Raw genomic sequence first — 57,671 nt, 5'->3', positions numbered from 1 at the left:
TCCATACCGTTCTTATTGGCATATTTAACAATTTCCTTAAACTTTTCAAAAATTTCACGTTCTTCTTGTTTCACAGATAGCAAATTAGTAAATATTCGTTTAAAACCATATCTCACACTATTATCAATATAATCTTTCATCATCTCTAAGTCAGATTGTGTAGGATAAATTGAGATACCTAATCGATGCATTTATTTGCCCTCCTCAGATTTATAGATAACACCTTTAATTTTTTTATTTTCAAGTAATTGTCTTGATTTTTCAAAAAATAAAATACTATTGAATGTAATCAAAAAATATATAATTATCCATCCGAATTTATTAATTTCATCGAAAATTAAAATTGGAATACCAATGATAAATGGCATAATTACTAAAAGTAACCATCTGTTAATCACTACTTTCTTAATAATCAATTGTGATAGCTTTAAGCAAAAAATTAATAGAATTAATAAACTTAATATATACAAAAGTCTCATGGAATATCACTTCTCTTCTAACTTTTTATATAGTTCAATCATCTTTTCAATTAAACTTTTTTCACTCAATGCTGTCATAAGATGGTCTTGTGCATGAATCATTAATAGCGAAGTATCTACTTTTTCACCATTAATTTCATCTTGAATTAAACGTGTTTGTGTTTTATGAGCTTCTGCCATTTCTTGCTCTGATTCATCTAAAAATTTTTTTGCTTCCTCAAAATTTCCTTCAGTAGCACTATTTAATGCTTCATAAGCTAAACTTTTCGCATTTCCTCCATGTGCAATAATTTCAAATATCTCTGCTTCATTTTTATTTTCCATAACAAGTCACCTATCCTATTCTTTTTCTGCAGAATCTTCATAAAGACTTTGTTCTTGAGCTAACATTTCACGCTCATATTTTTTAAAGAAAGGATAATAAAGCACGATTGCAATAAGTAAATTAATTAATACTAATATCAGTGCTTTCCAATCTCCGTTAGTGGCAAACAATGCACCGATAGGTCCTGGTAATGTCCAAGGTGCTAAAATTGTAATTTTTGCAATTAATCCTAATTTAAAAACAAAATACGTGATAGTCGTTAAAACCAAAGGAATAAATATGAATGGTAAAGCTAGAATAGGATTCATTACTAATGGAGTTCCAAAAATAAGAGGTTCATTTATATTAAATATGCTAGGAATAATTGAGAATCTCCCTACTTTTTTAAGATACTCTGATTTAGAGAAAACCATTAATATACACAAACTTAACGTTGCACCTGCTCCTCCAATCCAAACAAACCATTGGAAAAACGGTTCTACAACTATATTAGGAAGTTGCTCTCCAGCTGCCTTTGCGTCTATGTTTTGATCTAAAAGTGAGAACCAAATCGGTTGGAAAACAGCTCCCATAACAGCAACACCATGTATACCTGCAGCCCATAAAAGAACAATAAAGAATACTGGTATTAAAGCACCTAATAATGAATCACCTGCAAATTTGCCAAGCGGTTCAAATAGCATGTTAACAATCTTATTTAAATCTATATTTAAAATCACACGAATGAACCATGAAATGATAATAACTAAAGTTGCTGGAATTAAGGATTCAAAAGATCTGGCAACTGAACTAGGAACTTGTTCCGGCATTTTAATAGTAAAACCTGATTTAATAACTAATCGACTTATTTCTACTGCAAATATCATAGAAATGATAGCTACAAATAAACCAGAACCTCCTAAATCTGCCATAGGCAACACATATCCAACAGCATCTTTTTTAGCTAATTTATCATCTAAATTTAATGGAATATTCATCATTAGAAAGGTTGCTAATGAAAGTAAACCACCTGAAAGACCATCCATTTTGTATGATTTTGATAAATTATACCCCATACAAAACGCTGCGTATAAAGCCATTAAACCTAATGTCATTCTATTTGCGATCATTATCTTCTCAGCATGTGGTTGTACTAAATCTGCAAGATAGGGTATTGGTGGTGACGCAAATAAAGTGAAGAATGATCCGACAATAATCAATGGTAACGTTGCAATAATACCATCACGAATGGCAACTAAATGTCTTTGCTCAGATGCCTTTGCCATTGGTGTCATTAATACTTTTTCAAGCCATTGTAATATCTTTTGCATAAAACCATCTCCCAAACATTTATATTATTTATCGTATCCTTTAATTTGTTTTAAAATTTTAGGCGCACCTATTGGTGTATAACCCATTGGATCAACTACATCAACTGGTTTCCCAACTTCATCTCCCATCTTTTTAAACTTATCTAAACGATGCTTAACTTGTGGAGCAACTAGCCCTAAATCGTAATTTTCAATTTGATTCTCAAATTCCTCTGATCCAACCGCTTTAATTTCAAGATCATAATTTTCCTTATCTGCTTGTTTCTTTATTGAGTCAACAACCATTGCGCTTGACATTCCACCTGAACAAACCATAATTACTTTCATTTAAAACACTCCTCTATTTGAATTTATTATTTTTTATAGCTTTTCTTGTATTTTCTAGTTTCTGACGGTTGCTTAAATAATCATTACTAGCAATGCAAATATACAAAATATCAATGATACTTAACATTGCAATTCTTGAGCTCATTGCTCCACTTCTTTTTGCTTTTTCGGAAGAACTAACAAACAGCTGTACGTCTGATAAATTAGATATAGGATTATTACCATATTTCGTTATAGAAATTACTTTTGCACCTTTCTCTTTGGCTAACTGAGTAGAATTAACTATATCTTTAGTTTGACCTGAACTTGATATAGCAATTACTACATCTTCTGAAGAAAGATTAGCACTTAAAGTAACTTGTTCATCAAAGCTATTTCCGACATCACACCAATAATCAATACGTGTTAGTTTTTGCTTAAAATCTTGTGCAATAAGAGCTGAAGCTCCAATACCATAGATACAAGTTTTTCTCGAATTAACAATTAACTCAAAAGCATGTTTAATGTTTTCTGTTGATAAAATTCTTTCTGTATCTCTTAAAGTCTTAGTATTGTTATGAAATACAGATTGCGTAACTTCTTCAATTGAATAATCTTTATCTATTTCTGCATAACCACGTTGATAATTCCCCGGTTCGTTTAAGTCATAAGCGATTTTTAGCTTTAAGTCTTGAAAGCCCTTACATTTCAGCTTTTTTGATAACCTAACAACCGTTGCCACACTGACGTTTGTTAGGTCTGCTAGTTTTTGTACGGAATAATTAATAATTTCATCTGGATGCTCAAGAATATACTCTGCAACTCTACGTTCCGAGGGATTTAAATCGCTTAAAGATGATTCAATAATAATCAAACTACCATGCAATAAACATCACCTCTAAAAAGAATAATATTTCACTTTAATTACAATTTACAAAATATTATTACATTTGTCAAAATCTAATTTATATGTAATATTGTTATATTTCATCTTAATTCATTTGCTTTTTTATGCTAATCTTACATTGTAATGAATAATATGATATTAAAATATTTTTGGAAAGGAATTATATTGTGAAGAAGTTTCTTTCAATTTTAATTTTGAGTACCTTAATTTTATGTGCATGTAGCTTTGAACGAGACGTAGAAAATAAGAATGATCGTAATGCATCGACTAAAACTACTGGCAATGAACAAAAGAAGAAGGAAGTCATAAACGGTAGAACATACTATGACGGCATTTTAATCGTTAATAAAACAACTAAACTACCATCTGATTACAATCCTGGTGAGGAGCCTAAAGCACAACGTGCATTACAACAAATGTTTACTGATGCTGAAAGAGATGGTGTGAGTCTTTATAAGATTAGTGGATTTAGAAGTTACGAAACACAAGTGAATTTATATAATCAATATGTTGCGCGCGATGGTGAAGAAAATGCAGACCGTTATAGTGCACGTCCTGGCACTTCTGAACACCAAAGTGGGTTAAGTTATGATGTGGGTGCTATTGGATCAGATGCTAATTTACGTGAACAATTTGGAGAAACAAAGGAAGGACAATGGATTGCGCGACATGCGCATCGTTATGGTTTTATCGTGCGTTATCCAAAAGGTAAAGAACAGATCACAGGCTACCAATATGAACCGTGGCATTTGCGTTACCTAGGAAAAAACAATGCGACTAAAGTACAACAATCTGGTCAATCCTTAGAGGAATATGTTAAATATAAAGATCGCTCAGAAAACTAATATATTGCATTCTGAGCGTTTTTATATACTATTCAACTTTTTTTCTTTAACTACATTTCCATTAGCTTCGAGCTTTTGAATTTTGTCATTCATATTTCTATAAGAACCAACGATTTCTCCATCTTGATTACGATATCGTACCGACCAATCTTCATTTGAATTAAGTAGCTTCACATCTTCCTATAAATAACCTGAATCTTTTAAACTAATACCTTCAAAGTCTGCAATAATTTGATAGATTTGATTTCAAAGATGTAAACCTACTACACCCGATCGTTCTATCTCTTTATTAGACATTCCATTCTCGTCATAACTTATTTCAGGATACTTATTATCAATATGCATTTTACTTACTAATTCTGGCAAGGCTTTATTATTTTTTAAATAGACATCTTTTAAATTTACTTCTCTTCCATGTTGCATTAATTCATTATAATCACTGATTGCAGCTTGCGTTCCTCCTAAGAATATCTTCTCATTATTCACACCGATGATGGCAGCGAAACTTCGTTTGTCAGGATATACGGTGTAAAAATGCATATCTTTTGACGCATTTGTAATAGGTTTATCATATTTAACTAATGTAAAATCAACTAATTTATAGTGTTCCTCTCCAGCTGGATCTATAGGTAAATAAAATCCAGTTAAAATTTCATTTTTCGTTAATGTATATTGGTCAACATGGTCGACACAAAAAGCTAAAGCCAATTTTTCCCTTTCAGAAAAGTTAGGTATAATATCTTTGTTTTTTTCTTCATCCTTCTTTTTAATATCAACCTTATTTTGCTTTTTATTGTCTTTTGTTGTCTTAGTATCCGTTTGTTTCGTGTGAGATTCCGCTTTATTTTCTTTAGATGGTTCAAGTGTACTGCAGGCTGTTAACACTAACTTAAATGTGATGCTAAGTGATAGAAATTTTTTCATTAGCGATCCCTCTAATCTTATAACATTTTTATATAATATTATTATACTATACAAATGTTATAATTTTAGGTGATGTTTATAACACTCTGATACACAGCCCACACAAAAATCCGATAGCTTTTAAGCTACCGGATCAAATCAATTTTGTTATTCAGACTGCTGTCACACTTATTTATTTGATTATTGTTCCTTCTTTTTCATGAATCATTTGAATAATTTCATTCTTTTCATTCATAACAGCCATTTTAGGCGCATGGTCAACTAATTCACGTTCATCTAATTGAACATAGGTCATAATAATCACCACATCGTCAACTTCAACTAATCGAGATGCTGCACCATTAAGACAAATCTTGCCACTACCTCGTTCACCAGCAATAACATATGTTTCAAAGCGGGCACCATTATTGTTATTTACGATGGCTACCTTTTCATTAGGTAAAATGTCGACTGCGTCTAAGATATCGGCATCAATTGTAATACTTCCGACATAATTTAAATTTGATTCAGTCACACGTGCTCTATGAATCTTACCGTTCATCATCGTTCTAATCATAACTTACTATTCACTTCCTAAAATTATATTATCTATCAATCGTGCTTTCGAAAACTTAACAGCTAAAGATATAAAAATTTGTCCTTGTATTTCTGTCGCAACTTCTAAATCAGGGTAACTATAAATTGCAACTTCATCAATGTGACCACTTGTATATTCCGATAAATATGTCTTAATCTCACCAACAATAATATGGCTGCGTCGTTCTCCTTGTTTATACAATGTTTGAGCTATTTCTAAACTTTTACTCAAGTGAACAGCTTCTTGTCTCTCGTCGTCAGTTAAGTATACATTTCGCGAACTACGTGCAAGTCCATCCGCTTCACGTACAATATCAATACCTACAATTTCAATTGGATGATTAAAATCTTCTACCATTTTTTCAACAATTGCGAGCTGTTGTGCATCTTTCTTACCAAAGTATGCTTTATTAGGACTCATAATATTAAATAACTTGTTTACGACCGTAACTACACCATCGAAATGACCTGGACGTTGTGCACCTTCTAAGACTTCCGCTAGACGTCCTACCTTTAACGTGACACTTAGCTTGTTTGGGTACATTTCTTCTACTGCTGGATGGAATACATAATCAACATTAATTGCTTCAACTAAGGCTACATCTTGATCAATTTGACGTGGATAGGCATCGAAATCCTCGTTTGGACCAAATTGTAGAGGGTTTACAAATACACTAATTACAGTAATATCATTCTCTTCAACTGAGCGACGCATCATACTCAAATGACCTTCATGTAAGGCTCCCATCGTTGGAACAAAGCCAATCGTTTTACCTGTACGCTTCAATTCCTGTGTAATTTGTTGCATCTCAGATACAGTTTGAATCACTTTAGTCATTGTTGTTTACCTCATTCAATATCTTTTTCTTATATGTGTGGGCTTCAGCTGGAAAAGTGCCTGCCTTAACTTCTTCATCATAATGTATGATGGCATCAATTCCTACTGAAAAATCGCCAAATTGTTTTACAAATTTAGCATAGCGATCAACGCCATAATTTAACATATCGTGATAAACCAATACTTGACCGTCTGTGTCTTTTCCTGCTCCAATACCAATAACGGGTATATCTAATTGCTCACTAATTAAACCAGCTAAGTCACTTGGAATTGCTTCTAATACTAAAGCAACTGCGCCTGCTTCTTGAACTGCATGTGCCTCTTGAATTAACTGTTTAGCCGCATCTTTCGTGCTACCTTGTAATCGATATCCCATAACACCAACGCTTTGTGGCATTAATCCTAGATGCGCTACGATTGGTATTCCAATTTGTGTTGATTTCTTAATGAAATTAACTAAATGTGCACCTTCTGCTTTTAACGCATTGGCATTTGTTTCTTGATAAAGTGTTATCGCATTTTTTAAATCATGTTCATCACTTACACCAACTGCGCCAATTGGTAAGTCCACTACTACAAAAGTATCATCAGCACCTCTACGTACAGCTTTGCCGTGATGGATCATGTCTTCTAATGTCACTTGTGTTGTTGTTTCATAACCTAGTACCGTCATTCCAAGTGAATCACCAACTAAAATCATATCTATATTTGCATCCTGTGCTTGTTTGGCACTTGGAAAGTCATATGCTGTAATCATCGAAATTTTTGTTTTGTCTTGTTTCATTTCAACTAATTTTGCTAAATTTTTCATTTTAAATTAACTCCTATTATTTATGTCCACATTTTTAAACAAAACTTTATAAGTTGCTATCCCATTATTTCAATTCAATATTATATATCAACTTCTATATAAAATCATATCATTTTCTGTTCTAATATTTATCTTTGCTTATCCATCTTTTTAATTAAAAGATTAATTTACATAGAAAAGTAAAATGATTATACTATATGATTATATTTATGGTGCACAAATACTTCTATACATATATGTTTAATTCTAATCAGAAAGGAAGGTTTAAAATGAAAATTGCTGTTATTGGACCTGGTGCGGTTGGTACGACGATTGCTTATGAACTGCAGCAATCACTGCCAAACGTTACATTAATCGGTCGTGCTAATAAGATAATGACCCTCCAACCTGTAAATGAAACTATCAAAGTCCATAGTATTGATGACATAAATACGCAATTTGATGTTATTATCATTGCGGTTAAAACGCACCAACTTAATTCACTAATTCCAAAATTACATCATTTCGCACATAATGAAACGTGCTTTATTTTAGCTCAAAATGGTTATGGCTTATTGCCGCAACTTCCTTTCAAACACAAATATCAGGCAGTCGTATATATAAGTGGCCAAAAATCCGGAAACGAAGTCGTTCATTTTCGAGATTATCGTTTACATTTGCAAAAAGATGATACCACAACGCATTTAAAAGCATTATTCGATACAACCAAAATTGAAATGGTTTTAGAAGACAATATTGAAGAAAAAATTTGGTATAAATTATTAGTGAATTTAGGTATTAATTCTATAACTGCACTTGGTCACAATACTGCTCAAATCTTAAAAATTAACGAAGTCAAACATCTATGTCGTCAACTATTAAAAGAAGGACACCAAGTAGCCGAAGCATCAGGTATACAGTTTCCAAATACAATCGTCGATGACATTATACAAATTTATGCTGGCTATCCTGATCATATGGGAACAAGTATGTATTACGATATAATCAATCATCAGCCATTAGAAGTCGAAGCAATACAAGGTTTTATCTTTAAACAGGCAAAATCTCATAACGTGAACACACCACATCTAGATACAGTTTATGCATTGTTACGTTCTCATCAATCACTTATTAATTAAAAAAGATTCTGAGATGACTTACCGTCTCAGAATCTTTTTTATTTCAAACATATTTAGTTCTTACTTTGTTTCAATTTTAATGGCACTTTGATTTGTTTATCTACAGAGTCGCCTTTCATTAGTCCATTGACCACTTTAATTGCTTCTTTACCCATAAGTTCAGGTTGTTGAGCTATTGTCGCATCTAGTTTGCCATTTTTTATTGATTTCATTGCATCTTCGTTGCCATCAAATCCAATGACTTGAATATCCTTATCCCCAATTGCTTCGATTGCACCAAGTGCCATTTCATCATTTTGAGCAAAGATAGCTTTAATGTCAGGATGTGCTTCTAACATGTTTTGCGTTACGTTTAATCCTTCTGCTCTATCAAACTTAGCACTTTGTTTAGCAATTACTTTTAACTGTTTATCTGCAATTTCATGGAACCCTTTACCTCTTTCTCTCGTTGCACTTGCACCTGGAACTCCTTCAAGTTCTCCAACTTTTGCATTTTTACCTACTTTATCAACTAAGTAGTTGCCAGCCATTTTACCGCCTTCAACGTTATCTGATGCAATAAATGACGCAACTTCGCCTTTATCAACAGATCTATCTAACGTGATTACTGGAATACCCTCATTGTTCGCTGACTCCACAGCACTTGAAATCGCACTTGAATCTGTTGGGTTAACAATTAAGTAATCAACTTGTTGTTGAATTAAATCTTCAATGTCATTCGTTTGTTTAGCTGAATCATCCCGAGCATCTACAACTTTAACTTTCATACCTTGTGCTTTAGCATCTTTTTCAATTCCATTTTTAATTTTAACGAAGAATGGATTATTTAAAGTTGAAATACTTACGCCTATTGTAATTTCTGATTTTTTCTTATTTGTTTTACCATTTTTATCATTCTTCAATGGTGATTCTAAGGAACATGCTGCTAAAAATAGGACAAGTGCTAATGTCATGGCTAATAATTTTTTCATATTGTTATCCTGCTTTCTCTTATTTTTTACGATCAATTAATACCGCAATTAAAATAACTACACCTTTAACGACTTGTTGATAGAATGAAGAAACACCAAGTAAATTTAATCCATTATTTAAAACACCTATAATAAGTACACCTATTAATGTTCCAACAATTCGTCCTTTACCACCTGTTAATGACGTACCACCAAGTACTACGGCAGCAATGGCATCTAACTCATAAGAAGTACCTGCTGTTGGTTGTGCAGAATTTAAACGTGATGTTAATATGCCTCCGGCTAACGCTGACATTAGCCCTGAAATTCCATAAATTAAAATTTTAATTTTATTAACTTTGATACCTGAAATTTTAGCAGCTACTTCATTTCCACCAATCGCATATGTATGGCGTCCAAATGTTGTTTTTTGAAGAAGAATAAGCAAAATCACAAACACGATAATCATTGTTACTGCTGGTACTGGAATACCGATAAAGTAGCCTTTACCAAATAATTGGAATAAATAACTATCCCCTAAATTTGTTATTGGATTTCCGTCAGTAATAACTAATGTTAATCCACGGAAAATCGTCATCGTCGCAAGTGTTGCAATAAATGGCGCCATATTTCCTTTAGTAACTAATAAACCATTTACTGCACCTAAAACAAAACCAATCAGTACGCCAATAATTAATGCAATTATTGGGTCAACACCACTCGTAATCATTAATGCAATAAACGCCGATGACAATGCAAGAATTGAACCAACTGATAAGTCTATACCGCCAGTTAAGATAATGAATGTCATACCAAAGGCAATCAGACCATTGATAGAAATTTGTCTTAATAAATTGAGTAAATTAGATAAATCTAAAAATGATGGGTTTAAAATACTCACTACAATAATTAATAAAATCAAACCAATAAATGGAATAATCTTTTCCATGAACGATGTTTTAGCTGTTAACTGTTTCATTTAAAGTTCCCCCTGTAGCTAAAGTCATAATATTTTCTTCTGTAATTTCATTTCCTGTAAGATCCCCTTTGATATTACCTTCATGAACGACCATCACTCTATCGCTCATACCAATGACTTCAGGCAATTCAGATGAGACCATAATAATAGACACACCACGATCCGTGAGTTCATTCATAAGTTGATAAATTTCTCTTTTTGCTCCGACATCAATACCTCGTGTAGGCTCATCTAAAATAATGATTTGCGCGCCGGTACCAATCCACTTTGCTAATACGACCTTTTGTTGATTACCACCTGATAATGAGCCGGCCGGCAGTCTACCTGGAGATTTAATATTGAGTCTTTTACGCATCGTATCAACAAATTGCTCAGAACTTTTATCGTCTACGATGCCATGTTTTGAAAAGCTAAATAATGAAGGTAACACCATATTGTCTTTAATGGAGAAGTCTAAGATTAACCCTTCTTCTTTACGATTCTCAGTTATAAAAGCAAGTCCATGTTTCATCGCTTCGATTGGAGACGTTATAGATACTGTTTGTCCTTTAATTTCAATTTCATTATCTGCTTTATCGACACCGAACAAACTTCTCATCATCTCAGTCCGACCTGCCCCCATTAGACCACTCACGCCCAATATTTCACCTTCTTTAAGATAAAATGATTGATTCTCAATATGATGTAGCGGATTATTGAGACGTTTTACGTTTAAAACAACATCTTGTGGTTCATACGTTCTATGTGGAAACTGTTCATCTAGTTCACGTCCAACCATTGCTTTAACAATTTGGTTGTATGTTAGATTTGCCGTTTCATCATACATAACAGAGACACCATCACGCATCACCGTTATTTCATCCGAAATCTCAAAAATTTCAGCCATTCTATGTGAAATGTATACAAAGGCCACACCTTTAGCTTTTAAATTATGAATCATGTCGAACAATCGACGTATTTCTTTATCTGTTAATGTTGCTGTTGGTTCATCCATAATAATGATTTGTGCTTTAGTCATCATCGCTTTAGCTATTTCTATCATTTGTTGCTCACCAATTGAGCAATCTTTGACCACTTTGTTTAATGGAATGTAGAAATCTAATTCTTTAAACACTTGCTCAGCTTGTTGCTTCATTTCTTTTTTATTTAGTATTCCTATTTTGTTTCTGATTTCTTTTCCAACGAATAAATTATCAAGCACTGTTAATTCTGGATATAAATTCAATTCTTGGTGAATAAATGTTAATCCTTTTTCTTCCGCTTCTTTAGGATTGTTATAGTCGATCTCAATATCAGAATTAGTGATAACACCTTGATCTTTTTTATGAATCCCAACTAGAATTTTCATGAGTGTTGATTTACCAGCCCCGTTTTCTCCCATTAGTGCATGCACTGTACCTAGCTTTAGAGTAAAATCAACACCCTTTAGAACCTCGTTGTCCCCGAAGGCTTTATGGATATTAGTCATTTGAATCATTAATTTCACCCCTTAAAATATGACACCACTTTGAAGTATGATGTTTGCATATGGCGTTGCTTCCCCTGTACGAATAATTGTTTTAGCGTTTTTAGTTAATGCTTTAAATGTTTCGTGATTAACTTGTTCTATTTCTGAAAAGTCCTTTGTCACTTGTTCAAAGATAGGTGCATTGTCTACTTCCATTTCTTCAGCTATCGTTACGTGTTCAATTTCCATATGTTGCTTAAGTACTTCATAAACTTCTAGAAAACTTGGCTGTCCCAATGTTAAAGCAAGGTCAATCTTCTTAACGTCTTTAGGAACGGGTAACCCACAATCAGCTATTACAATTTGATCTGTATGTCCTAAATCACTGAGTACTTTTGAAATGTCGCTGTTTAATATGCCTGTTTTATACATCTAATTCACCTGCAATTTCTGAAAAGGTTGGCATGCCACCTTGAGCGCCCATACATGTTACTGAATGACTTGCTGCTAAATTCGCAAGTTTAAGTGCTTGTGCAATTGAATATCCTCTTTGTAATCCTACTGCGAAAGCCCCATTGAATGTATCCCCAGCACCTGTTGTATCTTTAACTTCTCGTTTAAATCCATCAATTTGAACCTTTTCAGTGCCGTTATGATACATAGCACCTTTATCTCCTAATGTAATTATTAACTTGTTAGGGTAACGCTCTAATGCTTTATCAATATCAGTCTGGAACATCGCATTGCTTTCTGTTTCATTAGGTGTAATGTACGTCGCTTTATCAATAACATCTGCCTCTACTTCTCGGAATGGCGCTGGGTTAAGAATTGATATCATATCGTGTTCATCACAATACAATACGACATCTCTTACTGTTTCAGCGGGAATTTCTTGTTGAATTAAAACAATGTCACCTGCTTGAGCTTGACTTAAAGCTTCCAACGCGTAATCTGACGTAACATAGTTATTAGCTGAAGGTACAACGATGATACTATTATCATTGTCAGATAAAGTGATATGTGCCGTACCAGATGCAGAATGTGTAACGGGTTTCAGAAATGCCGTTAAAACATGATTGTCTTCTAAGTTTGTAAAAATTTGATTCCCGAAATCATCATCACCGATGCGTCCTACCATATAAACATCATCACCGAGTCTTGCAGCTGCTACTGCTTGGTTTGCCCCTTTTCCACCAGGTGTCGTAAAGAATGACTCACCTAGAACGGTTTCACCTTTACTTGGTACTTTATTTGTAGAAACTACTAAATCAATAGATAAGCTTCCAACTACATATATACTTGTCATTTTTTCTTCCTCCTTGTAGATTCTCTATGAATGACATCAACATCTAATACGACTTTCGTCGTTATGTCATTGTGTTCTAATTGATTAATCAAACCTAATGCTGCTTGTTTCCCTATTTCATACGCAGGTTGTTCTATCGTTGTCAGACTTGGATAAAATAACTTGGCTAATGGAATATCATCATACCCAATGACTTGTACATCATCTGGAATATGGAAGTGTAAATCATGTAACCATTTCATGATTTTAAGCGCAGTTACGTCGTTACTACATATCACACTATCGATATAGTTATGGTTAACATATGCTTTCAGTTTATCAATTGTGATGTCATGCTCATTCTCAATCCATAATTGAATGTCATGATTCTTTAGAGTAGTCCTTGCACCATTAAATCGTTCTTCAAAAGAGCGATAATTCAAGTCTTGATGCAACAATAGTACACGCTGTGCATTTCCTTTAATAATTGTCTCAGCTTGTAGTTTCCCACCTTTATAATGGTCCGCTTCTATACATTGCTGATTATCTGTTACACGGTCAATTAGTACATAGGGTAATTGATATGAATTAAACTGATCAAAGGCAAATTGAGTTGATAACTGTGAAGCAATGACGCCACTACAATTATTCACTTTAAAAGTGGTTAGATAGTTTAGTTCTTTATGTTCTTGCATTTCACCATTGCCAATCATGACGTGATACCCTTTTTGAATTGCTGTGTCCTCTACACCTTTAGCAACAATTGTAAAGAACGGGTTACTCATATCTGGTAAAAGCAGTCCAATTGTTTTTGATTTTTTGGTAAATAAAGTTCTTGCAGTCTCATTAGGATAATAATCTAATTCTTTGATGACTTGTTCAATTCTTTTACGTGTTGCTTCTTTCACATAACCACTTTTATTAATCACTCTTGAGACTGTGGCTACTGACACATTTGCTTGTTGAGCCACTTCTTTAATCGTTCTCACTTTGCCACTCCTTTTGTGTAACCGCTTACATAAAAATTTATCACTTTTTCCTTTTAAATGCAATATTAAATAAAATATTTATAAATTAACTCTTTTGTGAATGGATGTCGTCTTAATATTTATGTTTATTGATATATCGCTACTTTTTAATTTTGGAATTATACACATCGTAAAAAGAATATGATACTATATAATTAATTTTCAAAGTAAATATAGAATTGATGCAAAGGGGATCCAATTCTTGGATAAATCAACTCGTATACTCAATATTTTAACTTTGCTTTTTAAAGGTCACGTTGTTACGCAACACGACTTAAATCAATTTACTGATGTGAGTAAGAAATCGATACAGCGTGATATTAAAACTATTAACACATTCTTTTATGAAAATGAGTTTTGGAGTCATAGTAATACTAGAGTCGTTTATAATCATCAATTGGCAGGATATGAACTTAAGCAGAAAACACAAAGTAAACATAGTTTAGGCATCCTTAGTTTACTCATTAAACTTCAAAGTTTAACACCCATATTGCATCACGATATTCACAAATTTTTACTTAGCTCAATTAGTTCAATGAAGGTTTCAGATAAACACGTTTTAATGAGTACGTTAAATCAATTTAAAATTAGACAGGAATTATTGCCCGGGAAAAATCTTATGATTTTACAAAAAGCAATTGTGAATAAAGATATTGTTCGCATCGAGCTTAAAGATAAAAAGATAGTCATTAAACCATTATCTATTTTGTATATGCATTACGATTATTGGTTTACGTACGAAGAGGATCATGAAATTGAGACGATTCTACTTCGTGATATCTTGTCTGTGAAAGTTTTAAATTTGAAATTCAAGAAGGATGGCACTTGTAATCCTGTTTTATTCCAAATACACACACACTTTTGGAACCAATTCCAACAGCAATTTTCTATTAAAGAAGTTGTTGAACGAAGTGAGGATTATATTACAGTATGGGTGAATTGTACGCGTTTCGATGCGTACTACATTGCTTATCAATTAGCGCCACATGCTAAGATTCTGAAACCACAATCGTATATTGATATTTTTGTAGAAAGATTAGATGAGATTAAAGGTATTTATAAATAATGAAAGTGTTCGATAAAGTAGTTTATAGATAGATTTCGCTTGCTTGAGTTATTTCGCTTTCCAGCGGGAAAGGCTCTAAAGCAGTTCTTTGATTTTAATCATTAGAACTAGTTACTTAAGCGTATAAACACTTAAGATCCTTTTCCCAGCTTGCTTTGCTTGTAGATTTTCTTGTTGAAAATCTCTGTGCTGGGGCCCCACGCGCAACAATATTCGTAATTCATCTATGTATCTCCAAAATACAATAAAATTAGGCACTTCGTTAATTTAGTTAACATCACTATGCTAAATTAACGAGGTGCCTTATATTGTTTATTTTAAAGGTTTATTCTTCTTCGCCGTTTTCATCATATTTCGTAACGCTACCGTCTGAGGTTACAATATATGATCCAGCTAATTCACCATTTTTATCAGTAAATGAGAAGCCCCAATCTCCGTCAGAATTTTTTTCTGGTTCTTTATATGTGTATGTGTCCGTATCTAAAGTATGCCCTTCGTATTCTTCGACTTTATCAATGACATTATCACGTGTCACCGTTTCGTCACTTGAACTACTATCAGAGTCTTCTGAGCTACTGTCATCTGAATTTGAACTATCATAATGTTCAGGTTGTCTAGGCGTATCAGATGTAATGTAACTTGCTACTTTTTCAATATCTGAATCCGAAGCATTCTTAATCTTCTTTGTTTGACCATTTTTCAAAATTCGAGCTGTTTCTTGTTTAGAGTAGCCATCTTCGGTCCAACGATGGTCTTGGAAATGACTTAGTACATCGTAAAATGTGACTGTCCCATCATTATTATCTTTAAAAGTAATGTGACCTAGAGCTGTAACGGATGGACTTAATACAACGGTTCCTTCAGGATACACTTCTGAAGCATCTTCATTATATGGATTAATCGGTTCACCGGACATATCTACAGGTTCATACGTATGGTCCTCTCCGTTAAATATGTCATCTGCGTCATTTCGTGCTGTCAGCCATATTTTAGCAAAGTATTCTTTCGTATTTTTATTATTACTATTAGCAGAATGTGCACTATTAGAACCACCACTAATAGAAATTTGTTTTGCGACTTTTTTATAATCTGAATCTTTGCCATATTTATGATATAAATCTTTAACATCAAGTTCATGTCCTAAGTCAGATTGAATAAATTGTCGGTATTTGCCTGTACTTTGTGTACCTATTACTGCTACTTTATCATCACTCACACCGATTAACGTCGCAAAGGATCCTTTGCTAGGTGAAGCACTATAAAATGTCATCCCTTCTGGTGCGTCTTCAACTGCTTCTCCAGTTGCTTGTAATTCGTATTTATCTATACTTTGTTGCTTTTTCCCAGTATTACTATTTTCAATATATGAATGACGCTTTAAATCATTGGCAGTTATAGCTACATTAGATACACTGTCATCACTTAGCGCTAATGCGACTTTCTCAGCTTGATTTAAATCTTTAACACTCTTTACCGAATTCGCATCATTATTTTTCTTATTATTAGTACTATTATCAGATTTCGAATTACTATCTTTATTCGATTTATCCGTTTGTGATGATTTGTTGTTATCTTCGGATGCTTCATTTCCAAGTCCAAAATCACTTAAACTACAACCAGCTAATAACATTGTTCCAGTAAGCGCACCAATCATTAAATAATTTCTCTTCATTTCTCTCCACCCTTTATTCCCTTTGTATAATAAATTGCAAAACGCTTGTAATTCAATTTATTCAATCAAATTACTTAATATGTTGACGAACAAATTTGCCAGCATATCCTTTGAAAGACTCTCCTCCAGAAATTTCTTGCTTAGCATACATATCGGTCGCAGTACCACCTAAATTGTGTCCATACGTTCTCATACCGTACATTGTAGTATATTTGCTATTTAACATAGGCGAACCTGACGCACCTGATCTAAAAATGTCTTTCGTTTGAATTTCTGAACCATTAGGAGAAAATTGTGTTACGCGAAATTTACTAAGATATGGTTTTGTATTGTCGCCATTAATTTTTGAGTAACCTAATGAATATAGAGGTGTATTAAATTTCAATTTCTTAATTTCAGAATCTGTCGCAATACGCATTGGTTTAGCATACTTCGACATATTTTTTTTAGTGTGGACTATCGCAATATCATATTGCGGTACCTTAATGACTTCATTTGCATGAAAAGTATAAGGTATTGATTTACCATTACGATTCAATTGAAATTTAATATATTTTGGTGCTGCAGCTTTACCATATTTATCATCAATAACATGTCCATTTGTAACAAAGGTATGCGCACCAATAACCGTACCAGTACCCATTGAGTCTTGACCTTTATATTCTGGAATCCCCACTTTCCAACCATTTAAATTCGAAACACGACCAATAGATTTCAAATTACTTTGGGATGCCTTTGGATAATATTTGTTTGAAATTGAACTGTTACTGATCTTTTTAGCTTTTAAATATCCTGAGTACTCACCTGCATGTAAGCCATCATAATAATAGTTACCAACAGCTTGCGCGTCATCATGATGACCGGCATAACCAAACATCGTTGTTCCAATCACTACACTTGCAATAAATGTTTTACCAAATTTTGATTTCCACATATTATTCTCCTCAATACCTTTCTTTTATATAGCTATATCACGACATACATCGCTCAATATAATAATTTTTCAATATTATTATATAATATTAGTCGGACAATATATGTCTTTAGATGTATTAATTAATAAAACTTTAGACTTATTTTTTAATTTAATAATAAAAGCAAAGTATTTTTTGTTTACAAAATAAAGTGATAGAGGTAAAATATAAAACATATTAAAAAATATATTTATGGAGGGGTACTCAAGCCTGGCTAAAGAGGCCAATCATTTATGATTGGTAGGAGCTTTTTGCTCGCGTTGGTTCAAATCCTTCCCTCTCCGCTATTTTACGACTGAAACGATTATCGTTTCAGTCTTTTTTATGATTTAAAGATCGTTCCAACTCGTTGCCATATAAAAACGATTCCTACTAAGTCATTGACAATTGTTAGTGAGCAAGGTTACTATTTGTTTAAATTACTTTGAAAGAGATACGTTTTTTCACTTAAGGTATCCTCGCAATACATATTTTTTTACCTCATTTTGTAAACGCTTTCTCTTTTAAAATGAAAGGGAGGTCATTATGGAAGCTATTAAAGCGATCTTTAGCAAATTGTTTGAATTCTTGCCACAAGCAATCATTAATTTATTTATCTAATATGGATTCATAGATTTTCATTTTCAAAAATTAAATAAAATAGAGGTGCTGTTTATGAAAACAAGAGAGAACAGATTTAGTATTCGTAAATTGAGCGTAGGCGCGTCATCAGTTGTAGTAGCAACGTTGCTATTCATGGGAGGTGGCTCAGCACAGGCAGCCGAGAAACAACAGGAAGTGGGAACTCCTGAAACGGCGTCAGCACAATCTATTGGGGATAAAGACACACACGCGACTCAAAAGGGGCAAGTTCAATCAACTGAACAAGATAAGTCGCAAGCGTCTCAAACTGAAAATAATACAAATAATTCACAAACTAGCTTACATAATGAACATAATCAAACTGACGATGCATCTACAACGAATGAAACTATTACAACTTCAGATGAGACGCATCAAAGTACCACAGTAAAATCTGAGAAGCCAGCTTCAAATAGCGATAACCAACAAACTGAAGCTAAACAAACTTCTAAACAATCACTTTCAACTGATACACAAACTTCTAAACCAACTACTAACGACGGCATAACAAAGCAACAATCTGAATCATCTAAACAGGAAGAACCGTCAACACAATCAACTGATACAGCTTCTAAAGAAGACGACACAATTAAGAAAACAACTGCACATACGCAATCACAAACTAATGAAACGTCTGATAATAAAAAAGAAGCGTTAAATCAACTACATTCAAATGTTGTTAAATCTGAAGATGCAAATACTTCTTCAAACGAAACTAATCCAAACACAATTAAATCAACTGAACAACAACAGTCAATAGAATCAAATGCGTCAGATAAACCAAAAGTCGACAATCAACAAGCACAATCACAACCAAAGGACAATCAAGGTGACGCACTTAAAACCGCTACACAATCTCAGCAACAAACGTTAACTAAGAAGGAAGCGACAACCTCTGAAGTAACGAATCGTCTTAATACACAAAATAGCGATAATAATAATATTTCAATTGATGGGCAAACTAACCCTACTTTAGATGGTGATAAGTCTTCTAAACAAAATAAAGATGCACAATCTGGGTTAAATACACTTAAAAATAACGCAGTCGCAACGACAAACACTCAATCTAAATCACAAGCTGCAACTGGAACGAAAGATCAAACCAATAAAGTTGCGAAACAAGCTCAGTATAAAAATCAAGACCCTATTATTTTAGTTCACGGATTTAATGGTTTTACTGATGACATAAACCCATCCGTACTAGCGCACTATTGGGGGGGCGATAAATTAAATATACGCCAGGATTTAGAAGAGAACGGCTATGAATCTTATGAAGCGAGCATTAGTGCGTTTGGTAGTAACTACGATCGTGCTGTCGAACTTTATTACTATATTAAAGGTGGAACTGTGGATTATGGTGCTGCACACGCTGCCAAATATGGTCATGAACGTTACGGTAAAACATATGAAGGCGTATATAAAGATTGGCAACCAGGCCAAAAAGTACATCTTGTAGGACATAGTATGGGCGGTCAAACGATTCGTCAATTAGAATCATTATTAAGAAATGGTAATCCAGAAGAACAAGAATATCAACGTGTACATGGTGGCGATATTTCACCTTTATATCAAGGTCAAAACGATAATATGATTTCATCAATTACGACACTTGGAACGCCACATAACGGCACACATGCGTCAGATTTATTAGGTAACGAAGCGCTTATTCGTCAAGTTGTCTTTGACGTAGGAAAAGTACTTGGCAATAAAGATTCACGTGTAGACTTCGGTCTGTCTCAATGGGGTCTAAAACAACAGCCTAACGAGTCTTACGTTGACTATGTCAAACGTGTTAAAGATTCAAAATTATGGCAAACCAAAGACAATGGCTTTTATGATTTAACACGTGAAGGTGCGACAAATCTTAATCGTCAAACATCATTAAACCCTAACATTGTGTATAAAACTTACACAGGAGAATCAACACATGCATCGTTATTCGGACGTCAAAAATCTGATTTAAATTTATTCTTCCCATTTACCCTTACTGCTAATGTAATTGGTAAAGCAGCTGAAAAAGAATGGCGAGAAAATGATGGCTTAGTGTCTGTTATTTCATCACAACATCCATTTAATCAAGCTTATACACAAGCAACGGATACAAATCAAAAAGGTATTTGGCAAGTAACACCAACAAAACATGATTGGGATCATGTAGATTTTGTCGGCCAAGATAGTACTGACACAAAACGTACTAGAGCTGAATTACAACAATTTTGGCATGGCTTAGCAGATGATTTAGTCCAAAGTGAGAATTTAACACGCAACGCTTAATACATTTCAAGTTTAATCAAAAGGAGGTCTCGTTATGTCTGGTACTTTTCTTCAATTAATAGGTTCTCTATTTAACATCTTAAAAGTATTATTCTCATAAATGCGTCATAACATGATAAGCACCGCCTATTAAAAAGCATTCGCTTTTCATAATAGGTGATGCTTATTTTCATTCGTATATTGCTGTTGAAATCAAAAGTTCTTACACTAACATTTTTAATAATCACTAATGTTTATTCCGCGCCTTTATTAACAAATTGCGAGCTACTGGAGGCACTGTCTGCAGCAGATAAGGTCACTTTAATTGCGTCATTTGATTCATCGACTTCGTGCTGCAACTCACTATTGAGTCCTAACAAGTTATTCGCTTGTGTTTCATCACTATTAAGCTCTTCCAAACCATTTACAATCCCAGTCGCTAAAAATTCACATGCTTCGTCACTTTCAACATACACTTTTTCTTTTACAATACTTTCAATTACATCGATTAATTCTGATTTTTGAATTTGAATATCAATCATGAAAATTACTCCCTTAAATTGTTGTTGACATCAACAAAATTTTATGTCTTTAATTTTATACTCTTTTTAAGCATAGATATTCAAAATTGCATACATCTAATAACCCTAAACCCCTTATAATATCTAGCTTAACAAGCTACTTGGAAGGCTTGTTAAAGGTATTATACATTAATTTAAAGGGAGAAAATACTTAATTTTTTTAATATGACAAATGTGTCATATTAATGAATAATGATATGTTTAAATTACTTTAATTGTTGACCTTTTTCGGCACAAAAACTTCTGCCTCACTATCATCTGGATAGTAAAATCCATTAGGTACCGTTTGTAATTCAATTAAGCTTCCCCACGGACTTTTTACATAAACAGTTTGATTACCTTCAGTGTCTTCATATTTCGTATTCACATGCGGCTCTGAAATAGGTTGACCTCCAGCTTGCGTCAACTGTTTAACGGCCTCATCAAAGTGTTCTGCCTCGATATAAAAAGAGATATGCGTATAACCAATGTCTTGTAACGTTTGCACTTGACCTTGATGTGCATCTTTAAATTCAAACATTTCAATATTCGGTCCATTACCAAAGACCATCATACGTTTATGAATAATGGATGCCCCTTCTTCTAAACCAAGAATGTGTTCAACTGTTTCCCCACCACGAGGTTCATCCGTCTTTCGTTGACTATCATAAGCAATCTTGCCGTTGAGCCCTTCTTTGAAAAAGGCTGTCGCCGCTTCAATATCCGGTACTGTGAGTCCGATATGATTGATTCCTCGATTTATATTCATACACCATCACCTCTAATAACAATGTTTTAATATGCGAGTTACGTATGTTCACCACGACGGATGCGATCTATAATTTTTTGTAGTCTATTACGTTTATCTTCCTCATTTTCAACAAAAAAGACAGCACCTTCCCCTTCAATCGCAACCCAAGGTACAATAGCATCGAAATCTAGGTCTTGAATCAATTCCAGGCTTTTTAATGGATGTTTGTCGGTCACTTGAATTGAAAATAACAGTACGTCATTCCCCGTCATCTACACATAAAAAGTCGCCTGTAAAAAGGAAACGATGTTCACCGTTATCCCACAGAAACATCGTCGTACCTGGCGTATGTCCTGGAGTAGGAATGACTTCTAAATCATCTGCAATCGGCTTACGTTGTTCAAACTATCCATCAATCCGGTACCGTTCGATTGATTGCTGCTACATCATCACGATGAATCCAAAATGGTATATCTATACTAGGTGTTCCGCCTAAGGATTCATGCTCATGATTCATTAAAACACATGAAGCGCCGCCTAATAATTGGATATCTGTCACTGCTTCATTTAAAACTGGTGAATGATAAATGACTATATTGCCTTCTGATCGTTCTAGCACAAATGACTTAATACGGTGGCGTTTATCAAATGGCAAGACTGCCTTTGTTGTTTCATATAATCCTTTCTGAATACGTGTTAATGTCTCTAATTGTTTATTATCCATAAATGAATCACCCTTTTCGCAATTTGATATCTTAAGCTATACCCTTTTTCTTCATCATAAATATGATTAGCACTGACTCTATACATCTCTTCATTAAAAAAGCGAAACAGTATTCATAATGAACACACTGTTCCGCCCCACCGCATGAGTGACTTTAACTAAAAAACTTGATATAAGCGTCTTATCTTTTCAGTCAGTTACGCGTTTTTTCATTATTAAATTGAAGTATTATTTATAATCGATTACACGATCAACTGGCATTCTAAATGATGTGTGTGCCTCTTTAGCTTTCTTGCCTATTGCGACAATCATCACTGGAACATAACGTTCTAAATCATAGCCAAACGCTTTACCGATTTCTTCATGTTCAAAGCCACCAATTGGATTTGTATCATAACCGTGTTGTTTAGCAACTAACATCAATTGCATAGCAGCTAAGCTACTGTCTACTTTAACAATGTCATTCATTGATTGGCGTGTGCGATTTTTATAATTTTCTAAGATAATCGGTAACATTTGTTCTTTAACTTCTTGTGGCATGTGACCATTGACAACCGCTTGTTCATAAATATATTCGCCTTCTTCATAGCATTGTAAATCCCCAAAAATAACAATCATTGCTGATGATGTATCATTTTGGTTTGTATTAAATTGAATTAATGGACGCAATTTAGCTTTCGCTTCATCACTTTCAACCACAACAAAACGCCAAGGTTGCATATTCACTGATGAAGGTGCTTTCGTTGCTTTTGCAATCATTTCATTCATTTCTTCATGAGGAATTTTATAAGCTGGGTCGAAACCTTTAACTGATTTACGACCTTCTAATATTTCATTAAAATCATTAAGCATGATTAGCCTACTTTCTATCTTTTTTCTATAGTTATAATTTAAATGCAATTCACAAATATGTACAATTATATGTTTTTAAAAACTTTATATTTTAGACAGTAGGCAGTCTTAATTATAGGTATTATAGTCAAAGAAATGCCTATTTCACGCATGATGATGACATCATACACCTCTCTTATTTACACTTACTATTAATACGAAAATTTGTATAATTCATTGATTAAAAATTAATAAATAGGGTATCATTAATTTTAACAAAAAAAATTAATTACATAATTTAATACAATTAATTAACTAATCATACAGAGTATTCGTAGTCAGTCATAATTTTAAGTCACATATATACTCATGAAGGGGACGAACATTATGGCAGATAAACTGCAAAGGGAATTAAGCAATAGGCATATACAACTTATTGCAATTGGTGGTGCGATTGGTACCGGATTATTCCTAGGTGCAGGTGAATCCATTCACTTAGCAGGTCCATCGATTTTACTTACTTATATTATCGTTGGTTTCGTATTATTTATGTTTATGCGAGCAATGGGAGAAATCTTATTGTCTAATCTAGGATTTAAATCATTTGGTGATATTGCCCATCATCATATTGGTCCAATGGCAGGCTTTATGGTCGGTTGGACATACTGGCTAACTTGGATTATTTCAGGTATGGCTGAAGTAACAGCCGTTGCTAAATACGTTGAATTTTGGTATCCAGCAATACCTAACTGGTTAACAGTTGCATTTACGATTCTTGTACTTGTAGGTATGAACTTATTTAGCGCCAAATTATTTGGTGAACTTGAATTCTGGTTATCACTAATTAAAGTTATTACGATTATCGCATTAATTGTTGTAGGTATTGTTATGGTCATCTTTGCAATGAAGACTGATTATGGTACAGCAAGTGTAGCGAATATTTGGAGTCATGGTGGATTCTTCCCTAATGGCATATCTGGATTCTCAATGGCATTCCAAATGGCAATCTTCTCATTTATTGGTATTGAGTTAATCGGTATCACTGCAGGGGAAACTAAAAATCCATATAAAACGATTCCTCAAGCAATTAACAATGTACCTTTCCGTATATTAATATTCTACATTGGTTCATTAGCTGTTATTATGTCAGTTGTACCTTGGAATCAATTAGATCCTGCGGAAAGTCCATATGTAAAATTATTTGGTTTGGTTGGTATTCCATTCGCAGCGGGAATCATTAACTTTGTAGTTTTAACAGCGGCTGCATCTTCATGTAATAGTGGTATCTTCGCTAACAGTCGTACACTATTCGGTTTAGCTGGAAGAAAGCAAGGTCCACCATTCTTACATAAGACGAATAAACATGGTGTTCCATATTACGCTATCTTACTTACTTGTGGTTTATTAAGTATTGCGATTATTTTAAACGCAGTATTTAAAGATGCTACGAAGGTATTCGTTCAAATCACAACGTTCTCAACAGTACTCAATATTATGATTTGGACATGTATTATGATTGCGTATCTAGGTTTCGTGAAGAGAAACCCTGAATTACACAAAGATAGTAAATTTAAAATGCCTGGTGGCAAATACATGGCATATGCCATTCTTGCCTTCTTTGCATTTATCTTTATCGTTTTACTTATTAATAGTACGACACGTTTTGCAGTACTATTCGCACCAGTTTGGGCAATCGTACTTGTCATCATGTATCAAAAGTATCGAAAAGAATCTGAAAAAGCGACAATCGCTATGGAAGATGAAAAAGATTTAGAAAGAGAATTAAAAGATAAATAGATATTAATTAACTTTATCTAGTAATATCAAGTCACATAATTAACTCCCTCAAAGTAGCCATGATTTTCAAAGCTTACTTGGAGGGAGTTTTATTTTAATTATTTTTCTTTTAAACGTCCATCTTCCATATGGAAGACTTTATCACAGAACTTGGTTAATCGTTCATCATGTGTAACGATAATACATGTTTTACGACGTTGTTTAGATTGTTCTTTTAAGATTTCCATAACTGCCATCGCATTTTCAGTATCGAGCGATGCAGTTGGCTCATCAGCTAAAATAATAGAAGGCTGTGTATAAATTGCCTTAGCAATCGCGACACGTTGTTTTTGTCCTCCTGACACTTCAGAGGGTAATTTGTTCTCAATTTCTTTTAAGCCTAAATCGTTCAACAATTTATCATATTCTTCAGTACTTAACACATCTTTTTTATAACTCTTCAATAAATGGAATTGTTGTTTGACTGTTAAGAATGGGACTAAGTTCGTCGCTTGTAATATAAAGCCAATTTCTTTCATTCTCATTTTAGCTAATTGCTTCTGACTCATTTTTGAGATTTTATTATCATTAATATATATTTCACCGGATGTTGGTGTTTGTAACGCACCAGCCATTGTTAAGAACGTACTCTTACCGGAACCGGAAGGGCCAACAATAGCTATAAGTTCACCTTTTTCAAAAGATAAAGATGTCGGTTTAACTGCTTCAATTGTATGATTACCATCTTGGAATTCTTTAGTCACTTCATCAAATTTTAACATGGTGGCACCTCCTTACCCGATCGCCTTGAGTGGGTCTATTTTTCTAATGGATAATACTGAGAATAAGCTACCAACAAGAGATGTTAGTATTAAAACGATACCAAAGATAATGAGTGTACCGATATTAAATTGGACAGGTACCGCTTCAGGTAAGACTAAACTTGTCAGTAATGTCAGTATTAAGCCAATCAAAGTACCGATTAAGGCTAATATAAAGGTTTGTGCTAACACCATCTTCATTAAGAACCCATTCGTAAATCCTTGAGCTTTTAGTACTCCGAATAAATTCTTTTTCTGCAACGTGATGACATATAAGAATACGCCAATGACTGTGGCAGAAATAACAAATAAGAATGTAATCATAAAGTTCATTGTTAAGTTTTGTGGTTTGTAGCCTGGTAGGTTCTCTACAAAGTCATCTATTCCTATAACTTCTAAATCTTTATCAACATTTTTATCTTTCCAATTACTGTCTTTTACAACTACAGCATTGGTTTTATCTGATGATAATGCTGGATTAATTTTTTCAATCGTTTTGTCATTTGCGAAAATAACAGGAGAAGCATTATATTTAGCACTTTCTGATACGCCAACGATATGTAGTTTCTCATCAGATTGAGATAGCGTGATGGTGTCACCAACCTTAAATCCTTTGTCTTTCAATGATTGATCGATCACGACATCATTATCTTTATTAAATTTTTTGCCTTCCTCAATCATTGGAATCAGGAATGAGTTTGATGTTACGCCAAAGAGTAATGCATTCTCTTCACTATCTCCGTTCGATGCAATAACGCCAATTTGTTTTAACGGTGCTTCTTCTTTAAATTTGCCTTCAACGTCAGACAATTTAAAGACAGATTGTTGAACCGTTTGGTTGGCATCTTTATTTAAAACAATCACATCTGCTTTCCATTTCTTGATGCCTTCAGTGTTCATATTAATTAAACCACTTGCTAACCCGGATAGTAAAAAGAGTAAGTAACTAATTAATACTAAAATGCCTATAATTAATCCGAATTTAAGCTTGTTGCGTTTAATTTCGTTCCATGCAAGAAACATTTAATTCCCTCCTTTATGTGTATTATTAACAAGTATAGCAATACTTATATTAAAAATTACAATGAATTAAACTATTTAAATATTAGTCATATTGAACATCATAAGAAAGTTCTACAAATTGGTTATATTGTGTCACGGCTGTTAAATTCAATTGAACTTGGTCAGCAATATCATTAAAAAGGGGGACATCGATATGACCTATAAAAATAAAATTCAATATTTAGAAGCCATTCAACGTTACGGCAGTATTTCACATGCAGCCAAACACCTTTATATTTCTCAACCCTATTTAAGACGTTATATTAAAGACGTTGAGAATAACTTAGGTGTGACATTAATTAACCGAGACAGCAACCCGCTAGAACTTACGTATTCAGCTGAGCGATTTCTAGATTATTTACATGAAATTGAGGATATTGATACTCAAATGCGTGATGAATTGCAGACAATTTCTAATTTGAAAAAGGGCGTATCCGTATAGGTGTTAATCCTATTTTAGCTACACATACGCTTTATAGTATCTTGCCAAAGTTTATAGAACATTACCCGGGCGTGGAGATTGAATTAGTAGAAGAAGTGGCACATCGAATTGAACAAATTGTTTCCGATCAAAAAGTGGATATAGGTGTGACGATATTACCGTTATATACCGAAGATTTATCTTATGATATTTTATACACAGAAAATGTATATTTAGCGTTACCTCCTGGACATCAGCTTATCGAACAAGCTAAAGCACACGCTGACGATGGTCAATTTCCATTTCATTTGTTAGATAATGCAGTGACTTCATGACCATGTGCTTGTGCTTCTGTTAATACTTTATTTCCAACTTTACCTGTTGCTCCGATAATACCAATTTTCATGATTTATTCCTCCACATTTTTATATTTGTGGTGATGTCAGTCAATTAGGTCGTTGTGAGGCAGCTTCATTATCGCACTTGTACTTGTAACCATAATAGTTACATGTAAGATATAACGGATGACGACTTATCCGTTTCGTTGCAAGATGTCTGTAACAATATCATCCATTGTGACATTAGCCAAGACACCTTCCATCGCATCTTGTGCACGTAAGAGAATGATTTCAAGCACACTCTGGATATTGGCACCTACAACACAATTTACATTCGTGTCTTCATGCATTTGGAATAATTCGCCTTCGTCAACGACTTCCACCGCTTGATACAAATCAAGTAATGTAATGTCTGTTAAAGGCTTTCTCAGTTGAATGCCACCACTCCCTTGCTGTGTTTCGATTAAATTCGCTTGCTTTAATTTACCTACTAATCTTCTAATTACTACAGCATTAGTGTTCACACTACTAGCAATCCAAGAGGACGTTAATGGTTGCGACTGTTCAACTTTGACTAATGCTAGAATATGCACAGCCACAGTGAAACGACTACTAATTTTCAATCTTCTCACCTCATGTAACCATTATAGTTACAAGTTAATTTATAAGTCAATGTTTTTGAATTTAATTAATTTTGGTTTTAAAAAAGACCCAATCATCAAGATTTTCAAAATCTCAATAATAGGGTCATAATAAGACATAATAATATTAATTATATAAGACTAAATTCACATTAATTATATTCATCTTCGATATCGCCAACGATTTCTTCAAGAATATTTTCTAAAGTAATGATTCCCTTGAAATCAGCGTCATTATAAACTGCTGCGATATGCACTTTTCTCTTTTTCATCATTTCTAATATGTGTTTCAATGGTGTATTCATTTTAACGTTAATAATTGGATTAACGAACGTCTCTAGTTTAGATGGTTGTTCCACGTTGAACAATGATTTGGAATGTATGAAACCAACAATTTGATCATCTTTAACAGCTGGATATCTTGTAAACGCATCTATTTTAATTTGTTGAATTGCATCATCAAAACTCGTATTTAAGTTTAGCGTTTTAACATGTTTTTCATCAATCATAATATCTTTTGCGACTAAATCATCAAACTTAAATGCTTGGTTAATATGATGTAACTCACTATCATTAATTTCGCCACCTTCATGGCTATCGTGGATTAATTGTTTCAGTTCTTCCTCAGAATGGAAGACTTCACTTTCTTTAGCAAGTTTCATATTGAACATTTTTAATATCAAACGTGCTGCACCATTTAATATCCAAATAAATGGATACATTATTTTATAGAAAAAGATAATCGGTTTCGCAAAAAGCAATGTAATATATTCTGCCTTTTGGATAGCAATCGTCTTAGGTGCCATTTCACCTACAACAACGTGTAAAAATGTCGCGATAACAAATGCGCCACCAATTGTGAATGGATGTATCCAAGCTTCAGGAATACCAATACTGCTGAATAAAGGATGTAATATAAATTCAAATGTAGATTCTCCTACCATACCGATACCTAGTGCGGTAATGGTAATACCTAATTGACAGGCAGCTAAGTATTCATCAAGATGATCGACAACCTTTTTTGCGGCAATCGCTTTCTTCTCACCTGCATTAGACAATTGTGCAATTCTTGTTTCTCTGACTTTAACAATAGCGAACTCTGTCGCCACGAAAAAAGCCGTTAGGACTAATAATAATATAAAAGTAATAAGACTAAGTGCGGTCCCCAAATATGTTCCTCCAAAATAAAAAATTGTAGACTTGCTACTATACTAATTATATCAATAATACATATATAATCAAAATATTTAAATTTTAATTACTTATATAAATAGTGCTTAATTCAAAAGGCAAAATTGAGGACTCTTCTTTTTTATAAGTAGTGACTTAAGGCTTCATAATGGAACGATTTAGACTTACCCCATGGCGGTCAGTCTCAAATAGCTGTAACGCATACATACAATGTTCACCTGGAAGATGTTGTTCAAATTCGTCCCAAATCCACATTGCAATATTTTCAGCAGTCGTATTCATATCAGGCAACGTTTCATTAATGAGTTGATGATTTAATTTAGGTTCAATCACTTTATTATAAATCGCATCTACTTCGTTAAAATCTAATCCAAGACCATAATCACCAATTGGTGAAAGTATGTCTACATACAAGCGATATGAATGATTATGCAAATCTCGAAATATATCTTCACCAAAATAAATTCGATTGTCACATTTAAAATCATATTGTTGTTTTAACACAGTTCGGCCCTCTCTATATTTAAATTGATTGGGTGGTTGAATATGATCGAAACGATTATGCATTGTTCATGCTCCTCTCTTTTACATTTAATACTATTGCCCAAATATCTTCTAAATATTGTTACTAATTAAGAACCTAATAAAAAACATTGGAAATCGCAACGTCCACACAAGAAATTGTTTAATTTAAGCATACTAATCGTCGTTCATTCCAAATTCGAACATCGTTTATAATATCACTTTTATTCATTCCAAAAGTTTCTAATTATCTCTACATCTTCAAGTGCCTGAGTTTCTCCAGCTTTGAAAATGTCAGGTCGAATTGATGGATCTACTGGATTACCGCCTAGTTCATTTAATTTATCAAATACTGCTTTACTAGGTGCAATTAATTTAACTTTCGCGCCACTTTATTCGAGTTCTTTAATGGCATCTTCTAATTTATATGGCGTTGAAATAGGAAGATTCGTCGCAAGAATAAGTACTTTCTTAGCACCTATAGCTAAATCTGCATTCTCCATGGAATGACATCCACCATCAAAATGTTTGTCACCATCAATCGTCGTAGCCGGCCAAACACCTGGTAACGAAACGCTTGAAGCCATAGCTTTATGTAAGTTCACTTGACTATCAGACGTTAGTGCGACACGCTCTGCCTTACGCGCATTAATAGCAGTAATCATTAAATTGGATGGCCATTCAGTACCTTTAATTCTATGTTCTAAGCGAGTAATATGTACGCTCTCATTATATTTATGATCTTCTAGAGCGTAGACACTATAATTCTCAATCCATTCTTTAGGTGAATTCGAATGCTCTTGTATTTGAGCATATCTTTCGAAGATACCTGACATATCTTTAACTGGCGGCGTTTCATTAGATTTAGGCGCAATTTGCTCATCATAAATGACATCAAAACTCTTGTCAGATGTTAAACCTGTAGCAGCTTGCGCGCCACCCGATGTACTTATCATTAAATCTGCATGACGAACATCTATACCTTGATTAGATAATGTTAACAGATAGCATAACTCCCAACCTATGGCTAGCGAACCACCACCGCCAAGTACAATTTCATATTCTTAATTGTCTTTTTATAATTATTCAAGAACTTAATGTTCCAGCCTCTACAAATATATATTAGCAGTAGTTGACTGGTGGGCGAGGCCCCCAACAAAGTGAATTTCATAAAGAAATTCTGCAAGCTAGGCAAGCTGGGGGTACAATGAAATAAATATTATTTCTGACCTACTCCCCGACCGATAATTCATATTAATCTAAATAATTTTCAGCATGCTCAAGACCGAAATGTTCATCTTTAGCTTTTTCTTTTTCATATTCTTCTTGAGAGATTTGTGTAATACTTTCAACTGCATAACTTACTTTTTTCGCAAATTGTTCAACTTCTTCTTCATTTTTAGCTAATACAAATACTGTTAAGATATTATCATCAACAATATCTTTATAATGTTGATAACGTAATTTATAAATATTCATGTGACAATCCCCCTATAAATTAAAAACCTCATGCCGTTTCATTTTTCATGAAAGGTTTAATTAGTAAAATATGCCCTATTTTTATTACTTCCAAACTTCTATATTGCTTACGATTTTAAAAATTCTTAATTAAACCATGTATTTCAACATGTTCTTATTTATATGCATTAAATCTATAGCTTATTACACTAAATATGAAACCTAGTATAAGTAATATCATTGCGAAGGTTAACGCCAACTGATAATTATTTGAATCTCCGATGAGTAATCCCGCAATCATTGACGCTATCATTTGTCCGACACTATAAATGACTGTTAATAACGATATAAGATTTAACTTTTGATTTGTATGATACATAAGTTCTTGGCTTTTCGACATAAATAATGTTGTTAAACCTAAGAAGGTTGCACCAAATAGCATCGACGCAATGATTAATCCTAGCATATGATGTGAAAAGATAGGCAACCCTACACTAATAATTTGTAATATTAATTCACTATATATCGCCTTTTTGTACCCAAACTTTTCAGCAAATAATGACCAAATTAACGTGGCCGGCATTGCACCTAGACCTACAAACATCCAACGTAATGCAGCGTAATCTGCGTATGCAGGTATAGTCTTAATAAGTGCGACTAAAAATGTACCTGTAACTATATAGCCCGCTCCCTCAAAAAAATAGGCAATAGAGAATGGAATAATAAATGCACGATTTAATGCCTTCTCTGGATTCTGCTTTGATGACGTCGTATGTATAGAGATTGAAGGGTTGTTCTTCATACTGGTTAGTATAATGATACCTGCCATTAAAGCCACAACACCTAATATAATCCATGTTGCTTTCCAAGTCTGAGCTTGCGTATAAAGAAATATAAAAATACTACTAGAAAATATTCCTATTCCTACTGCACTATATAAAATTCCCGAAATACTTTGTTTATTAGCCATTCTTAATGCTTCTAACGCCACATTAGATGCTAAAACAAAGATCGTACCACTCGTTATCCCGGCAATTATTCGCAGTACTGACCAGATAAGAAAATGCTATGAAAGTCCCATAAAAATAACAGAAATCACATTAATCATGACATATAACTTTAAATCAAAGACTTTAGATTTTATCGTAATAAACATAGACATGATAGCATCAATTAGATAACCTAAGTAATTGAATGTCGCTAACAGGCCTGCATTTTGGTTATTCATCGAGGTATCTTGTTGCATAAATGGCAAAATTGGCGTATATGCAAAACGGCTAATTGACATTGCAATCATTAATGCCAGCATGCTTAATACCAATTGTTTATAAGCTTGTTTAGGTATCATAAAAAACCTCCCATCCAGTATGTACCAGTAAGTATATACCTTATCAGGAGGTTTGACTCTAATTATTCAATTGTTTGAGTTGTAACTGAACGCCTTTAAAGCGACTCAAGACGTACGCATCATGTGTAATAATGATTAATTGCGTTTGCTTTAACGTAATTAACATTTGAAGTATTTCTTCCTCGTTAATCACATCTAAGTTTGTCGTTGCTTCATCTAATATCAATATCTCTGGCTCTAGAATTAGTGCCTTCGCTATCCATACACGTTGAAATTGCCCACCACTTAGCGTCGAAATGCTTTGATTAAGTATGCTTTGTGGTAACTTGCATTGTCTAAGTACCGCTTCTATTCTTGATGTGTAACTCTGCTTATCAAATTTGTAATTCTTAAGTGGTTCTAATAGCGTAGATAATACAGTTTTGCGCTGGTTTAATGTGTCACGTTGATACTGAGGCACATATTGGATGTGTTTCATCCATTCTTTTGCCGTATATGACTTACGCAATTGCCCATTAAAGTATAAGTCACCTTGATAATTCATATCTAATCCGGCGATAATCTTGGCTAACGTAGACTTACCGCAGCCACTTTCACCACTTATAAGTAAATGTTGGTCACTAATTGCACATGATATATCTTTGAAGATAAGTTTCCCATCAATGTATTTAGTTAATCTTTCAATTTTAAGCATAGGCCTGTCTCCGATGTGCGATAGTAATTAAATTTTTCGTATAGCTATGTGTGGGGTTAGCTAAAATGGATGATGCCTCACCACTTTCAATCAATTGACCTTGCTGCATAATACTAATATGAGTGGCATAATCCTTAACTAAGTTAATATCATGTGTAATAAAGACAATTGTCATTTGATAATGTTCCTGTGCCTTAATCAAATAGTGCATAAACTTTTTAACATTCTCTTGATCTAGCGCACTCGTCGGTTCATCTAAAAATAAGTGATCCGGACGTCTAATTAATGACATTATAAAGGCTACACGTTGTGCCATACCTCCACTAAGTTCGAAGGGATATCGTTTAAGTAATTGTTCACCTTGATTTAAACCGAGTAATTGCATTTTATCTAAGACGTCTTCCTTGATATCTTGTTTAGATAGTTGTGAATGGTTAGCTTCATAAATATATTGGAAATGTTTAGCCAAGGTCACGTTTTGAAACATATTACTTTGAACATCTTGAAAAACGGCATCCGCCTTATTTAAATCAATCTTGATATCTCCTTGATAGCTTAGTTGTGATGGTTTCATTCCAAGAATAGTTCTCGTCAATAATGACTTCCCACTACCACTCTCACCTATAATGCAATGAAATTCACCTTTATTTATTATCAAATTCACATCGTTTAACAATGACCGATTATGATCTAAGATGGATAATTGATTGACTTTAACTACAGTATTCATTGCGTTATTTTTTTGTTGATCATTTGACATAATAAGGCGAAACCTCCTAACAATACACCAGGGAAGAAGAAGAGCCAAGGTGCACCATTAAAATAACTTTTCCCGTCAAAGAGAATGGTTCCTAACTCGGGCGTCGGTGGTTTAATACCTAGACCTAAAAAGGCAAGTCCAGATATACTTAGCATCATTTTGCCAAAGTCAGCCGTGACCAAAGCAAATATATTACTTAGTAAATGCGGAATCACGTGTACCACTGTCGTTCTAAATGTTGAGTTACCACTTAGCCTTGCATAACTGACAAAGGGACGTTTTTGAATATCTCGTGTTAAATTTCTGAAATAACGTAAATAACGGCCTATCCATCCAATCGTTAGGGCAAGTATCAAACCTAGCATTGAATTACTTACTAAGCTTAAGATGACTAATGCAATAATAAACGAAGGAATTGCCAATAGCATATCAGCAATAAACATGATGATTTGGTCTAACCATTTTCTTTCTATACCTGCAATTAACCCAAAGACCAGTCCAATGCAAACACTTAACAGAATTACCACGCTAGTTAAGCTTAATGTGACTAGGCTACCTACAATCAGTCTAACAAAGAAATCTCTGCCTAATTGATCCGTGCCTAACCAATGTTGGCTATTAGGTGATTGAAGTGGGTCCAAGTTTTGTGTGTCTTGCATAAAGCAATATACAATTAGCACAAACATCACACTTAACACTGTACTTATGGCGATGTAAGTTTGATATTTTTTCATCACGACACACCTCTTTTCTCATGGGCTTGGCGTTTGGTATGTCGTCGTCGAAGTCTAGGTTCATTGTTTAAAATGATAATGTCGCCTAAATAATTAATGAACATAATTAAGACGATGATAAAGACCACAATACCTTGAATAAGTGGATAATCTCGTTGATTGATAGCATTAATTAATAATTTCCCTATACCAGACATGCTGAAGATTACTTCAAGTATGACTACTTTTCCTATTAAATGAATCACACTGTTAATTGAAATGGTCATGAGTGGTGCAAATATCTCTTTAATCTGGACAATGATACGCGCCTTTAATGAGTAATGTCTTAACTGAGCAAGTTGATACGCATCATTATCTAATGTTTGCGCAATAAGGTGCGATGTCATCAATAAGATATGACATCCTTCTATAACAACAATGGTGAAGATGGGTAGCACGAAATGTTGCCAAGAATCGCTACCTACAAAAGGTAGCAACTGCCAACGTACTCCTAAATAATATATAAACAAAATGGCTAACCAATATTCCGGCATAGAAGTCATCACTTGAGCGAATCCACGAATACCATTCGCGTATCGAGTATGTGGGCGCGTCCCAATAAAATAACCAACCATATAACCCAATGGCAACATAATACAACTTGAAACAACGATTAATATTAATGTTGGAATGACGGCCTCCATAATCATAGTTGTTACTGGCTCATTTGTACTAAAGCTGTATCCCAAGTTACCAGTAAGTGCATGTCCAATCCAATCGATATATCTTAATAAAAAATGCTGGCCCAAACCAAGTTTATGTTGTGCTGCTTCAATATTTTCCTGGGTAATCGACGTATAACCATGACGTTGTAAGTATAATATCGCTGGATTACCTGATGTCTTCTCGACTAAAACGAATATAATAAACGAACTCACGATTAAGTAAAGTATTAATTTTATTGTTCGTTTAAGCATTGTTACTCATTAACTTTCAACGCTTTATAATCAATAGGAGCATCAGTAAGTCCAGAGAATTTGAATTGCTTCACTTTATCACTAACGACAAAGGTTTCATTTGGATAAGCAATAGGCACACCATAATATTGTTGTTTAAAGTGTTTGAATATTTCATCAAATGAACGCTGTTGTTCTTTTTTAGATACAGTTGTTGGGAAGTCATCTAGTTGCTGAGTCAATGTTTTATCATTAGCTAATACACCTGACTTGCCATCATTATTTTTAAATACTGAACTCATGAAATTATATGGCATTAAGGCATCTGAATACGTTCTATAGAAGATGAGGTCATAATCTTTTTTCGTCCATAACGTATCATAGTATGATTGTGAATCTAACGCTTTCACATTTAACTTAATGCCAGCTTTTTTAAGTTGACGTTGCACTTTTTCCGCTTTATCTTTCCAACTTGGGAACTCTGCCGTTTGAATAACCAAATTAAATGTTAATGATTTACCGTCTTTTTCAAAAATACCGTCACTGTTCTTGTGATAACCTGCTTCTTTAAGTAACTTCTCAGCATCTTTTACATCATAGTCATGTGCCTGTTGATTATCTTTATTTACAAATTCTACGTTCTTCTGGAATAAACCATTTACAGATTTACCCGCAATATCTTTTGTATCGATGCTCTTACTAATGGCTTCACGGATTGTACGCTGTTTTAATACATCATTATCCGGGTTAAATGCCATGAAATGACTTACTGTACTTGGTTTATCTTCAACAATTAAGTTTTTATTTTTCTTGTCTTGCTTAATTTGTTGATCTGACAGCATTCCTAAAGCACCACCAGAAATATCTACAGAACCACTTTGTACTGCTGAGTTTCTTGAATCTCCATCTTCAATCGTTTGGAACGCAAGATTGTAGTTTACGGGATGGCTATGGTTGAAATATTTATTTGGCTTCATTGTCGTTTTTTCTTTGCCAGTTTTATCAACGACAAAGGCACCTGTTCCGATCGCTTTTTCAAATTTGCCATTTACTTTACCATTTTCAACGGAATGTGGACTCATAATACGCAACGGTCTCACCTGTGTTAATTCATTCAAAACTTGATTTGATGGTGACTTCAATCTAATTTGGACAACATGATCATTTTTAACAACAACCTTATCCAATTTTTTTAACGTTTCTACAGTCGTATCTTTGTTCATCGCTTTCGCACGCTCAATCGAGAATTTCACTGCTTTAGCATCTAAAGCTGAGCCATCTGAGAATTTAACGTTCTTTTTCAAATGGAATTCATAGACTTTTCCTGAGTCGTCAACATGCCATTTTTCTGCTAAACCAGCTTTCACACCTTTATCTTTATCATATTTAACTAATGCATCATATACTGCACTATAGACTGGCATTGCGGCGTCATAACCTTGTGCGTCAAGTTTATCTGCTTTCGCTTCAGTAGGTAGCGATACTGTGATATTTTTATCTTCTTTTTGGTCATTCCCACAACCTGCTAATAAGAGCGTTGCGCTTGCTGCCATTGTAATTAATACACGCTTTTTCATTTACTGATACCTTCTTTCACGCTTGCTTTAATTAAAAATGATTCCTCATAAAATGTTTGTAGATAATCATTTGGTGATAGATAAAAATCACTATAATGTGTTAAATCAATCACGTCAGGCACAGGTTCTTTCATTACTGCAACTTCAAACCCTGCATCAACAAAGCTATCAACGATGTGTTTTAAAGAATGGTTCTGAGAAGGTGTTGCGCCGTATTGATTAATCGTGTCATCCATAAATTGACGACTAGGATTATTGGTTAAATCGGCGAATGAAGCATAGTAAACGCCTCCCGGTTTCAACACTTCTTTTAAATCTTGTGCATGTTGTGGAATGTCTTCGATTAAGTACAGGACAGATGTACTTACAGCAGTATCAAATGTTCTATTTGTCTCTTGTGGTTTATCGGTTAAATAATATGTAAGTGGACGTTCACCTTTTAAAATTTCTGCCTTTTCTAAAGATAAACGTGCTAAATCTATGCCGACCCCTTCTTTAAATGGCGTTGTGTCATATAATTTTCTTAAAAATCCGCCTTGATTACATCCCACATCTAAGATTGTCTTCCCTTTGATATCCGATGTATCAAGCATTTCTATAGTTCTCTCCCAAGCTTCTTGATGGTCACGCGCCATATCATCATCTGATTCTTGGCCTTTTTGCCACCAAACATCATAACTCTTAGTCATCTAATTCTCCTCGCTCATTTTAAATCGTAATAATTACGTTTTAAATAGTACTACACTATGTACAATTACACAATAAGAATTTTAAAAGTTATGATTGAATGCAAAAATAAGCTATAGGAGCGGGACAGAAATAATATTTTTCCAAAAATTTATTCCTTCGCCCTCCTACGGTAAGGTTGACTAGAATTAAAAAGATGCTTGTTACAAGATCGTTTTAATTCAGTCAACGACTGCCAATATATATTTTTAGCCTGAGACATTGATTTATGTCCCAGGCTTACATGTTATTATTTAATATTTATTTTGTTTGAGTTTGTCTACGAGAACGAATTAAATAAACGATAAGTCCTACTACAAATCCTATGATTGCCGGAACAATCCAACCCATTCCAATTGTGAAGAATGGTAAATAACGTTCAGCGAAACTTATTAACGCTTGTGCAAATGATGTCTTTGCAAAAAATTCCGGGCTTGCGTTTACACCATCAAAGAACGCTGCAAACATTGTAAAGAACGTTGTAAATTTATAAACAATTGTCGAATGATTAAATAATGGACTGACAAGCGTTAATAAAATCAGTGTAATCGCTAACGGATAGATAAACATCAATACCGGCGTTGAATACATAATAATTTTAGTTAACCCGACATTAGCGAAGATACAAGCGAGTAACGCTACACCTGTTGCTAACCAAAGGTAATTCATTCTCGGGAATAGTTCTGTAAATGTCTCTGAAAATGCAGTAATTAAACCAATTGCTGTCTTCAAACAAGCGACAATAATGATTAGAGATAAAATGATAATACCGTAATCTCCAAGATAGTGCTGCGCAATTTGAGCCAGTGCGATACCACCATTTTCACTCATTTTAAAATGACCTAAACTCATCGTACCCATTAAAGCGAGCAATGTATAAATAATGCCCATTCCTACGATACTTATAAAACCTGACTTGAAAGTTTCTTTAGCGATCCCATTTGGATTAGTAATACCTAGTTTCTTAATTGTTGTCACAATGATAATACCGAAAGCGAGTGATGCGAGTGCATCTAGCGTATTATAACCGTCTATAAACCCTTTCAATAAGACACTATCACTATAATTTGCACTTACTGGCGCATGACTAATACCGCCCATTGGTTTAATAAATGCTAAGACAACTACGATACCTAGTAATACTAAAAATACTGGATTTAAGAATTTACCTATGTAATCTAAAATTTTAGATGGCTTTCTTGAGAAAAACCATGCTATAAGAAAGAATAAAATACTAAATATCGGTAATACAATTTTTCCAGTACCTGCCGAAATAAATGGTGAAAATGCAATTTCATACGATGTTGTTGCAAGCCTTGGTAAAGCAAAGAATGGTCCAATTACCAAATATAAAGCAATCGTAAATGCGTACGCATAACCTTTACTCACACGAGATGAAATATCGAAGACGCCATTTGTTTTGGAGATACCAATCGCTACTATACCTAGAAAAGGTAGTCCAATGGCTGTAATTAGGAAACCTAAATTCGCAAGCCAAACATTTGAACCTGCTGTTTGTCCAAGATGAATAGGAAAGATTAAATTTCCTGCACCAAAGAATAAGCCAAACAACATCGAACCAATAAATATATTTTCTTTGATTGAAAGTTTTTGTTTCATCATGTGTCATATCTCTCCTATTATATGTTTACTAGCTATTATACATAAATTTAGTGTCGATTTGTTCAAAATATTCAATAAATTTAAATCATCAATCATTTGAGATGTTCTTTCATAAAAAAGACACCTCGCCACAGAGCGTTAACTTACTTTAACGCAATGTGCAAGGTGTTAAAGCCATCTTAAGTGTTACTTTTAAAATATTATTGCTTTACTATGTCGTGAGTTTAAGCTTTTCGAATCTGCCAATGATATGGATCTTCTAATTGATTCCAGTCGCTATCAATTTCATCACCATTGACTAAGCACTGGTCTAATTCTTTCACAATTTTTTCTTGATCTAATTCAGTACCTATAATCACAAATTGAGTGTTTCTGTCACCATATTCTATGTCCCAACTTTGCGCAACATCAGGTCGCTGATTTAAAATTTGTTCTCGTTGTTCTTTGGACATTGTAGCCACCCAATAGGTTACCGGACTAATATTACAAGATGAACCTGCTTGTGATAGTAGACATGCAACTTGATTATATTGTGCCAACCAGACGATACCTTTTGCACGAACAATATTATTAGGCATTTGTTCTAACCAATCGTTGAAACGTTTCGCGTGAAACGGTAATCGTCTTGAATAAACGAAAGAACCAATCCCATACTCTTCTGTTTCAGGTGTATGTTCCGCGTGACCACCTTCAGTTAATTCTTTTATCCATCCTGCAGAGTTACTTGCTTGTTCAAAGTCAAAGCAACCTGTATCTAATACTTCGTTAATATCAACTTCGGCATTTGTTGTTTTAATTAGATGTGCATCTGGTTGTAACTTTCTTAAAATATTTTCTAATTTAGTTAATTCTGCTTCGGTTACTAAATCTGTCTTATTTAGCACTAAAACATCACAGAATTCCACTTGATCAATAAGTAAATCCGCAATTGAGCGTTCATCTGTTTGATCTGCACCTTGATCACGATCCACAAGTAAATCCTCGGAATTAATGTCATTAATAAATCGATTAGCATCCACAACAGTTACCATCGTATCGAGTTTACAGATTGACGTTAAATCGATACCTAATGCTTCGTCAATATAAGAGAATGTTTGAGCCACAGGTACCGGTTCAGATATACCTGTAGATTCAATCACGATATAATCAATATTCCCCTTTTCTACTAAGCGCTCAACTTCTTGTAATAAATCGTCCCTTAACGTACAGCAAATACAACCATTTGACAGTTCTACTAGTTTTTCATCCGTTCTTGATAATCCACCCCATCTGCAACTAAGTCTTTATCAATATTGACCTCGCTCATATCATTAACAATAACAGCAATTCGACGACCCTCCCGATTATTTAAAATGTGGTTAAGTAATGTTGTTTTACCTGATCCAAGGTAACCACTCAATACCGTTACAGGTATCTTGCCCATAAAATCATACCTTTCTTTTTATAAATCGTAATAATTACGTTTTATATTTTACATTTAATTATTTAATTGTCAATCGAGCCACGTTTCATTAAATACAGCAATATCAATAATTAACGCCCACTTTAGACCTTAGTTTCGGAAACAAATTTATACTATTACCACATTTTTATTGACTATCTTGACTTGACACACACTATTTTCGGTGTTTATTATAAAATAAATTAGGTTAACCTAAACTTTTATTTAGGAGGTAATTGATTGATAGACATTAGAAACATGAATTTGCATTTAAATCATAAACATGTGCTTAAAGATATTACTTTAAAGATTCCAATTTCTGGAGAAATTATTGGCATTATGGGGCCCAACGGTGCTGGTAAATCCTCTTTATTAAAAAGTTTAATTGGATCGTTTAACGCGAGTGGTGAGATGAATTTATATGGCAAATCCATACATAAACAATTGCAATATATTACATATATTCCTCAAAAAGCACAATTAGATTTGGACTTTCCAATCAATGTTGAAAAAGTCATCTTGTCTGGTTGTTACCAAACCATCGGCTGGTTCAGACGCGTCGATCACGCGTCAAAAATGAAGTTTCATAAATTATTAAGAGACTTAGACTTGGAATCATTACAATATAAACAAATTTCTGAGCTTAGTGGTGGGCAACTGCAACGTGTACTTGTGGCAAGAGCTTTAATGTCTGATAGTACCATCTATCTATTGGACGAACCATTTGTTGGCATCGACTTTAATAGTGAAAAACTCATTATGGAAAAGCTTCAACATTTAAAAAATCAGGGCAAACTTATTCTCATTGTGCATCATGATTTGTCGAAAGCTGAACAATATTTTGATCGAATTCTTTTACTTAATCGTACAGTTAGATTTTTCGGTCATAGCCATAAAGCGATGCAGTCACAATATTTAAACCGGACATTTCTATTTAATGTGACTTCTACTCTTAAAGAAGGGAGCGACATATCTAATGACTGATTTCATTCAACATTTATTCGATTATCAATTCTTAAATCGCGCTTTAATTACATCTATTGTCGTAGGTATTGTGTGTGGAACTGTAGGAAGTTTGATTATCCTCCGTGGATTGTCGTTGATGGGAGATGCGATGAGTCATGCTGTTTTACCTGGTGTGGCGTTGTCATTCTTATTCAATATTCCAATGTTCATCGGCGCATTAGTCACTGGCATGATCGCAAGTTTATTAATTGGCTATATTTCAAATAATAGTAAAACAAAACCTGATGCAGCTATTGGTATTAGTTTCACTGCGTTTCTCGCAACGGGTGTCATCATTATTAGTCTTATTAATAGTACGACGGATTTGCATCATATTTTATTCGGAAATTTACTCGCTATTACCCGACAAACATTTTGGACAACCATCATTATTGGCGTCATTGTGATACTACTCATTGTCATACTTTATCGTCCATTAATGATTTCAACTTTTGATGCGACATTCAGTCGTGTGAGCGGATTGAATACAACAATGATTCATTATTTTGTAATGTTGTTACTCGCCTTAGTAACCGTCGCGAGTATTCAAACTGTCGGCATTATCTTAGTCGTTGCATTACTTGTTACACCGGCGTCGACTGCCTTTTTAATCACAAAGAATCTATATTCAATGATGATCGTAGCAAGTTTAATAGGCATAGTAAGTTCTATCATAGGATTATACTTTAGCTTTATTTACAATCTACCGAGTGGTGCAACGATTGTTATTGCAACATTTAGTATTTATATCTTGACTCTTCTCTTTTCAAAAATAAAAACAAAGTATAGAGGTGTACAAACAACATGAAAAAATTTATTCCATTACTAATTGCATTAATCTTAGTACTCGCAGCTTGTGGTTCAAATTCAAGTGAGCAACACTCTAAAGGTCATGACAAATTAAAGGTCGTAACAACTAATTCTATTATTTATGACATGGTCAAACAGGTTGGTGGAGACAAGGTTGACGTTCATAGCATTGTACCTGTCGGACAAGACCCGCATGAATATGAAGTTAAACCGAAAGATATTAAACAACTTACTGATGCGGATGTTATCTTCTACAATGGTTTCAATTTAGAATCTGGTAACGGTTGGTTTGAGAAAGCTTTAGAACAGGCGGGTAAATCTACTAATGACAAGTCAGTCTTCGCGGTGTCTAAAGGAGTTAAACCAATTTATTTAAACGGAGAAACTGGTAATAAAGATAAGATTGATCCACATGCGTGGTTAAGTCTGGATAATGGTATTCAATACGTTAAGAATATTCAAGAACAACTCGTAAAAGCAAATTCATCACATAAAGCTGATTATCATAAACAAGGTGATGCTTATCTTGCTCAACTTGAAAAGTTAAATAAAGACAGTAAAGATAAATTCAATGATATTCCGAAACAAGAGCGTGCCATGATTACAAGTGAGGGTGCTTTCAAATACTTCTCAAAAGCCTTTGATATTAAACCAGGTTATATTTGGGAGATTAATACTGAAAAACAAGGTACACCATCACAAATGAAACAAGCAATCCAATTTGTTAAAGATAATCACATTAAACATTTATTAGTTGAAACAAGTGTTGATAAAAAATCTATGAATAGCTTATCTGAGGAAACAGGTAAAAGTATTTACGGAGAAGTATTTACAGATTCAATTGGAGAAAAAGGATCGAAAGGAGATTCATATTATAAAATGATGAAGCATAATATTAAAACAATCCATGGCAGCATGGAATAGAATGTAGTCATTCATGTAGTAAGTCCATGGAAATCATCCTCCTATTAAAATTGCCAGTAAATGAGTTTTAACAACTTCATTTACTGGCTTCTTTAGTTTCAATAGTTCTAAAGTAGTTCTCTAAAGGCGATCTTAGATAGATAATCCACTCACTTAAGTTGCTTCGCGTTCCTGGGGTGCCGTCTCTATAGCAATTCTAAAATGGATTTTCATTCCACTTTAGTTGAGATGCTTGCCTAGGAGGCTGGGTCGAGCCGAGGTCTCGACACTCATCCTGTTCCCTCAGGCGTCACTCAACTAAGTTTCATAATCCATTTTAGAATTACTTACCTAAGTGCTATTGCCCTTAGGTTCATTATTATTTAATTACTTTAATAAAATCTTTGTTTGCTGTTAGGAATAAACCTTCTTGTGTTACTAAGCGTGGTGTTGAGTTAGTCGTATAAATGATGTCTCTGATAGGTAATACATCACCTTTTTTAAGTTTACGTACTGTATTGTCTTTAAAATCACGTGAATCATAGAGTTTACACACTTTTATAACTTTAACTTTCTTAGGCACCTCAGTAATATACTTGTTTAATCCTGATGTGTTGATTAAGGTAATAAAATCTTTATTCGCTGTGATTATACTACCATCATCTAATACCAGACGAGGTGTGCCTTTTGTTGTATATTGAATATCTGACGCTTCAACTCTAGTACCCGCTTCTAGACTACCAACTTCTTCTTTAAATGATACATCTTTATATATTTTAATTTTTTTCAGTGTCATCATTGGATTCATTATTCTCGTGAAATATTCACTTTTACGGTTTGTTACTTGCTGTGTTTTATTTTCATTCTTTTTATGCACAAATTCAACTTTGAAATTTTGGCGTTTCATTTTAAATACATCATTGAAACTTGAATATGAAGCATACACCAATGAGCGTCCTGACTCACCATAATTCACATTAAAATTAATATTGATATCTTTATTTAACTTTTCAAATTCCTCATGTGGAACATAAATTTTATCGTCGCTATATTTATACGTCACTTCATATTCATTCGCCGCATTGTTGATTAGACATGATACATCTCTCCTTAAACATTCATATAAATAAAAAAACCGTCCCTACAAGAGGGACGAGTTTGTAACACCCGTGGTTCCACCCAACATTCCATCTCAACTAAGAGATGACACTTTAGCCATTCATTAACGCGCATGAAACGTTACATGTTTCCATGTAATCTATGAAAAGGTAGTAAACTATATTCTTAGATTAGGAGTATCTCAGTGTTTATTCCCTCTCTGTGAATCGTCAACATAGCTCTTGTCCTTCAATCGTGTATTAATTTTTTATAATCATATATCTATCTTAATTGTTAGTCAAATGTGCATCAGAATATTAAATTAACTATATTAATTACCTTTTTGACAATTTATAACTTTAAAAAAACAAAAATATCTAGCCAAAGCTACATTCACACACTTCAACTAGACATTTATAATTTTAAACCTGATATTTAAAGATATTTGGATCATAGATTTTTAATACTTTTACAAATAAATAATGGAAAAATAGTGCAGAAATTAATGGAACAATGATGTACGCAATAGCGATAATCAATAAGCCACTCGTTGTACCCATATCTAATAAATTTAACGATTTAATCGGTCCAACAAGACCAATGAGCCCGAAACCTGCTGAATCTGGCGTACCTTTAATATTGAGCAAGCCGCCAACAAATCCTGATACACCTGCCGTACATACAATTGGAAGCATCATCATTGGATGACGTATCAACGTCGGCATCATTAATTTTACTGCTCCGAGTAATACAGTAATCGGAACGCCTGGTTTATTTACACGCCAGCTACCTACTGCAAGCATAATCGCACTCGCTGCTACACCAACTGCTGCCGAACCAGCTGCCAAGCCTGAAATGCCGATTGCCAAACCTATCCCCATTGATGATATAGGTGAAACAATTAATATAGAAAATATCATTGCAATCAATACAGTCATTATAATAGGTTGCGTAATGGTTAACCCATTGATAACATCGCCCAAACCTAACGTAATCAATTTAGTGTATGGCAAGATTAATAATCCAAGTATTCCCGCCACAGCACCACCAACGATTGGTAACACAATCATATTTAAACTACCTAATTTATGACTAATCAATAAGATGATACCGACTGCAATCGATGCAGTAATCATCGTATTAATTAAATCTCCTATACCAACAATGACCCACTTATTATCTGTGAAAGTAGATGCGCCAGATCCTACAAAGGCAGCTGCACCTGTAACGGCGGTTTGTAATTGCGTTAATTTAAATTGTCCTGCAATTAATACACCTGTCAAAATTGGAATTGAATATTGAATCCCTTGCGTTACAAAGGCTACTTTCGTAAATATATCGTTATACTGACTCAAATATTTACTTAACTCTCCTAATATTGCGTTTGGAATCATACCTACTACAATTGCTATAGCTACACCGTTTAATACATTAAATATAAATGTTCTGGGTGTTATCATTTCTCTCTCGCCCATAATTCTTATACCTCAAAAAGCTTTCTCTTTTTTATAAATTTTAATCTTGATTTTAAAGTATTGTATCAATAATTCAATCACATTAATTTAAATCTTTAAAAAATAAATATGTAACATTCATTATCTGTTCACAACCTCGATATTATATTACATTAACAATTACTAATGTAACCTATTTTTGAGTACTATATCATTTTGCATGCAATTTCATAAAATAAATTAGGATGAATATTCTTTATAATGTTTATAAATTACACTTTATGTATAGATAATACTAATATCATATTTAAGGTTGGGATACATATGCGTACTTTTCAAGAGGAAGATAAAATTAAGTTACTAGCAGATATTATTGAAATTCAGTCAGAAAATGAAAACGAAATCGAAGTCTGTCATTATATACAAAACTTATTAGCACAATACGATATACCTTCTAAAATATTAAAAGTGAGCGAGACAAGAGCGAACTTAGTAGCTGAAATCGGGAGCGGTTCGCCAATATTAGCGATGAGTGGTCATATGGACGTAGTTGATGCCGGGCGTCACGATAAATGGACTTATCCGCCATTTAAACTCACAGAACATGATGGCAAATTATATGGACGTGGAACGACGGATATGAAGGGTGCCTTGATGGGAATGGTTATCGCACTTATTGAATTAAAAATGTCTGGAGATTTACCTAAAGGAACAATACGCTTACTTGCGACAACTGGAGAAGAAAAAGAACAAGAAGGTGCCAAACGATTTGTTAAAGATGGTTATTTAGATGACATTGATGGCTTAATCATCGGAGAACCTACAGACAACGGGGTATTCTATGCACATAAAGGTTCAATGGCGTGTAAAGTGACTGCCACTGGGGTTGCTGCCCATAGTTCAATGCCATTTTTAGGGAAGAATGCAGTAGACACGTTAGTCCAGTTTATAAATCAATTAAATTCAAAATATGATAATATCAAACAGCATGACCTTCAACATGAGCTAGATGTTTCACCAATGGTAAATAAATTTATGAAGGGCACTTTAAGCGAAGAAGAAGAAAACTTCGCATCAGGATTTACATTGATGGGTTCTATTATTAAAGGTGGCAAACAATTCAACTCTGTACCTGAGGAAGCCTCTATTGAATATAATGTAAGACCTGTCCCTGAGTATAATAATGACTTTGTTAAGTCACTATTCCAACAGATAGTTGATGAGGTTAATCCTGAAGCATTGTCGTTTGAAGTCGTAAGTGATCATCGTCCTGTCACAAGTGATAAAAACAGCACTTTAATTCAAGTAATTACTGAAGTTGCACCCCATTACGTGAATGAAGAAGACGTCTTTGTCGCAGCATTCATTGGTACTACCGATGCTTCAAGTCTGTTAGGTGATAATCCTAATAATGTAGATCTTGCTATTGTTGGTCCTGGTATTACGATTATGGCCCATCAAGTGGATGAATATATAGAAAAGGAGATGTATCTTAAATACATCGATATCTACAAAGACGTTGCAGTTAAGTACTTGGCTGAAAAGTAATTTATATAAAGAAAACGAGACGTAGCACGGACATTCATACCTTAGTTGGTTAAAGATGTCTAATGCTACGTCTATTTAGTTAGTGTCTTTATTTGTGGTTCAGGGGTAAGACTAACCTGTTAGTGACCGTAGTCTACCTTCCCTATAACGTTCACGTTGTTTAATACCGACTGCGACGACAACTATGATAGTTTTTCCCCTATTCGCAAATGATTATCGTAAATCATTCTTTATGTCTGAAAACAAAGTCTCGATGTCTTCAATATCATTGATATTAGGTATAAATATCATCTCTTTCGCATTCGGATACGGCGATACTAATTCATATCCTTCTAGCTTTTCGAGGGAAGAATTTGAGGCTTTAACTAACAATCTATTATCATACAAACCACCTTCATAATATACGAGATACTCCCCCATCATACTTCTCGTTTTAATTTTGCTTGAATTAATTTTATTTAAAAATATTTCGTGAAAACTTTTGTCTGTTGCTATTCGACATCTCCCCTTTATTCTATGGATACCCCGTTATCAAATATATTGAGCCATTTTAGATTGAAATTATAGTTATTTGGATACTAAAAATATATAATAACCCTACTACACTTAAAGGGGTTGCTATATCATGAAGACGTTACTTATTAATACCCACCCAGATTTTAATAATGAATCAACGTATACTGTCAAAGTAAAAAATTTATTTCTAGATAAATATAAAACTACATTTCCAAACGGGGAAATTGAATAATTGAATTTATATGATATTGATGTACCTCGTATCGAAGGTAATCAATTATTAAATGTCTGGAATAAGCAAAGTTTAGGCGAGTCCTTATCAGATGATGAAACAAAAATCGCTTATATGTCGGCATTCTTATTAAATCAATTTAAAGCTAACCATCGCATTGTCATTCTAACACCACTTCACAATTTCAATATCACATCGAGATTAAAAGACTACATCGACAACATTATGATTGCTAGAGAAACATTTAAATATACTGAAGATGGTTCTGTTGGCTTAATGACAGATGATTATAAAACACTATTATCACAAGCAAGTGGTGGTGTCTATACAAATGACGACCGTTATACGCCACTTGAATTCTCATATTACTATTTAAAAGAAATGTTTAAAGAAATCATGGGATTTGATGAGTTTTACATCGCTCGTGCCCAAGGTACGTCAGTCTTACCTGAAGACGAAATCTTAGATGTTGCAAACAAGGATTTAAACAACGTATTCGATGCGTTTTACACACAAAAATAGTTTCAATTACACAAAAAGTGAGCAAGACAATGACATTACCCTAGTTATGTCACCCCGCTCACTTTTTTAAATTTATTAAATTAATGAATCACTAAACAATATTATCAATAATTTCTTTACGTAATTTACCTCTGATTTCAGCCATCGTATTTAAATTATATTTTTTATAATCTCCTGAGTTTAATCGGAAAGCATGGACACCAATCACTTCATTTTTACTATTTAAGACTGCCCCACCAGAAGAACCTGGTTCTGCCATCATTTGATAATAACCAATCGGGTTCACATTACGTGCAGGCATCGTATATTTCCCTTTTGAATGATACATTGTGCCGGCAGGATCATTTTTATATTTACCAGTCGGCTTACCATAGTGGTACATGTGAATAGGTGTGTTTGCCTTCATAGCTTTAATCGAACTTTCTGATGCAATCTTTCTTATCTTCATATACTTTGAAATATCTTCATACGTATACACTAGAGAAACATCACCATATTGCAGCATTTGAACACTAAAGACTTCAAGGGTACGCACAATTTTAGATCCCTCTTGTAATATGTTGATACGCATATTTTGTGGTTGTGACGGTGTTAAAGGCTTATGCGCGTTTTGATCATTAACAACATGATTCGCAGTTAGAATCGTATGCTTTCCAATTACTGTACCAGTGCCATATGTTAATTGTTTTGCTTTTGGATTCCAATTATAAACTGTTGCGATATTGGCATCTTTCGCCTTAGCATGTTCAATGGTTACACCTTTGTTTCCTGATTTCTTCATAATTTTTAAAGCGTCACCAATACCTGATTCTTTCGTCGTTTGACCGAAATCACGTACATTATCTCCACCAGGCACATTAGATGGCCAACGCTTAGGTGCTTTATTGTAATAGTTCTTTTTCGTAGTTGATGATGCTTTTGTAGACGCTTTAACTGTTGTTTGCGCACTTGGTTTCGCAGTTTTAGTCTTAGTTACAACTGCCATTTTCGTAGTTGGTTTACGTGTTGATGTTTTTGACGGTGTTGATTCGCTTTTTACTTTAGTAGTTTGTGCTAATAACTGTGGCTTCGCAGATTGTGCGCGCGTTACTTTTGATACTTTTTGTGGTTTTTTATTTGTTGAGACAACTTTTTTGTTAACCTTAGTTGGTTGCTTCTGTCTTTGCTTTTGTTTTGAAAAGTTTTGCGATGAAGGTTGTACTTTAGATTGTACTTTAGTATTTTTTAGTGTCACATGTGTTGAAGTAACATGTTCTCGTTTAGAAGGTGCCATTGTCTTTTGTAACAAAGCTTGATTGCGATTTGTTACCTTAGACGGCGTTTGTACCTTAGGCTGCGTTGCTACAACTTTATCTTTAGATACATGTATTGAGTTATTTTGTTGTCTAATGACCTGTTGTTGAGATGTTTGTTGTACACCTAAATGATCACTTTTAGTAGAAGCATGCGCTTCATTAAATTGAAAAAGATAAGATAAACACATCGTTATCAGAAAGACTACTAATATAAGTGAATATCTCTTTAATGCTACCCCTTTGTTCACTATACTCATCCTACTTTCATCATGTTTCAAATTAATAAATTTTAGCTTTAATTTATTATATACCTTAATTAATGTACCCCGCAATATTCATTTTTATAGTTTTTTGATTTTTAATAAATATTAAAATTATATAATATAGAATTGTCATCACTTTGATTTATAACAATTTATTCACACGTTCATAAATATACAAAAGACAGCTAGTAGAATTTAATCTGCTAGCTGCCTATTTTAATAAATATTTATGATTATTTAGACTTACTATTTTTTGTTTTCTCTTTTGCAGATAAACGCCAAATACAATTGCCATTCCGACTATTATAAAGAATAGCTTATAAAACATAACATGAACCAACGTACCTAAAGACATTTCTAATGAACTCCTCTAATGCTACATTTCATTATCACCGTAACATTAATCCCTGCCTAATTCTATCTTCCTTCTATAGGGAGGTAAGACTTACCTCTTCTTCTAATAAATAAAGACCTCATGACTATCATCACGAGGCCTTGATATGAAGCATTAATATTTTTTATCTTATATCGTATTATTCATTCTTAAGGGCTTTTTCAATCGCTTTAACGTTCTCTTTCATAAATGATTGGTACGTATTTTTGTCGTCATCTTGTTGTTTCGTATGTGAGCCCATATTGTAGAATTTAATTGTTTTTGCGTCAGTCTCTCTTCTAACTGTGTCGGCAACTTTGTTAGATACATTTTCTTCAGCTAAGATATATTTCACTTTATCTTCTTTAATTTGTTTAACAATATTCGTTAAATCTTTTTGGCTAGGTTCTTCAGCATTCATATTTTCAATACCTTCTTGTTTGAAGTTATATCTATCAGCTAAATAACCAATAGAGTCATGTGAAATATAAACTGTTTTACCTTCATTACCTTTAACTGCTTCTTTCATATCTTTATCGATGCCTTTTAAGTCTTTAACTAATTTATTATAGTTATCTTCATAGTAATCTTTATGTTTACTATCTTTCTTAACTAATTCATCTTTAATTTCTTTAGCAAATTTTTGACTAATCACAGGATCTAACCAGATATGAGGATCATACTTGCCATGATGATGATGCTCATGCTCTTCGCCGTGTTCATGTTCTTCACCATGTTCATGCTCATGTTCGTCTTCTTCACCTTTTAATAAGTCACTATTTTTATCTAATGTTGATTCTAAAGATAATGTTTTATCTTTATCATTAATTGCTTTTGCAATTTTCTTAGCTACGGGATCTAAATTATCACCTGTGTATACGAATAAATCTGATTTGCCAATATCAACCATTTGTTTCTGACTTGGGTCATATGTATGTGGGTCTACTCCGTTTGGATAAACTGATTCAACATCAACATATTTACCACCGATTTGTTGCGCAAATGATTTAAGTGGGTAAACTGTCGTCTTAACCTCTAACTTACCTTTATGACCAGATGATTTATCACTATCACCTTTGCCACATGCTGCAAGTGATAATGTTAAAACAGCTACAAATAATAAAATAATACTTCTCTTAAACATGTACACATCTCCTAAATCAAAATCATTACGTTTTATTATTTACATTAATCCGTCTAATTGTCAATGCTAATTTTTAAAATTATTAATGTTAGACATCAGAAATGCATTTAATCCCCCTTAATTATTCATTTTTTGAAAATATGTATCGATTTAGGTATACTTTTTAAATAGTAATAATTACGATTTGATTATTGATTTATTTCCCTACCTCAATAACACTGTAAAATCGTAACGTTGGTATCTCATTCAAAGTTAGGAGTTTATTATGGAAATCATTATTGTTGGAGGTTTCTTAGGCAGCGGTAAGACAACGACATTGAACCACCTAATTAAAGACGCATTGAATCATGATATAAAAACTGCATTAATTATTAATGAATTTGGAAAAATGAGTGTCGATAGTCAACTCATTCATCCAATTATTCCTATCAGTGAGATTGTAGAAGGCTGCATTTGCTGTGCTATGAAATCAAACGTTTCACAACAATTGCATGAAATATATTTAGAACATCAACCAGATCTTGTGTTTATAGAATGTAGTGGTATCGCTGAACCATTGGCCGTTGTTGACGCCTGTCTAACCCCTGTACTAGCTCCAATTACCACTATTAGAAGTATGCTCGGCATCATTGATGCAAAGTTGTACGAGAAGATAGAAACATACCCTAGAGATATTCAAGCGTTATTCTATGAACAATTAAGTCATTGCTCTACGCTATTTGTAAATAAAATTGATATTGCTGATTTTAATCAAGTCGCTTGCTTATTAAGACATCTAGAGGTCATTAATGAAGACGCAAACATACAAGTAGGACAATGGGGAGAATTATCTTTAAATACATTGTTAAACGTGAAACATTTAGATGTTAAACAAAGAGGTACACTCCATCACGCCATCAATCATCAGTTGATAGATACGCCTCGCTCACAAACAAAAGTAGATTTCATTGAAAGGTTAACCCGACTCCCACAACAAGTATATCGTGTGAAAGGATTTGTTCGTTTTACAGATAGTAAATTGATACATTTAGTTCAATACGCTGAAGGAGAAATCGAATTAACACCCGTTCAATTTAAATCAGACGTTCCTTTGTATTTGGTAGCTATTGGAAAACACTTAGATGATATCGAGTTAGTATTATAACACTAAAAAAATCCAACACGAGATCGTGTTGGATTGTCATATAAGCTTTTACTAAACAAAAGTAAAGTAAGCGCTAGTGAATGATAATGCCTTTATCCGTTGTTTCAATGGTTGCGTCTTTCGGAGCTTTAATCATTTTCCAAACCCAATAGAAATCACCAGCGCAACATCCTGCATGAAATGTGGCAAAGAAGAAAAAGAGCCCCCGTGGAAACCACCCTAAAAATAACGTCACTATAAATAGCATTGTGATAATGACAAATGGTGCAATACTACTAATTAAAAATGTGAGCGGTGTAAACGTCCCGCCTGGTATCGCACAATAAATCATACCGTTAGCTGCCCCAAAGTAGACTTTATTCTTAGGTGAAAATAGTTTGAAAAATACCCCGTGAATACACTCATGAACAACAAACATAAGTACAATAAGAATAATCACGAATAATGCGTTAACTAACAAAGAATCAAAAAATTTAGGTGTATCCGAAAACTTCATAATAATATAAAAAATGATACCGAAAACGACAAAGCTAATATATGAATATATAGCTAGTTTATTCGCTAATTTTTTATCTTCTAACAAGTTAATTTCTTCCAAACATAACGCCCCTTTTGAAAGTTTTGTTACTACAATCGTAATATGATTTCGTGAAGTTCACAATGCATCGTTGTTTCATTTTTGATTTATTTTACTTTTAACTTTAAAGAAGCACTCTTATTATTCGCTTTATCTTTGGCATACATAACGAGTGTTGTTCCTTTTTTCTGTGGTCTTATATTAATCGTAGGTTCTGTTGCAAAGTTAAAATTATATGCACATCTATACAAAACTATAAAAGCAAATATTGTTTTAACAGTAAAGAGTTTTGTCATCTTCATTCCTCTTGTTTAAATATAACTAAAGCCAGAATGAATAGTGTGTATACAATGTATCAATACAAGATACTGTCTATGAAATTTCATACATGATGACTTTATAACAACTTTACTCAACAATGTTTTTCAAATCACTATCACTCATGACTTATCATAATAAAAATAAAGCATCCTTCACTTTGCGATGAGGGATGCTTTATGAATTTTCACATTAAAAATGAAACTGCAGACTATTCTTTTTTATTCAATTCTTTATCAAGTTTTACAAGTGTTGGTTTAGGAATATGAATGCCTTCTTCACTAAAGTATTGTATGACCTCTTTACGAAGCAAACGTTGTCCTGGAAAATGCATTCCGGGCTTAACATGTGCTAAAAGTTTAATCACCATTTCATTGCCATCAACACTATCTAAACCAAGTAATTCTGGTGCGGATACAAATATGTCATATTTATTCTTTAATGTAGGTAAAAATCTTAATAATTTCTCTTCTATTACTTTATAATTCTCATTTGGAGAAATCGGTATCATCACAATAGGTGAAACATCTGTAGCAGAATAATTGACTATTTCACTAATCATACCATTAGGTAATGTATAAATTTCTCCAGTATCTGATTGTATACGTGTTGATCTTAAACCAATCGTTTTAACTGTACCTTCAGCAATTGTTACCCCAGATGCATTAATTTGAACATAATCACTCACATCAAACTGTCCTTCAAATATAATAAAGAAACCAGTAATAATGTCTTTTACAATTGTTTGTGCTCCGAAACCAACGGCAACACCAACAACTCCAGCTCCTGCTAAAATTGCTGATACACTAATACCGAAACGTGAAAGTATTGACGTAAGGACAATAAACCATACGACATAACTTATTAAATTTTGAATCAATGTGGATAGTGTTTCACTTCTCTTAATTTTATGACGGTTCTTTTTCTTTTCATTAACGTTGAAAAATTTAGTAACTAACTTTCTTGATATCGCAATTACAATTATACCCATCAAGATATAAGCAAGTATAATTAAAAGATTAACCAAAAGAGTTTGATAGAACTCTATTTTCATCATTGGCTCAAATAGTTTATATAATGTGTCCTTAAACTGACTCATAATAACAACATGACCTCCTATTGTTAAAACAATCAATATTTTCAATGTACAAATCTTTATAGATAATGAGCAGTAAGTCATTTCTAAATATAACACTTATAAATAAACAAAGCACCCTTCATTTTGTGATGAAGGATGCTTTATGAATTTCCATATAAAAAATTATCTTAGGACTACTGATTATTTTCAGTCACTTCCAGGTGTAATCATAAAACCATCCATCGAATAACCTTTGCCATTTTTTCAAACTTTTATTATTCGCATTTTCTATTTCATAACTGATTTTGGATATTGAGCTGGTTTCTTTAGAATTACCTTTTATATTATCAGGTGTTATTTGATAATCTGTTTGACTCATGATTCATCATCCTCGCTAGGAGTGAATTGTACTGCATCTGTAAAAAATATATCCTCTTCTTTATTTTCTGCAAAAGTAAATTCTAAATTTTTAGAACCTACGGATGATTCTTTTAAGTCGCCATCCCCTTTTAACAATAACTTAGGGGTTTGATTGGTTGGAATATCATATCTTTTTCTTAATTGTTTCACGTTATAGTCATTATTATTCAGTTGATATTTCGCAGAATAACTAGGAATATTAGGATTGTATGAAATATCCCCGTTTTTATAATCATTAATATCTTTAAAGTTGGCATATTGTACAAAAAATTTGAAGTTTTCTATTTCTTTTTTTAGTTTGTCATTAGGTATCGGCTTCGTTGGAATAATTTGATTGTGTTCCATTTTTACAGGATATCTCTTTTCATCATCTTTTAGTCTACCTTTACTGTCATCTGTTGTTTTCCTCACGTAATAATAACCTTTAGTTGTTCTAGTATTGCGATTAATATATAGAAACATACCTCTAGTTTCCTTGTACTTACCTTTTGGTTCAATTGTCATGATAGATTCAACTATCCATGTCCCTTTATCCTTTTTATCAAACTCTTCATCACGATAACCCTCTTTATCATAAATTGATAAACATTATATAAATCAACTTCTTAAACATCTACATATTACCCAACAATGAACATATAATACATTTAAGATGGAATTCAAATTTTATTTTACTTTCATAAATAAAACCCGCCTCACTTACGATACGCTTCTGCGTATCGGTTAATGTTGCGGTTTTTAATTAACGTCTTTTTGTTATAAGTCTTAAAAAATATTAAATAAACAACATTATTTTCCTTAACTGAAACGAAAGAACGACAAATTCTATACTATTACATTGGAATTTGTCGTTCGTTTATTTGTTATAAGCATACAAGAACGATTCATTCTGGAAATTTATATCAAATATTTGCGTATGTAAAAAATGAAACATTTCAATTAAAATCGAAACAGATAAATGTTGCGGGGATGTTACTGTATGCGAAAACGGATGAACAACTTGTACCTGATAATACGTTTCTGATGAGTGGTAATACGATTAGTGTCAAAACATTGGAGTTAAATCAAGATTTTATTCATATTGCTAAACAATTAGATGATATTGTATATAATTATTTTAAGATATAAAATAGTTAGCAGATATTGTAAAATTTCAACAATCCATATACGATATATGCAAATTAAAATGACAGTTTTGACTTATAACAAAGGAGTTAATGACAATGAAACACATGCATTTATCTGTTTTAGCTTATAGTACAGGTCTACATCCTGCCTCTTGGAGACTGCCACATTCATATGTTGAAGAAGTTGGAGATATTG

Annotated in this window: 60 protein-coding genes, 1 tRNA gene and 5 pseudogenes (1 of these 66 running past the window's edge); 15 read left to right on the top strand and 51 right to left on the bottom strand. The window is 33.5% G+C overall.

Translation table 11 applies throughout. The annotated features are described in order from the left end of the window. The 6 genes from HMPREF3134_RS02145 to HMPREF3134_RS02120 form a co-directional block, all read right to left on the bottom strand. A protein-coding gene (locus HMPREF3134_RS02145) for a DUF871 domain-containing protein (protein WP_070440412.1) crosses the window boundary here: on the bottom strand, nucleotides 1-191 show its 5' end (the start). It extends 898 nt beyond the left edge of the window; the window shows 191 of its 1,089 coding nt (coding positions 1-191); its start codon is at nucleotides 189-191; its stop codon lies beyond the left edge, outside the window. Then, nucleotides 192-368, bottom strand: coding sequence for a hypothetical protein (locus tag HMPREF3134_RS12355; protein ID WP_240558295.1), 177 nt, complete (start codon nucleotides 366-368; stop codon nucleotides 192-194). It lies immediately after the preceding gene. Between the two features lie 117 nt (nucleotides 369-485). Continuing rightward, nucleotides 486-803, bottom strand: a complete 318-nt coding sequence (locus tag HMPREF3134_RS02135) for a PTS lactose/cellobiose transporter subunit IIA (RefSeq protein WP_053016156.1) — start codon at nucleotides 801-803, stop codon at nucleotides 486-488. Nucleotides 804-818: 15 nt separating this feature from the next. Further along, nucleotides 819-2,114, bottom strand: a complete 1,296-nt coding sequence (locus HMPREF3134_RS02130; protein WP_070440410.1) for a PTS sugar transporter subunit IIC — start codon at nucleotides 2,112-2,114, stop codon at nucleotides 819-821. Between the two features lie 24 nt (nucleotides 2,115-2,138). After that, on the bottom strand, nucleotides 2,139-2,441 hold the full coding sequence (locus tag HMPREF3134_RS02125) for a PTS sugar transporter subunit IIB (protein WP_011274517.1): 303 nt from the start codon (nucleotides 2,439-2,441) through the stop codon (nucleotides 2,139-2,141). A 13-nt stretch (nucleotides 2,442-2,454) separates the two neighbouring features. Next, nucleotides 2,455-3,306, bottom strand: a complete 852-nt coding sequence (locus tag HMPREF3134_RS02120; RefSeq protein ID WP_070440408.1) for a MurR/RpiR family transcriptional regulator — start codon at nucleotides 3,304-3,306, stop codon at nucleotides 2,455-2,457. A 188-nt stretch (nucleotides 3,307-3,494) separates the two neighbouring features. Here HMPREF3134_RS02120 and HMPREF3134_RS02115 point away from each other — a divergent pair, with 188 nt between their 5' ends. Continuing rightward, complete coding sequence (locus HMPREF3134_RS02115; RefSeq protein WP_037550859.1) at nucleotides 3,495-4,172, top strand: M15 family metallopeptidase; 678 nt, start codon at nucleotides 3,495-3,497, stop codon at nucleotides 4,170-4,172. A 21-nt stretch (nucleotides 4,173-4,193) separates the two neighbouring features. On the opposite strand, the gene HMPREF3134_RS12350 is transcribed toward HMPREF3134_RS02115, so the two are convergent. The 5 genes from HMPREF3134_RS12350 to panB form a co-directional block, all read right to left on the bottom strand. Further along, nucleotides 4,194-4,346: a hypothetical protein gene (locus HMPREF3134_RS12350; protein ID WP_256262252.1), complete on the bottom strand. Its 153-nt coding sequence runs from the start codon at nucleotides 4,344-4,346 to the stop codon at nucleotides 4,194-4,196. 72 nt (nucleotides 4,347-4,418) lie between these two features. After that, the gene (locus HMPREF3134_RS02110; RefSeq protein ID WP_256262251.1) at nucleotides 4,419-5,096 is read right to left on the bottom strand and encodes a hypothetical protein; all 678 of its coding nucleotides are present in this window, start codon (nucleotides 5,094-5,096) and stop codon (nucleotides 4,419-4,421) included. Between the two features lie 172 nt (nucleotides 5,097-5,268). After that, nucleotides 5,269-5,652: an aspartate 1-decarboxylase gene (gene panD, locus HMPREF3134_RS02105; RefSeq protein ID WP_070440406.1), complete on the bottom strand. Its 384-nt coding sequence runs from the start codon at nucleotides 5,650-5,652 to the stop codon at nucleotides 5,269-5,271. A gap of 6 nt (nucleotides 5,653-5,658) precedes the next feature. Next, nucleotides 5,659-6,510: a pantoate--beta-alanine ligase gene (gene panC, locus HMPREF3134_RS02100; RefSeq protein WP_037550861.1), complete on the bottom strand. Its 852-nt coding sequence runs from the start codon at nucleotides 6,508-6,510 to the stop codon at nucleotides 5,659-5,661. Continuing rightward, nucleotides 6,503-7,321, bottom strand: coding sequence for a 3-methyl-2-oxobutanoate hydroxymethyltransferase (gene panB, locus HMPREF3134_RS02095; RefSeq protein ID WP_070440403.1), 819 nt, complete (start codon nucleotides 7,319-7,321; stop codon nucleotides 6,503-6,505). The genes panC and panB overlap by 8 nt, the downstream gene beginning before the upstream one ends. 269 nt (nucleotides 7,322-7,590) lie before the next feature. On the opposite strand from panB, the gene HMPREF3134_RS02090 reads away from it, so the two are divergent. Then, nucleotides 7,591-8,439, top strand: a complete 849-nt coding sequence (locus tag HMPREF3134_RS02090) for an oxidoreductase (protein WP_037550864.1) — start codon at nucleotides 7,591-7,593, stop codon at nucleotides 8,437-8,439. 53 nt (nucleotides 8,440-8,492) lie between these two features. Here the strand turns inward: HMPREF3134_RS02090 and HMPREF3134_RS02085 are convergent, their stop codons facing one another. Genes HMPREF3134_RS02085 through HMPREF3134_RS02060 form a run of 6 tightly spaced genes read right to left on the bottom strand, consistent with a single transcriptional unit; the run spans nucleotide 8,493 to nucleotide 14,089 of the window. Then, nucleotides 8,493-9,410, bottom strand: coding sequence for a D-ribose ABC transporter substrate-binding protein (locus HMPREF3134_RS02085; RefSeq protein WP_037550866.1), 918 nt, complete (start codon nucleotides 9,408-9,410; stop codon nucleotides 8,493-8,495). 19 nt (nucleotides 9,411-9,429) lie between these two features. After that, nucleotides 9,430-10,368 (bottom strand): ABC transporter permease subunit, encoded by a 939-nt coding sequence (rbsC, locus tag HMPREF3134_RS02080; RefSeq protein ID WP_037550868.1) that lies wholly within the window; start codon nucleotides 10,366-10,368, stop codon nucleotides 9,430-9,432. After that, nucleotides 10,349-11,845, bottom strand: a complete 1,497-nt coding sequence (locus HMPREF3134_RS02075; protein WP_037550870.1) for a sugar ABC transporter ATP-binding protein — start codon at nucleotides 11,843-11,845, stop codon at nucleotides 10,349-10,351. The genes rbsC and HMPREF3134_RS02075 overlap by 20 nt, the downstream gene beginning before the upstream one ends. A gap of 12 nt (nucleotides 11,846-11,857) precedes the next feature. Beyond that, complete coding sequence (gene rbsD, locus HMPREF3134_RS02070; protein ID WP_037550872.1) at nucleotides 11,858-12,247, bottom strand: D-ribose pyranase; 390 nt, start codon at nucleotides 12,245-12,247, stop codon at nucleotides 11,858-11,860. After that, a complete protein-coding gene (rbsK, locus tag HMPREF3134_RS02065; protein ID WP_070440399.1) occupies nucleotides 12,240-13,121 on the bottom strand; it encodes a ribokinase in 882 nt (293 codons plus the stop codon). The genes rbsD and rbsK overlap by 8 nt, the downstream gene beginning before the upstream one ends. After that, nucleotides 13,118-14,089 (bottom strand): LacI family DNA-binding transcriptional regulator, encoded by a 972-nt coding sequence (locus HMPREF3134_RS02060; RefSeq protein WP_070440397.1) that lies wholly within the window; start codon nucleotides 14,087-14,089, stop codon nucleotides 13,118-13,120. The genes rbsK and HMPREF3134_RS02060 overlap by 4 nt, the downstream gene beginning before the upstream one ends. Before the next feature lie 241 nt (nucleotides 14,090-14,330). On the opposite strand from HMPREF3134_RS02060, the gene HMPREF3134_RS02055 reads away from it, so the two are divergent. Continuing rightward, entirely contained in the window at nucleotides 14,331-15,194 is an 864-nt protein-coding gene (locus tag HMPREF3134_RS02055) for an HTH domain-containing protein (RefSeq protein WP_070440394.1), read from the top strand. Between the two features lie 325 nt (nucleotides 15,195-15,519). On the opposite strand, the gene HMPREF3134_RS12620 is transcribed toward HMPREF3134_RS02055, so the two are convergent. Together HMPREF3134_RS12620 and HMPREF3134_RS02045 are read right to left on the bottom strand one after the other, a co-directional pair. After that, nucleotides 15,520-16,410 carry a hypothetical protein gene (locus tag HMPREF3134_RS12620; RefSeq protein ID WP_370863064.1) on the bottom strand — a complete coding sequence of 297 codons (891 nt, stop codon included), beginning with the start codon at nucleotides 16,408-16,410 and terminating at the stop codon, nucleotides 15,520-15,522. A gap of 526 nt (nucleotides 16,411-16,936) precedes the next feature. Then, nucleotides 16,937-17,800 (bottom strand): trypsin-like serine peptidase, encoded by an 864-nt coding sequence (locus HMPREF3134_RS02045; RefSeq protein WP_070440389.1) that lies wholly within the window; start codon nucleotides 17,798-17,800, stop codon nucleotides 16,937-16,939. Nucleotides 17,801-18,034: 234 nt separating this feature from the next. On the opposite strand from HMPREF3134_RS02045, the gene HMPREF3134_RS02040 reads away from it, so the two are divergent. Together HMPREF3134_RS02040 and lip are read left to right on the top strand one after the other, a co-directional pair. Next, nucleotides 18,035-18,124, top strand: a tRNA-Ile gene (locus tag HMPREF3134_RS02040). 370 nt (nucleotides 18,125-18,494) lie between these two features. After that, nucleotides 18,495-20,735, top strand: coding sequence for a YSIRK-targeted triacylglycerol lipase (gene lip / locus HMPREF3134_RS02035; RefSeq protein WP_070440387.1), 2,241 nt, complete (start codon nucleotides 18,495-18,497; stop codon nucleotides 20,733-20,735). 233 nt (nucleotides 20,736-20,968) lie between these two features. On the opposite strand, the gene HMPREF3134_RS02030 is transcribed toward lip, so the two are convergent. From HMPREF3134_RS02030 to HMPREF3134_RS02010, 5 genes are all read right to left on the bottom strand, one after another. Further along, nucleotides 20,969-21,256, bottom strand: coding sequence for a hypothetical protein (locus HMPREF3134_RS02030; RefSeq protein ID WP_037550880.1), 288 nt, complete (start codon nucleotides 21,254-21,256; stop codon nucleotides 20,969-20,971). Nucleotides 21,257-21,506: 250 nt separating this feature from the next. Next, nucleotides 21,507-22,043, bottom strand: coding sequence for a VOC family protein (locus HMPREF3134_RS02025; protein ID WP_070440385.1), 537 nt, complete (start codon nucleotides 22,041-22,043; stop codon nucleotides 21,507-21,509). A gap of 38 nt (nucleotides 22,044-22,081) precedes the next feature. After that, the gene (locus HMPREF3134_RS12615) at nucleotides 22,082-22,297 is read right to left on the bottom strand and encodes a hypothetical protein (RefSeq protein WP_053036204.1); all 216 of its coding nucleotides are present in this window, start codon (nucleotides 22,295-22,297) and stop codon (nucleotides 22,082-22,084) included. A 140-nt stretch (nucleotides 22,298-22,437) separates the two neighbouring features. Continuing rightward, a complete protein-coding gene (locus HMPREF3134_RS12610) occupies nucleotides 22,438-22,749 on the bottom strand; it encodes a hypothetical protein (protein WP_306419607.1) in 312 nt (103 codons plus the stop codon). A gap of 228 nt (nucleotides 22,750-22,977) precedes the next feature. Continuing rightward, nucleotides 22,978-23,601, bottom strand: a complete 624-nt coding sequence (locus HMPREF3134_RS02010; protein ID WP_053036205.1) for a nitroreductase family protein — start codon at nucleotides 23,599-23,601, stop codon at nucleotides 22,978-22,980. Between the two features lie 366 nt (nucleotides 23,602-23,967). Between HMPREF3134_RS02010 and HMPREF3134_RS02005 the strand changes: the two genes are divergently transcribed. Beyond that, nucleotides 23,968-25,377 (top strand): amino acid permease, encoded by a 1,410-nt coding sequence (locus tag HMPREF3134_RS02005; RefSeq protein ID WP_053036206.1) that lies wholly within the window; start codon nucleotides 23,968-23,970, stop codon nucleotides 25,375-25,377. Between the two features lie 98 nt (nucleotides 25,378-25,475). Here the strand turns inward: HMPREF3134_RS02005 and HMPREF3134_RS02000 are convergent, their stop codons facing one another. Both HMPREF3134_RS02000 and HMPREF3134_RS01995 read right to left on the bottom strand, forming a co-directional pair. Continuing rightward, the gene (locus HMPREF3134_RS02000; RefSeq protein ID WP_053036207.1) at nucleotides 25,476-26,138 is read right to left on the bottom strand and encodes an ABC transporter ATP-binding protein; all 663 of its coding nucleotides are present in this window, start codon (nucleotides 26,136-26,138) and stop codon (nucleotides 25,476-25,478) included. 12 nt (nucleotides 26,139-26,150) lie between these two features. Further along, a complete protein-coding gene (locus HMPREF3134_RS01995) occupies nucleotides 26,151-27,200 on the bottom strand; it encodes an ABC transporter permease (RefSeq protein ID WP_053036208.1) in 1,050 nt (349 codons plus the stop codon). Between the two features lie 193 nt (nucleotides 27,201-27,393). Here HMPREF3134_RS01995 and HMPREF3134_RS12340 point away from each other — a divergent pair, with 193 nt between their 5' ends. Both HMPREF3134_RS12340 and HMPREF3134_RS12335 read left to right on the top strand, forming a co-directional pair. Beyond that, complete coding sequence (locus HMPREF3134_RS12340) at nucleotides 27,394-27,681, top strand: LysR family transcriptional regulator (protein ID WP_053036209.1); 288 nt, start codon at nucleotides 27,394-27,396, stop codon at nucleotides 27,679-27,681. Next, complete coding sequence (locus HMPREF3134_RS12335; protein ID WP_080363941.1) at nucleotides 27,672-27,995, top strand: LysR substrate-binding domain-containing protein; 324 nt, start codon at nucleotides 27,672-27,674, stop codon at nucleotides 27,993-27,995. The genes HMPREF3134_RS12340 and HMPREF3134_RS12335 overlap by 10 nt, the downstream gene beginning before the upstream one ends. On the opposite strand, the pseudogene HMPREF3134_RS11905 reads toward HMPREF3134_RS12335, so the two are convergent. The 15 genes and pseudogenes from HMPREF3134_RS11905 to HMPREF3134_RS01915 form a co-directional block, all read right to left on the bottom strand. Beyond that, a pseudogene (locus HMPREF3134_RS11905) lies at nucleotides 27,977-28,066 on the bottom strand (NAD(P)-dependent oxidoreductase); the annotation flags it as partial. The gene HMPREF3134_RS12335 and the pseudogene HMPREF3134_RS11905 overlap by 19 nt on opposite strands. A gap of 126 nt (nucleotides 28,067-28,192) precedes the next feature. After that, nucleotides 28,193-28,621, bottom strand: coding sequence for an Rrf2 family transcriptional regulator (locus HMPREF3134_RS01980; protein WP_053036211.1), 429 nt, complete (start codon nucleotides 28,619-28,621; stop codon nucleotides 28,193-28,195). Between the two features lie 170 nt (nucleotides 28,622-28,791). Continuing rightward, nucleotides 28,792-29,808: a hemolysin family protein gene (locus tag HMPREF3134_RS01975; protein WP_053036212.1), complete on the bottom strand. Its 1,017-nt coding sequence runs from the start codon at nucleotides 29,806-29,808 to the stop codon at nucleotides 28,792-28,794. 157 nt (nucleotides 29,809-29,965) lie between these two features. After that, entirely contained in the window at nucleotides 29,966-30,397 is a 432-nt protein-coding gene (locus HMPREF3134_RS01970; RefSeq protein ID WP_053036213.1) for a 6-pyruvoyl trahydropterin synthase family protein, read from the bottom strand. A 347-nt stretch (nucleotides 30,398-30,744) separates the two neighbouring features. Continuing rightward, a complete protein-coding gene (locus tag HMPREF3134_RS01965; RefSeq protein ID WP_256262259.1) occupies nucleotides 30,745-31,407 on the bottom strand; it encodes a patatin-like phospholipase family protein in 663 nt (220 codons plus the stop codon). A 199-nt stretch (nucleotides 31,408-31,606) separates the two neighbouring features. Continuing rightward, nucleotides 31,607-31,831 (bottom strand): hypothetical protein, encoded by a 225-nt coding sequence (locus tag HMPREF3134_RS01960; protein WP_011274482.1) that lies wholly within the window; start codon nucleotides 31,829-31,831, stop codon nucleotides 31,607-31,609. Between the two features lie 154 nt (nucleotides 31,832-31,985). After that, nucleotides 31,986-33,158 (bottom strand): annotated as a pseudogene (locus HMPREF3134_RS01955) (YbfB/YjiJ family MFS transporter). 58 nt (nucleotides 33,159-33,216) lie between these two features. Continuing rightward, complete coding sequence (locus HMPREF3134_RS01950) at nucleotides 33,217-33,852, bottom strand: ABC transporter ATP-binding protein (RefSeq protein WP_053036214.1); 636 nt, start codon at nucleotides 33,850-33,852, stop codon at nucleotides 33,217-33,219. Beyond that, nucleotides 33,845-34,612, bottom strand: a complete 768-nt coding sequence (locus HMPREF3134_RS01945; RefSeq protein ID WP_053036215.1) for an ATP-binding cassette domain-containing protein — start codon at nucleotides 34,610-34,612, stop codon at nucleotides 33,845-33,847. Before HMPREF3134_RS01945 ends, HMPREF3134_RS01950 begins: the two co-directional genes overlap by 8 nt. Next, nucleotides 34,579-35,346, bottom strand: coding sequence for an ABC transporter permease (locus HMPREF3134_RS01940; protein WP_070440383.1), 768 nt, complete (start codon nucleotides 35,344-35,346; stop codon nucleotides 34,579-34,581). The genes HMPREF3134_RS01945 and HMPREF3134_RS01940 overlap by 34 nt, the downstream gene beginning before the upstream one ends. Continuing rightward, complete coding sequence (locus HMPREF3134_RS01935) at nucleotides 35,346-36,302, bottom strand: ABC transporter permease (protein WP_053036217.1); 957 nt, start codon at nucleotides 36,300-36,302, stop codon at nucleotides 35,346-35,348. The genes HMPREF3134_RS01940 and HMPREF3134_RS01935 overlap by 1 nt, the downstream gene beginning before the upstream one ends. Before the next feature lie 2 nt (nucleotides 36,303-36,304). Then, complete coding sequence (locus tag HMPREF3134_RS01930) at nucleotides 36,305-37,858, bottom strand: ABC transporter substrate-binding protein (protein WP_053036218.1); 1,554 nt, start codon at nucleotides 37,856-37,858, stop codon at nucleotides 36,305-36,307. Next, a complete protein-coding gene (locus HMPREF3134_RS01925) occupies nucleotides 37,855-38,547 on the bottom strand; it encodes a class I SAM-dependent methyltransferase (protein ID WP_053036219.1) in 693 nt (230 codons plus the stop codon). Before HMPREF3134_RS01925 ends, HMPREF3134_RS01930 begins: the two co-directional genes overlap by 4 nt. 298 nt (nucleotides 38,548-38,845) lie before the next feature. Next, nucleotides 38,846-40,207, bottom strand: a complete 1,362-nt coding sequence (gene brnQ, locus HMPREF3134_RS01920; RefSeq protein ID WP_053036220.1) for a branched-chain amino acid transport system II carrier protein — start codon at nucleotides 40,205-40,207, stop codon at nucleotides 38,846-38,848. Between the two features lie 224 nt (nucleotides 40,208-40,431). Beyond that, nucleotides 40,432-41,630, bottom strand: a pseudogene (locus HMPREF3134_RS01915) (GTP-binding protein). Nucleotides 41,631-41,888: 258 nt separating this feature from the next. Here HMPREF3134_RS01915 and HMPREF3134_RS01910 point away from each other — a divergent pair. From HMPREF3134_RS01910 to mntC, 3 genes are read left to right on the top strand one after another with little or no spacing between them, the layout of a single operon-like run. Continuing rightward, entirely contained in the window at nucleotides 41,889-42,632 is a 744-nt protein-coding gene (locus HMPREF3134_RS01910; protein WP_070440381.1) for a metal ABC transporter ATP-binding protein, read from the top strand. After that, nucleotides 42,625-43,461: a metal ABC transporter permease gene (locus tag HMPREF3134_RS01905; RefSeq protein ID WP_053016969.1), complete on the top strand. Its 837-nt coding sequence runs from the start codon at nucleotides 42,625-42,627 to the stop codon at nucleotides 43,459-43,461. The genes HMPREF3134_RS01910 and HMPREF3134_RS01905 overlap by 8 nt, the downstream gene beginning before the upstream one ends. Further along, nucleotides 43,458-44,387: a manganese ABC transporter substrate-binding lipoprotein MntC gene (gene mntC, locus HMPREF3134_RS01900; protein ID WP_053036223.1), complete on the top strand. Its 930-nt coding sequence runs from the start codon at nucleotides 43,458-43,460 to the stop codon at nucleotides 44,385-44,387. The genes HMPREF3134_RS01905 and mntC overlap by 4 nt, the downstream gene beginning before the upstream one ends. Before the next feature lie 358 nt (nucleotides 44,388-44,745). Here mntC and HMPREF3134_RS01895 read toward each other — a convergent pair whose 3' ends face one another. Both HMPREF3134_RS01895 and HMPREF3134_RS01890 read right to left on the bottom strand, forming a co-directional pair. Beyond that, nucleotides 44,746-45,429 carry a DUF5776 domain-containing protein gene (locus tag HMPREF3134_RS01895; protein WP_256262250.1) on the bottom strand — a complete coding sequence of 228 codons (684 nt, stop codon included), beginning with the start codon at nucleotides 45,427-45,429 and terminating at the stop codon, nucleotides 44,746-44,748. A 457-nt stretch (nucleotides 45,430-45,886) separates the two neighbouring features. Next, on the bottom strand, nucleotides 45,887-46,939 hold the full coding sequence (locus tag HMPREF3134_RS01890) for a PTS sugar transporter subunit IIC (protein ID WP_053036224.1): 1,053 nt from the start codon (nucleotides 46,937-46,939) through the stop codon (nucleotides 45,887-45,889). Between the two features lie 303 nt (nucleotides 46,940-47,242). Between HMPREF3134_RS01890 and HMPREF3134_RS01885 the strand changes: the two genes are divergently transcribed. Beyond that, nucleotides 47,243-48,466 carry an ArgE/DapE family deacylase gene (locus HMPREF3134_RS01885; protein ID WP_070440379.1) on the top strand — a complete coding sequence of 408 codons (1,224 nt, stop codon included), beginning with the start codon at nucleotides 47,243-47,245 and terminating at the stop codon, nucleotides 48,464-48,466. Nucleotides 48,467-48,679: 213 nt separating this feature from the next. Here HMPREF3134_RS01885 and HMPREF3134_RS01880 read toward each other — a convergent pair whose 3' ends face one another. Next, entirely contained in the window at nucleotides 48,680-48,961 is a 282-nt protein-coding gene (locus HMPREF3134_RS01880) for a transcriptional regulator (protein WP_053036226.1), read from the bottom strand. A 130-nt stretch (nucleotides 48,962-49,091) separates the two neighbouring features. Here HMPREF3134_RS01880 and HMPREF3134_RS01875 point away from each other — a divergent pair. Further along, a pseudogene (locus HMPREF3134_RS01875) lies at nucleotides 49,092-49,736 on the top strand (FMN-dependent NADH-azoreductase). A gap of 91 nt (nucleotides 49,737-49,827) precedes the next feature. On the opposite strand, the gene HMPREF3134_RS01870 reads toward HMPREF3134_RS01875, so the two are convergent. Both HMPREF3134_RS01870 and HMPREF3134_RS01865 read right to left on the bottom strand, forming a co-directional pair. Continuing rightward, nucleotides 49,828-51,288: a trypsin-like peptidase domain-containing protein gene (locus HMPREF3134_RS01870; protein WP_306432237.1), complete on the bottom strand. Its 1,461-nt coding sequence runs from the start codon at nucleotides 51,286-51,288 to the stop codon at nucleotides 49,828-49,830. Between the two features lie 539 nt (nucleotides 51,289-51,827). Beyond that, nucleotides 51,828-52,811 carry a metal ABC transporter solute-binding protein, Zn/Mn family gene (locus HMPREF3134_RS01865; RefSeq protein ID WP_070440378.1) on the bottom strand — a complete coding sequence of 328 codons (984 nt, stop codon included), beginning with the start codon at nucleotides 52,809-52,811 and terminating at the stop codon, nucleotides 51,828-51,830. Nucleotides 52,812-53,076: 265 nt separating this feature from the next. Here HMPREF3134_RS01865 and HMPREF3134_RS01860 point away from each other — a divergent pair, with 265 nt between their 5' ends. Beyond that, nucleotides 53,077-53,955, top strand: a complete 879-nt coding sequence (locus HMPREF3134_RS01860; protein WP_053036228.1) for a CobW family GTP-binding protein — start codon at nucleotides 53,077-53,079, stop codon at nucleotides 53,953-53,955. Nucleotides 53,956-54,028: 73 nt separating this feature from the next. On the opposite strand, the gene HMPREF3134_RS01855 is transcribed toward HMPREF3134_RS01860, so the two are convergent. From HMPREF3134_RS01855 to HMPREF3134_RS01840, 5 genes and pseudogenes are all read right to left on the bottom strand, one after another. Next, nucleotides 54,029-54,553: a DUF3267 domain-containing protein gene (locus tag HMPREF3134_RS01855; protein ID WP_053036229.1), complete on the bottom strand. Its 525-nt coding sequence runs from the start codon at nucleotides 54,551-54,553 to the stop codon at nucleotides 54,029-54,031. A gap of 86 nt (nucleotides 54,554-54,639) precedes the next feature. Next, entirely contained in the window at nucleotides 54,640-54,828 is a 189-nt protein-coding gene (locus HMPREF3134_RS01850) for a hypothetical protein (RefSeq protein WP_053036230.1), read from the bottom strand. A gap of 233 nt (nucleotides 54,829-55,061) precedes the next feature. Then, complete coding sequence (locus tag HMPREF3134_RS01845) at nucleotides 55,062-55,949, bottom strand: mechanosensitive ion channel family protein (protein ID WP_053036231.1); 888 nt, start codon at nucleotides 55,947-55,949, stop codon at nucleotides 55,062-55,064. 190 nt (nucleotides 55,950-56,139) lie between these two features. Then, nucleotides 56,140-56,307, bottom strand: coding sequence for a hypothetical protein (locus HMPREF3134_RS12125; protein WP_154392796.1), 168 nt, complete (start codon nucleotides 56,305-56,307; stop codon nucleotides 56,140-56,142). Next, nucleotides 56,304-56,924, bottom strand: a pseudogene (locus HMPREF3134_RS01840) (tandem-type lipoprotein); the annotation flags it as partial. The gene HMPREF3134_RS12125 and the pseudogene HMPREF3134_RS01840, both read right to left, overlap by 4 nt. A gap of 393 nt (nucleotides 56,925-57,317) precedes the next feature. On the opposite strand from HMPREF3134_RS01840, the gene HMPREF3134_RS12330 reads away from it, so the two are divergent. Further along, nucleotides 57,318-57,476, top strand: coding sequence for a hypothetical protein (locus HMPREF3134_RS12330; protein ID WP_256262249.1), 159 nt, complete (start codon nucleotides 57,318-57,320; stop codon nucleotides 57,474-57,476). Nucleotides 57,477-57,671: the final 195 nt, after the last annotated feature.

It is taken from the genome of Staphylococcus sp. HMSC14D10 (assembly GCF_001808125.1).
GTDB lineage: Bacteria > Bacillota > Bacilli > Staphylococcales > Staphylococcaceae > Staphylococcus > Staphylococcus haemolyticus.
The sequence above is the reverse complement of the archived record's forward strand: the minus strand, read 5'-3'. Positions and strand labels throughout refer to the sequence as shown.

What these genes read in the sequence shown, in the direction of transcription:
- HMPREF3134_RS12355 (WP_240558295.1), bottom strand. Translation starts at nt 368, where the DNA reads ATGCCATTTATCATTGGTATTCCAATTTTAATTTTCGATGAAATTAAT.
- HMPREF3134_RS02135 (WP_053016156.1), bottom strand. Translation starts at nt 803, where the DNA reads ATGGAAAATAAAAATGAAGCAGAGATATTTGAAATTATTGCACATGGA.
- HMPREF3134_RS02130 (WP_070440410.1), bottom strand. Translation starts at nt 2,114, where the DNA reads ATGCAAAAGATATTACAATGGCTTGAAAAAGTATTAATGACACCAATG.
- HMPREF3134_RS02125 (WP_011274517.1), bottom strand. Translation starts at nt 2,441, where the DNA reads ATGAAAGTAATTATGGTTTGTTCAGGTGGAATGTCAAGCGCAATGGTT.
- HMPREF3134_RS02110 (WP_256262251.1), bottom strand. Translation starts at nt 5,096, where the DNA reads ATGAAAAAATTTCTATCACTTAGCATCACATTTAAGTTAGTGTTAACA.
- panD (WP_070440406.1), bottom strand. Translation starts at nt 5,652, where the DNA reads ATGATTAGAACGATGATGAACGGTAAGATTCATAGAGCACGTGTGACT.
- panC (WP_037550861.1), bottom strand. Translation starts at nt 6,510, where the DNA reads ATGACTAAAGTGATTCAAACTGTATCTGAGATGCAACAAATTACACAG.
- panB (WP_070440403.1), bottom strand. Translation starts at nt 7,321, where the DNA reads ATGAAAAATTTAGCAAAATTAGTTGAAATGAAACAAGACAAAACAAAA.
- HMPREF3134_RS02090 (WP_037550864.1), top strand. Translation starts at nt 7,591, where the DNA reads ATGAAAATTGCTGTTATTGGACCTGGTGCGGTTGGTACGACGATTGCT.
- HMPREF3134_RS02085 (WP_037550866.1), bottom strand. Translation starts at nt 9,410, where the DNA reads ATGAAAAAATTATTAGCCATGACATTAGCACTTGTCCTATTTTTAGCA.
- rbsC (WP_037550868.1), bottom strand. Translation starts at nt 10,368, where the DNA reads ATGAAACAGTTAACAGCTAAAACATCGTTCATGGAAAAGATTATTCCA.
- HMPREF3134_RS02075 (WP_037550870.1), bottom strand. Translation starts at nt 11,845, where the DNA reads ATGATTCAAATGACTAATATCCATAAAGCCTTCGGGGACAACGAGGTT.
- rbsD (WP_037550872.1), bottom strand. Translation starts at nt 12,247, where the DNA reads ATGTATAAAACAGGCATATTAAACAGCGACATTTCAAAAGTACTCAGT.
- rbsK (WP_070440399.1), bottom strand. Translation starts at nt 13,121, where the DNA reads ATGACAAGTATATATGTAGTTGGAAGCTTATCTATTGATTTAGTAGTT.
- HMPREF3134_RS02045 (WP_070440389.1), bottom strand. Translation starts at nt 17,800, where the DNA reads ATGTGGAAATCAAAATTTGGTAAAACATTTATTGCAAGTGTAGTGATT.
- lip (WP_070440387.1), top strand. Translation starts at nt 18,495, where the DNA reads ATGAAAACAAGAGAGAACAGATTTAGTATTCGTAAATTGAGCGTAGGC.
- HMPREF3134_RS02030 (WP_037550880.1), bottom strand. Translation starts at nt 21,256, where the DNA reads ATGATTGATATTCAAATTCAAAAATCAGAATTAATCGATGTAATTGAA.
- HMPREF3134_RS02025 (WP_070440385.1), bottom strand. Translation starts at nt 22,043, where the DNA reads ATGAATATAAATCGAGGAATCAATCATATCGGACTCACAGTACCGGAT.
- HMPREF3134_RS12615 (WP_053036204.1), bottom strand. Translation starts at nt 22,297, where the DNA reads ATGACGGGGAATGACGTACTGTTATTTTCAATTCAAGTGACCGACAAA.
- HMPREF3134_RS12610 (WP_306419607.1), bottom strand. Translation starts at nt 22,749, where the DNA reads ATGGATAATAAACAATTAGAGACATTAACACGTATTCAGAAAGGATTA.
- HMPREF3134_RS02010 (WP_053036205.1), bottom strand. Translation starts at nt 23,601, where the DNA reads ATGCTTAATGATTTTAATGAAATATTAGAAGGTCGTAAATCAGTTAAA.
- HMPREF3134_RS02005 (WP_053036206.1), top strand. Translation starts at nt 23,968, where the DNA reads ATGGCAGATAAACTGCAAAGGGAATTAAGCAATAGGCATATACAACTT.
- HMPREF3134_RS02000 (WP_053036207.1), bottom strand. Translation starts at nt 26,138, where the DNA reads ATGTTAAAATTTGATGAAGTGACTAAAGAATTCCAAGATGGTAATCAT.
- HMPREF3134_RS01995 (WP_053036208.1), bottom strand. Translation starts at nt 27,200, where the DNA reads ATGTTTCTTGCATGGAACGAAATTAAACGCAACAAGCTTAAATTCGGA.
- HMPREF3134_RS12340 (WP_053036209.1), top strand. Translation starts at nt 27,394, where the DNA reads ATGACCTATAAAAATAAAATTCAATATTTAGAAGCCATTCAACGTTAC.
- HMPREF3134_RS01970 (WP_053036213.1), bottom strand. Translation starts at nt 30,397, where the DNA reads ATGCATAATCGTTTCGATCATATTCAACCACCCAATCAATTTAAATAT.
- HMPREF3134_RS01960 (WP_011274482.1), bottom strand. Translation starts at nt 31,831, where the DNA reads ATGAATATTTATAAATTACGTTATCAACATTATAAAGATATTGTTGAT.
- HMPREF3134_RS01950 (WP_053036214.1), bottom strand. Translation starts at nt 33,852, where the DNA reads ATGCTTAAAATTGAAAGATTAACTAAATACATTGATGGGAAACTTATC.
- HMPREF3134_RS01945 (WP_053036215.1), bottom strand. Translation starts at nt 34,612, where the DNA reads ATGTCAAATGATCAACAAAAAAATAACGCAATGAATACTGTAGTTAAA.
- HMPREF3134_RS01940 (WP_070440383.1), bottom strand. Translation starts at nt 35,346, where the DNA reads ATGAAAAAATATCAAACTTACATCGCCATAAGTACAGTGTTAAGTGTG.
- HMPREF3134_RS01935 (WP_053036217.1), bottom strand. Translation starts at nt 36,302, where the DNA reads ATGCTTAAACGAACAATAAAATTAATACTTTACTTAATCGTGAGTTCG.
- HMPREF3134_RS01930 (WP_053036218.1), bottom strand. Translation starts at nt 37,858, where the DNA reads ATGAAAAAGCGTGTATTAATTACAATGGCAGCAAGCGCAACGCTCTTA.
- HMPREF3134_RS01925 (WP_053036219.1), bottom strand. Translation starts at nt 38,547, where the DNA reads ATGACTAAGAGTTATGATGTTTGGTGGCAAAAAGGCCAAGAATCAGAT.
- brnQ (WP_053036220.1), bottom strand. Translation starts at nt 40,207, where the DNA reads ATGATGAAACAAAAACTTTCAATCAAAGAAAATATATTTATTGGTTCG.
- HMPREF3134_RS01905 (WP_053016969.1), top strand. Translation starts at nt 42,625, where the DNA reads ATGACTGATTTCATTCAACATTTATTCGATTATCAATTCTTAAATCGC.
- mntC (WP_053036223.1), top strand. Translation starts at nt 43,458, where the DNA reads ATGAAAAAATTTATTCCATTACTAATTGCATTAATCTTAGTACTCGCA.
- HMPREF3134_RS01890 (WP_053036224.1), bottom strand. Translation starts at nt 46,939, where the DNA reads ATGGGCGAGAGAGAAATGATAACACCCAGAACATTTATATTTAATGTA.
- HMPREF3134_RS01885 (WP_070440379.1), top strand. Translation starts at nt 47,243, where the DNA reads ATGCGTACTTTTCAAGAGGAAGATAAAATTAAGTTACTAGCAGATATT.
- HMPREF3134_RS01870 (WP_306432237.1), bottom strand. Translation starts at nt 51,288, where the DNA reads ATGAGTATAGTGAACAAAGGGGTAGCATTAAAGAGATATTCACTTATA.
- HMPREF3134_RS01865 (WP_070440378.1), bottom strand. Translation starts at nt 52,811, where the DNA reads ATGTTTAAGAGAAGTATTATTTTATTATTTGTAGCTGTTTTAACATTA.
- HMPREF3134_RS01860 (WP_053036228.1), top strand. Translation starts at nt 53,077, where the DNA reads ATGGAAATCATTATTGTTGGAGGTTTCTTAGGCAGCGGTAAGACAACG.
- HMPREF3134_RS01850 (WP_053036230.1), bottom strand. Translation starts at nt 54,828, where the DNA reads ATGACAAAACTCTTTACTGTTAAAACAATATTTGCTTTTATAGTTTTG.
- HMPREF3134_RS01845 (WP_053036231.1), bottom strand. Translation starts at nt 55,949, where the DNA reads ATGAGTCAGTTTAAGGACACATTATATAAACTATTTGAGCCAATGATG.
- HMPREF3134_RS12125 (WP_154392796.1), bottom strand. Translation starts at nt 56,307, where the DNA reads ATGAGTCAAACAGATTATCAAATAACACCTGATAATATAAAAGGTAAT.
- HMPREF3134_RS12330 (WP_256262249.1), top strand. Translation starts at nt 57,318, where the DNA reads ATGTTACTGTATGCGAAAACGGATGAACAACTTGTACCTGATAATACG.